Below are 47,391 nucleotides of genomic sequence, written 5' to 3' on the forward strand. Positions count from 1 at the left end.
CGGGCGCCCTGCTGGTGGTGCACCCGGACCGGGCGCCGGTGTCGGCCCTGGCGCCGCTGCTCGAGCTCGACGGCCGGCGCGGCTTCGTCGTCGAGGACATGACCGACGTCGACGCGTTCGGCCCCGCCGGCGGGGTGGACCTCCCGGACGGTCCCGTCTACGCCGTCAGGGGGCTGGACCGAGGCGACGGGATGCGGAACCGGAGCCCCGACGAGGCGCTGCCCGCCCTGGGTGCTGCCGGCCGGACCCCGCTCACCCTGGGCGAGGGGGTCCACTGGCTGCTGCAGTGCCCCGGGGTGCTGGCGCGCAACGCCTGCTTCATGACCGTCGGCTCGCGGCTGCGGAGGCCCTCCGGCCGCCTCGACGCCCGGACGCCGGCGCTGTGGATCAGCAACGGCACGGGCCGCGACGGGCGCGCGCGGCGGGGCGCCCCGAAGGTCGGCTGGTGCTGGGCCGGCAACCGGCACACCTGGCTGGGCTTCGCCTCGGCCGCCGACCGCATCCCGCTCTGACCCCGGGGCACGGGAGGCTCTACGTGCGGCTCCGAGGCCGGTGCCGCGCGGGGAGCTCCCCGCGCCTACCTCGGGCTCAGCGGACGTTGCCCAGCTCGGCCGCGATGGTCGTGTCCTCGCCGTGGCCGGTCTTCACGACCGTGTCCCCGTGCAGGGTGAGCAGCTGCGCCCGGATCGAGTTCACGATCGTCGGGTGGTCGCTGAACGACCGCCCCGTCGCGCCCGGCCCGCCGCAGAACAGGGTGTCGCCGGTGAAGACGGTGCGCAGGTCGGCCGCGTGCAGGCAGGTGCTGCCGGGCGAGTGACCCGGCGTGTGCAGCGCGACCAGCCGGGTGCCGGCGACGTCGAAGCGCGTGCCCGCCTGCAGCTCCTCGTCGGGCGCGGCATCCGCGTGCGTCATGTCCCAGAGCATCCGGTCGGCGGGGTTGAACCAGATCGGGGCGCCGGTCGCCTCGCGGAGGGCGGGGGCGGCGGTGATGTGGTCGTTGTGCCCGTGGGTCAGGACGATCGCGGTCACCTTCCGGCCGCCGATCGCCGCCACGATGGGCGCGGCGTCGTGCGGCGCGTCGATCACCAGCACCTCGTCGTCGTCCCCGACCAGCCAGACGTTGTTCTCGACGTCGAAGTCCTGCCCGTCCAGCGAGAAGACGCCCGGGACCACGACCTGCTCGATGCGGGCGCTCACCTGCCGAACACCACCACGGAGCGCAGGACGTCGCCGGCGTGCATCTTGTGGAACGCCTCCTCGACGTCGTCCAGCCCGATCGTCTCGGTGACGAACGCGTCGAGGGGGAACCGGCCCTGCAGGTAGAGGTCGACGAGCATCGGGAAGTCGCGGCTGGGCAGGCAGTCGCCGTACCAGGAGGACTTCACCGCCCCGCCCCGGCCGAAGACCTCGATCGCCGGGAGGGTGATCTCCATGTCCGGCGTCGGGACGCCGACCATGACCACGCGGCCGGCGAGGTCGCGGGCGTAGAACGCCTGCTCGAACACCTTCGGGTGGCCGACCGCGTCGATGGCGACGTCGACGCCGAACCCGCCGGTGAGCGCCCGGATCGCCTCGACCGGGTCGGTCTCCTTGGAGTTGACCGTGTGGGTGGCGCCGAACTGCCGGGCCCACTCCAGCTTCCGGTCGTCGATGTCGACGGCGATGATCGTGGACGCGCCGGCGAGCGTGGCGCCCGCCACCGCGGCATCGCCGACGCCGCCGCAGCCGAACACGGCGACGGTCTCCCCGCGCTGCACGCCACCGGTGTTGATCGCCGCACCGACGCCGGCCATGACGCCGCAGCCCAGCAGGCCGGCGGCCGTCGGCGGGGCGGCCGGGTCGACCTTCGTGCACTGGCCGGAGTGGACCAGCGTCTTCTCGGCGAAGGCGCCGATGCCCAGGGCCGGGGAGAGCTCCGTGCCGTCGGCGAGCGTCATCTTCTGCGCCGCGTTGTGGGTGTTGAAGCAGTACTGCAGCTCGCCCTTGCGGCAGGCGCGGCACTCACCGCACACCGCCCGCCAGTTGAGGACGACGTAGTCGCCGACCGCCACGTTGGTGACACCCTCGCCCACGGCGGAGACGACGCCCGCGGCCTCGTGGCCGAGCAGGAACGGGAAGTCGTCGTTGATCCCGCCCTCGCGGTAGTGGAGGTCGGTGTGGCAGACCCCGCACGCCTGCACGTCGACGACCGCCTCGCCGGGCCCCGGGTCCGGCACCACGATCGTCTCCACCGTGACCGGCCGGCCCTTGCCGCGGGCCACCACACCTCGCACCTCGTACGCCATGCAACGGAGCCTAGGACGTGCTCCGGACCGCGTCCGAGGCCGTCCGGGTCGATGAACAGTGCGGCACACCCTGGTCACAGATGCCTGTTGAACGCGCAACCTGCTGGCGTACGACGTACTGTGCCACGCGATAGCGACCCAGATCACAGATCATCGGGCGCGTCCCGGTCGCGTCCAACCGGCCGTACCGGTCCCGTCCCCGGAGGTTGTCCCCGTGGCAGTACCCGCCTTCCTGGCTCGCGACCGCATCGTCGCCAAGCCAGGCTTCAACCGCTGGCTCATCCCGCCGGCCGCGCTCGCCGTGCACCTGTGCATCGGCCAGGCGTACGCAACCAGCGTCTACAAGACGGCGCTCGTCGAGCACTTCGACGCGAGCCTCACCGCGATCGGCATCATCTTCTCGATCGCCATCGTGATGCTCGGCCTCTCCGCTGCCGTCTTCGGCACCTGGGTGGACAAGAACGGGCCGCGCGCCGCGATGTTCACCTCGGCGGTCTTCTGGGTGAGCGGCTTCCTCGTCGGCTCGCTGGGCATCTACACCAACCAGCTCTGGCTGCTCTACCTCGGCTACGGCTTCCTCGGCGGCATCGGCCTGGGCATCGGCTACATCTCGCCGGTGTCCACGCTGATCAAGTGGTTCCCCGACCGCCCGGGTCTGGCCACCGGCATGGCGATCATGGGCTTCGGCGGTGGCGCGCTCATCGCCTCGCCGCTGTCCCGCCAGCTCATGAACTGGTACGACGCGAACTACGACCCGGCCGTCGCCGGCACGGTGCCCAGCGGCAACGCCGTCGCGGGCCTGTTCCTGACCCTCGGCCTGATCTACCTGGTCTTCATGATGTTCGGCGCGTTCATCGTCCGCGTGCCCGCGGCCAACTGGCGGCCGGACGGCTTCGACCCGTCGACCGTCAAGGCGAAGTCGCTGGTCACGACCGAGAACGTCTCGGCGAACAACGCCATCAAGACGCCGCAGTTCTGGCTGCTGTGGACCGTGCTGTTCTGCAACGTGACCGCCGGCATCGGCATCCTCGAGCAGGCCGCGCCGATGATCCAGGACTTCTTCCGGGAGGGCGACACCTCCACGGTCCTCGCCGCGACCGCGGCCGGGTTCGTGGGCCTGCTGTCGCTGTTCAACATGGCCGGCCGCTTCGTGTGGTCGTCCACGTCGGACTACATCGGCCGCAAGCCGATCTACATGGTCTACCTCGGCGTCGGCATCATCCTGTACGTCATCCTGGCCACCCTCGGCAGCACGGCGACCTGGATCTTCGTCCTCACCGCGGCGATCATCATCAGCTTCTACGGTGGTGGCTTCGCGACGGTGCCCGCGTACCTGCGCGACCTGTTCGGCACCTACCAGGTGGGCGCCATCCACGGCCGGCTGCTGACCGCCTGGGCGGCCGCCGGCATCGTCGGCCCGCTGATCATCAACGGCGTCCTCGACGCCCGCGGCACGCCGGGCCAGCTCGTCGCCGGTGACTACCGGCCCGCCCTGTTCATCATGGTCGGGCTGCTGGCCGTCGGCTTCGTGGCGAACCTGCTGATCAAGCCGGTCGCCGAGAAGTGGTGGGAGCCCAAGCAGACCGACATCCCGACCACGGCCGCCGAGCCGGAGAGGAGCACCGTCCGATGAGCACCCCCGCCTCCCGCACCGGCGAGCAGGCGACCACGCACACCCCGGTGGCGCTGATCGCCTTCGCCTGGACCCTGGTCGGCGTCCCGCTGGCCTACGGGCTGTACAACACCATCAAGGCGGCCAGCGCGCTGTTCGGCTGACCGTCCCGCTCTCCCCGACGCCCCCGTCCGCACCCGCGGACGGGGGCGTCTGGCTGTGCACCCCGTCGGCCTACCGGCCGACACGGCGGCCAGGTGCCGTCCCCCGCTCCATGGAGCCCGTCCGCCGCACCCGGCGGGGACCCTCCGGGCCCACCACCGGGCACGGCACCACCGCAGAGCGGCTCAGCGAAGGGGGCGCAACGGCAGGTGGGGGGCGAGATCGGCGCGGTTGCCGCTCGCGCTGACCGCGCCCGCGGCCAGCGCCTCGTCCCACGTCAGCTGCCCGGTGGCCAGCCGCAGCCAGGTGGCCGCATCGGTCTCGACGACGTTGGGCGGGGTGCCCCGGGTGTGCCGCGGCCCCTCGACGCACTGGACGGCGACGTGCGGCGGCACCCGGAGCTCCACGGAGCGGCCGGGCACCTGCTGGGCCAGCCAGCGCGCCGTCGTCTTCACGGCGGCCCCCAGCACCGCCCGGGGCGGCTGCTCGGCCTCCCCCGCCAGCCAGGCGCGCACCGGGTCGACCGCTGCGCGCAGCTCGTCGGCCGGGATGGGCGCCGGCATCAGGACGTCGGGACGGTGCCCGCCGGAACGGTGCCGACCGCGTCCTCGGGTGCCCCGAACAGGGCCGGCAGGGTGGCGCTCCAGGTGGCCCGCAGCTCGTCCAGCGGCAGCTCGACCAGCCCGTCGACCACCAGCGCGTCGCCGCCGGTCGTCCCGAGCTCGGTCACCGGCACGCCGGCCCAGCGGGCGGTGGTCTTCACCCCGCCCGGATCGGTGGTGGTGACGACGACGCGCGCCGTCGACTCGCTGAACAGCGCGGTGAACGGGTCCTCGCCCAGCTCCAGCCGGGCACCGACGCCGTGGCGCAGGGCCGACTCGGCCAGCCCCTGGGCGAGCCCGCCGTCGGCGAGGTCGTGGGCCGAGCCGATCAGCCCCTCGCGGGCCAGCGCGGCGAGCAGCTCGCCGAGCGCCTTCTCGGCCGCGAGGTCGACCGCGGGCGGCCGCCCGCCGAGGTGGCCGTGGACGACGCTCGCCCAGGCGGAACCGCCGAACTCGGGCCGGGTGTCCCCGAGCAGGAGGACCGTCTCACCGTCGGCGCGCCAGCCGCTGGGCACGCGCGTGCGGACGTCCTCGTGCACGCCCAGGACGCCGATGACCGGCGTCGGGTTGATTGCGACGTCGCCGGTCTGGTTGTAGAGGCTGACGTTGCCTCCGGTGACCGGCAGGCCCAGCTCGCGGCACGCGTCGGCCAGGCCGCGGACGGCCTCGGCGAACTGCCACATCACCTCGGGGTTCTCCGGGGAGCCGAAGTTGAGGCAGTTGGTGACCGCCAGCGGCTTCGCGCCGGAGACCGCGACGTTGCGGTAGGCCTCGGCCAGGTTGAGCTGCGCGCCGGTGTAGGGGTCCAGCCGCGCGTAGCGGCCGTTGCCGTCGACGGAGAGCGCGATGCCGCGGTGGCTCTGCTCGTCGATCCGCACGACCCCGGCGTCGTCGGGCTGCGCCAGCACCGTGTTGCCGCGGACGTACCGGTCGTACTGCTCGGTGACCCAGGTCTTGTCCGCGCCGTCCGGGCTGCTGACGACGGCCAGCCAGTGCGCCTGGAGCTCCTCCGGCGTGGTCGGCCGGGGCAGCCGCGCGGCGTCGTCGGCCTGCAGCGCGTCCAGGTCGGCGGGGCGGGCCATCGGGCGCTCGTACACCGGGCCCTCGTGGGCCACGGTCCGCGGCGGGACGTCGACGATCCGCTCGCCGTGCCAGTCGACGGTGAGCCGATCGCCGTCGGTGACCTCGCCGATGACGGTGGCCAGCACGTCCCACTTGCGGCAGACCGCGAGGAACTGCTCGACCTTCGCCGGCTCGACGATCGCGCACATGCGCTCCTGCGACTCGCTCATCAGGATCTCGGCGGGCGTCAGGGTGGAGTCGCGCAGCGGGACGGTGTCGAGGTCGACGTGCATGCCGCCGGTGCCGGCGCTGGCCAGCTCGGACGTCGCGCAGGAGAGCCCGGCGCCGCCGAGGTCCTGGATGCCGGTGACCAGGTCGGCGGCGAAGATCTCCAGGCAGGCCTCGATGAGCAGCTTCTCGGTGAACGGGTCGCCCACCTGCACGCTCGGCCGCTTGGCCGGGCCCTCGGCGTCGAAGGTCTCGCTGGCCAGCACGCTGACGCCGCCGATGCCGTCGCCGCCGGTGCGGGCGCCGAAGAGGATGACCTTGTTGCCCACGCCCTCGGCCTTGGCCAGCCGCACGTCCTCATGCTTCATCACGCCGACGCAGAGCGCGTTGACCAGCGGGTTGCCGGCGTAGCAGTCGTCGAAGAGGATCTCGCCGCCGATGTTGGGCAGGCCCAGGCAGTTGCCGTAGCCGCCCACGCCGGCGACGACGCCGGGCAGCACCCGGGCGGTGTCGGCGGCGTCGGCCCGGCCGAAGCGCAGCGAGTCCATGACCGCGACCGGACGCGCGCCCATCGTCAGGATGTCGCGCACGATGCCGCCCACACCCGTGGCCGCCCCCTGGTAGGGCTCCACGTAGCTCGGGTGGTTGTGCGACTCGACCTTGAAGGTGACCGCGTAGCCCTCGCCGACGTCGACCACGCCGGCGTTCTCGCCGATGCCGACCAGCAGCGCGTCGCTCTGCGGCAGGTCCCCGAAGCGGCGCAGGTGCACCTTGCTGGACTTGTAGGAGCAGTGCTCGCTCCACATGACCGAGTACATCGCCAGCTCCGCCGTCGTGGGGCGGCGGCCGAGGATGTCCTTGATCCGGGCGTACTCGTCGGCCTTGAGCCCCAGCTCGGCGTAGGGCTGCTCGTCGTCCGGTGTGCGGGCGGCCAGCTCGACGGTGTCCAGCCGGTGCTGCAGCCGGCCGGGGCCGGTGTCGAGGTCGGAGAGCCCTGCGGTGGCCGACTCAGTCACGCGTTCACGACCGCCTTCAGGACGCTGGTGAAGAAGCCGAGGCCGTCGGTCGACGGCCCGGTGAGGTCCTCGACCGCGTGCTCGGGGTGCGGCATGAGCCCCACGACGCGGCCGTTCTCGCTGGTGACCCCGGCGATGTCGCGGCTGGAGCCGTTCGGGTTGCCGCCGGCGTAGCGGAACACCACGCGGCCCTCGCCCTCGAGGCGGTCGAGGTCGGCGTCGGCGGCCACGTAGCGGCCCTCGCCGTTCTTGACGGGGATGACGATGCGCTGGCCGGCCTCGTAGTCCTGGGTCCACGCGGTGTCGGCCCGCTCGACGACCAGCACCTGGTCGCGGTTGCGGAAGTGCAGGTGGCTGTTGCGGGTCAGCGCCCCGGGCAGCAGGCCCGACTCGCAGAGCACCTGGAAGCCGTTGCAGATGCCCAGCACCGGCAGGCCACCGTGCGCCGCGGCGACGACGTCCTGCATGAGCGGGGAGCGCGCGGCGATGGCACCGGCGCGCAGGTAGTCGCCGTAGGAGAACCCGCCCGGGAGGACGACGGCGTCGACGCCCTGCAAGTCGTGGTCGGCGTGCCAGAGGGCAACCGGCTCACCACCGGCGAGCCGCACCGCGCGCGCGGCGTCGACGTCGTCCAGGGAGCCCGGGAAGGTGATGACACCGATGCGCACGGTTCGTTCAGTCCTTGGGGAGGTGGAGCTCGACGTCCTCGATCACCGGGTTGGCGAGCAGCGTCTCGGCGATCTGCTTCAGCTCGGCCTCGTCGGGTGTCCCGTCGACCTCGAGCACGAAGTGCTTGCCCTGGCGCACGCTCCGGACGGAGTCGTGGCCGAGCCGGCCGAGCGCGCCGAGCACCGCCTGACCCTGGGGGTCGCTGATCTCCGGCTTCAGGACGACGTCGACCACCACGCGGGACACGCCGCCGAGGGTACCGGGACGCCGCGCCCCACCCCCGTGACCCTCGTCTCTCCCGCCGGATGCCGCCGAGCGCCCTACCCCGCCGGTCGAACCATGCGGACTCGTGGTGATCACCGCTCGAAGGCCACGAGTTCGCATGGTCGGCCAACGGACGGAGCTCAGCCCAGGCCGAGCGCCTCCCGGATCACGGCGAGGACCCGGTCAGGACGGCCCAGCACATCGGCGGACGTGAACCGCAGGACCGTCCACCCGGCCAGCACCAGGCGGTTCTGCCGGCGCAGGTCGTTGACGAAGACCCGCCGCTCGCGGTGCACGTCCCCGTCGAACTCCACGAGCACCTTGCGGTCCGGCCACGCCATGTCGACCTCACCGACGAACTGGCCGTCCACCCGGACGACGTGCTGCAACTCCGGCAGCGGCAGCCCGGCTTCGTGGAGCATCCAGCGCACCACCGACTCCATGGGCGAGCCGGCCCGTCGATCGGCGCACCCCACCACCCGACGAGCGGCCGCGATGCCTCGGCGACCCGCGAAGCGGCGCAGGACCACGGAGAACTCCTCCGCCGGGAACCCGCGGGCCAGCATCTGGTCGGTGACGGCGAGGAGGGCCGCGGGTGGCACGGCTGCCGCCAGGTCGATCCACGTCCGGCTGGGCGAGGTCACCCGGATGCCGTGGCGCTGCCGCGTCTCCCGCGCCGGCACCGCGGAGAAGTGGATGCGCCGGTCACGGCGGTGGCGGAGCCGCGCCTCCGGCCGCACGGTCACGTGCACCCGCGGGTCGTCGGGCGCCAGGGGCAGGTGGAGGTCCCAGAGCCGCGCCGCCGTCTGGTGGCTGACCACCGCGTCGTCCGGGGCGCCGAGCAGCACCGCGCGGACCCGGTCGGATGGGTCGCGTCCTGCGGCAGGTAGGTGTTCCTCGAGGTGCGCAGGACGTCCCGGTGCCGCAACTGCCAGTCCGTGATGCCCGCCGCCGCAGCGGCGCCGCGGTCGAGCGGTCCGGTGACCCTCGGGGGCACGCGCGGCGTCGGCACGGGCGGGGAGCCTGCCCGATGGAGGACGCTCGCCGCCGGCGTCGTCCACAGGCCTGCCGAACCATGCGAGCTCGGGGCGATCAACCCGTGATGGCCACGAGTTCGCAGGGTTCGCGCGGCGGTAGGTTCGGCCGGAGCCGGACGGGAGGTGTGGCGTGGGTGCGCTCGACGCCGTCTCGGTACGCGCGGCGCTGACCGCCGCCGCCGACGAGGCCGAACGCGCCAAGACGGCGCAGCGCATGACCGACGACGCGACGACCGTCATCGGCGTACGCATGGGCACCGTCTTCGCCATCGCGAAGGCGCACACCGCCATGGACCTGGCCGAGGTCGACCGCCTGCTCGACAGCGAGGCGTACGAGGAGCGCATGGTCGCGGTCAGCGTGCTGGACTTCAAGGCCCGCAGCCCCCGCCTGACGACGGACGAGCGGCAGTCGCTCTACGAGCTGTGGATGCGGCGACTCGACCGCATCGACACCTGGGACTACGTCGACCGTTCCGCCCCGCGGGTCATCGGTCTCTTCCTCCTGGACCGACCGCGCGAGGTCCTGTTCGACCTGGCCCGCTCGCCGGACCGCTGACACCGGCGGGCGGCGATCGTGGCGGCCTACGCGCTCATCCGCGCCGGCGACCTCGACGACCCCCTGGCGCTGTGCGAGCTCCTCGCCGCCGACCCCGAGCGGTTCGTCCAGACCGCGCTCGGCGTCGCGCTGCGGGAGATCGGCCGGGTCGACGCCGACCGGCTGCGGACGTTCCTCGACCGGTACGGCGCGGACCTCCTGCCCGAGGGCCGCCGCACCGCCCGAACGGGGCTCGACGAGCGTTCCACGGGCTGAGCCCCCGACGAAGCATGCGAACTCGTGGCCATCAACCCGGGATGGCCCCGAGTTCGCAGGGTTCGGCGGGAACGCGCCAGGCACGCGCCCCGTCAGCTGAACGTGGTGCCGGTCAGCTTCTCGTAGGCGGTGACGTAGCGCTCGCGCGTGGCGGCGACGACGTCCTCCGGCAGCTCGGGCGGCGGGGAGACGCGGTCCCAGCCGGACGAGGTCAGCCAGTCGCGCACGAACTGCTTGTCGTAGGAGGGCTGGACCGCCCCCGGCGACCACGTGTCGGCCGGCCAGAACCGCGACGAGTCGGGGGTGAGCACCTCGTCGCCGAGGACGAGCGCCCCGGCTGCCAGCCCGAACTCGAACTTCGTGTCCGCCAGCACGATGCCGGCGTCCGCCGCGATCTCCGCGCCGCGCCGGTACAGCGCCAGCGTCAGCTCGCGCAGCTCCCCGGCGCGGTCGGCGCCGACGGCGGTCACGACGGCGGCGAAGTCGATCGCCTCGTCGTGCTCCCCGACCTCGGCCTTGGTGGACGGCGTGAACACCGGCGAGGGCAGCCGCGACCCCTCCACCAGCCCGGCCGGCAGCGCGACGTCGCGGATGGAGCCGGTCCGCTCGTACTCCTTCGTGCCCGACCCGGACAGGTAGCCGCGGGCCACGCACTCCACGGGAAGCATCTCCAGCCGCCGGACGAGCATCGCCCGGCCCGCCACGGGGTCTGGCACATCGGTCGCCGACACCAGGTGGTGCGAGGCCCCGAACTCCGCCAGCACCGGCGCCAGCTGCCCGAACCACCACACCGAGAGCCGGGTGAGCACCCGCCCCTTGTCCGGGATCGGCGTGGGCAGCACGTGGTCGTAGGCCGAGATGCGGTCCGAGGCGACCAGCAGGAGCCGGTCGGGGCCGGCGTCGTAGATCTCCCGCACCTTGCCGCGGGCGACGAGCGGGAGGTCGATCACGACAGGGCGGCCAGCCGGTCGAACAGCGGTCCGAGATTGGCCACGTAGCGCTCCGGCCGGCAGATCTCGTCCAGCCGCGCCTCGTCGAGCACCACGCCGGACGACGACGCCCGCGCGCGCAGCGTCTCGCGGAACGGCGTGCCGCTCTGCCACGTCTCCATCGCCGCGGACTGGACCAGGGCGTAGGCGTCCTCGCGCGACTGCCCGGCCTCGACCAGCTCCAGCAGCACCGACGAGGTGTAGATCAGCCCGCCGGTGGACTCCAGGTTGGCCCGCATCCGGTCGGCGTCCACGACCAGGTTCTCCACCAGCCCCGCGGTGAGGTCCAGCAGGTAGTCGGTGGTGACCGCGGCGTCGGGCAGGAACACCCGCTCGGTGGACGAGTGAGAGATGTCGCGCTCGTGCCACAGCGGGATGCCCTCCATCACCGGCACGATCGCGGCGCGCACGACCCGGGCCAGCCCGGCGATGCGCTCGGAGCGGATCGGGTTCTTCTTGTGCGGCATGGCGCTCGAGCCCTTCTGGCCCGAACCGAACGCCTCGGAGAGCTCGCGCACCTCGGTGCGCTGGCCGTGCCGCACCTCCAGGGCGATCGCCTCGCAGACGGTCGCGATGATCCCCAGTGCGGAGACCCACTCGCTGATCGAGTCGCGCAGCACCACCTGGGTGGAGGCCTCGGCCGGCCGCAGGTCCAGCGCCTCGGCGACGGCGACCTCGACCGAGGGGTCGATCAGCGAGTAGGTGCCGACGGCGCCGGAGATGGCGACGACGCCGACGCGCTCACGGGCGGCCCGCAGGCGGTCGCGCGAGCGGGCCGCGGCGAAGGCCAGGTCGGCGACCCGGTGCCCCCACACGTCCGGCTCGGCGTGCACCCCGTGGGTGCGCCCGACCTTGATCGTGCCGCGGTGCGCCAGCCCGTGGTCGCGCAGCGCCACCACCAGCCGGTCGGCCTTGGCCAGCAGGATGTCGGTGGCCTCGGTGAGCTGCACGGCGAGGGCGGTGTCCAGCAGGTCCGACGAGGTCATGCCGTGGTGCACGAACGCGGCGGCCGACCGCGGCTCGGTGTTGTCGGCCCACGCGGTGAGGAACGCGATGACGTCGTGCTGCGTCGTCTCCTCGATCTCCGCGACCCGCTCGGCCGTGGGCGGGGGCGCGTTGCGCACCGGCTCCACGACGTCGGCGGGCACCCGGCCGGCGGCGGCGTGCGCCTCCAGGACGAGCGTCTCGACGCGGCACCACAGCTCGTACTTGTGGGCGTCGCTCCAGACCCGGCCCATCTCGGGGAGGGTGTAGCGCTCGATCATGCGGGTACCGCCCGCCACCGGTCAGCTCGTCGCAGCACGGGGACAGTCTCCCGCAGGGCTAGCGTGATCACGAACGGCCCCTACCGGAGGTGATCGATGCGGCGTCGCGCCCGAGAGCTCGCCGTGCGCAGCCGGCACCTCGCCGGGCGCGCCCGCGACCGGATCCGCGCCGCCCGGGAGCACGACCCGCACGCCTGGCACCACCACCGCCCGGCCGGCCCGTCCCCGGTCGGCGTCCGGGCCGGCGCCGACGGGCACGCCACCGACAGGCACGTCCCCGTCGGGCACCTCCCGGACGGACCGCTCCCCGACGGGCACGCCCCGGACGGCGCACCGCCCCCGCTGGGCAGCCCCGCCCCCGGCGCGCCCGACCTCGACGGGGCGCTGGGCCCGGGCGGGGTCAGCGGCCCGCCCGCGCACCCCTCGCCCGGCGGCGCGGCCCCGCGCCCGGCCCGGCACCGGAGCGGGGCGGAGGACGTGGTCCCGTTCGGGCTGCGCACGGCCGCCGCGTGGTCGTGGCGGCTGATCGTGGTGATCGCGGGGTTCTACGTGCTGCTGTGGGCAGCGGTCCACCTCGCGGTCGTCATCGTCCCGGTGCTCGTGGCGCTGCTGCTCTCGGCGCTCCTGCAGCCGGGGGCGGCGGCGCTGGCCCGGCGCGGCTGGCCGCCGTCCCTGGCCGCCTTCACCATGCTGCTGGTCGGCCTGGCCGTGGTCGCCGGCATCATCACGCTGGTCGTCGAGCGGTTCACCGCGGGCTTCGCCGACCTCGCCGAGCAGGTCAGCGAGGGGCTGGCGCAGGTGCAGGCGTTCGTCGTCCGCAGCTTCCCCATCACCGAGGGCCAGCTCGCCGACCTGCTCACCCAGGCGCAGGACGCGCTGCTGGACAACCAGGACACCCTGGCCTCGGGTGCGCTGACGACGGCGGTGACGGTGGGCGAGGTCGTCACCGGCATCGTGCTGGCGCTGTTCACCCTCTTCTTCTTCCTGAAGGACGGCCGGTCGATCTGGCTGTGGCTGGTCGGCCTCTTCCCGGCCGCCTCCCGGGCCTACCTGGACGAGGCCGCCCGGCGCTCGTGGCGGACGCTCATCTCCTACGTGCGGGCCACCGTGGTCGTCGCGCTGGTCGACGCGGTCGGCATCGGCATCGGGCTGGCGGTCCTCGGCGTGCCGCTGGTGATCCCGCTCGCCGCGCTGGTGTTCCTCGGCGCCTTCGTGCCGATCATCGGCGGCTTCCTGGCCGGCACCGTGGCGGTGCTGGTGGCGCTGGTCTCCAACGGCCCGATCACCGCGCTGATCGCGCTCGCCGTCGTCATCGGCGTCATGCAGCTGGAGGGGCACGTCCTGCAGCCGCTGCTGCTGGGCCGGGCGGTGCGGGTGCACCCGCTGGCGGTGGTGCTCGCGATCGCCGCGGGCCTGCTGCTCGGCGGCATCTTCGGCGCGCTCATCGCCGTCCCCACAGTGGCCTGCGTGAACGTCGCGGGCACCTACCTCAGCCGCCGGCACGAGGGTCCGCGGCCGCCTGAACCACGCCCGGAGCGGGCCCGGCCGGCGGTCACGGCCGGTTAGCGCGCCTACCCGTCGACCGGCGCGTACGCGTCGGGGTGCGCGCGCAGGTGGGCCCGGAACGCCCGGTCGATCGTCTCGTCCCACTCGGGCAGCGCGGCGTCGTACCGGCGGCCGGCCTCCTGCTCCAGCTCCTCCGCGGCGTCCACGTCGTCGGGGTCGAGGTCTGCGGCGGCCCGGGTCACGTGCTCGACGGCCTCGGCCGCCGCACCGAGACCCAGGCTGCGGTAACCGGCCGCCGCGGCGGCACGCTGCTCCGGCTCCAGGCCTTCGACGGCGTGCAGCAGGCCACCGTTCATCGCCATCCCGTGGCAGAGCAGCACGGCGGCGAGGTCGGCGTCGCCGGGGTGCGTGAACTTACCGGACGGGTCGCACGCCCGGTTCCAGACCGCCTCGGCCGCGTCGTCGGTCATGGCCGGATCCGGCCCTCGACCGCGGCCAGCGCGATGTCGGTGCGCCAGTGGGCGCCGGCCAGCCGCACGCCGGCCACGCGCTCGTAGGCGGCCTGGCGGGCGGCCGCGAGGTCCTCGCCGACGGCGGTGACGGCCAGCACCCGCCCACCGGCGGAGAGCACGGCGCCGTCGTCCGCCAGCGCCGTACCGGCGTGCAGCACGCCCTCGCCGTCGGCGCCGGTGACCGGGTCACCGGTGCGTGGCGCCTCCGGGTAGCCGGGGGCGGCGACGACGACGGTGACCGCGGCGCCGTCGCGCCAGCGCAGCGGCGGGTGGCCGGCCAGGGTGCCGGTGGCCGCGGCGTGCAGCAGCCCGCCCAGCGGCGTCTCCAGCAGCGGGAGGACGACCTGGGTCTCGGGGTCGCCGAACCGGGCGTTGAACTCCACGACCCGCACGCCGCGCGAGGTGAGCGCCAGCCCGGCGTAGAGCAGGCCGCTGAACGTCTCGCCGCGGCGGGCCATCTCGTCCACGGTCGGCTGCAGCACGGTGGCCAGCACCTCGTCGACCAGCCCCGCCGGAGCCCACGGCAGCGGCGCGTAGGCACCCATCCCGCCGGTGTTGGGGCCGCCGTCGCCGTCGTCGCGCCGCTTGTGGTCCTGCGCGGGGACCAGCGGCAGCACCGTCGTCCCGTCGGTGACGGCGAACAGCGACACCTCCGGGCCGTCGAGGTACTCCTCCACGAGCACCGACCCGCCGGCGTCGAGCACCGCCCGGCCGTGGGCGGCGGCGGCCTCCCGGTCGGGCGTGACGACGACGCCCTTGCCGGCGGCCAGCCCGTCGTCCTTGACCACGTAGGGCGCGCCGCCGGTGAGCGCGGCGACCTCGTCGAGCGCCGTCTGCAGCTCGGCCGGACCGCCGACGGGCCACGAGCGGGCGGTCGGGACGCCGGCCGCCGTCATCACGTGCTTGGCGAAGGACTTGCTGCCCTCCAGCTGCGCGGCCTGCGCGGAGGGCCCGAAGCAGGCGATGCCGGCCTCGCGCACGGCGTCGGCCGCCCCGGCGACCAGCGGCACCTCGGGGCCGATCACCGCGAGGTCGGCGCGCCAGTCCCGCGCCAGCGCAGCCACCGCGACCGGGTCGGCCACGGCCAGCCGCTCCCCGCCGGGGGGTGGCGGTGCGACGGCCCGCGTCCCGGCGTTGCCGGGGGCGCAGGCGAGCGCGCTCACCGCGATGTCGGACTGCAGAGCCACGCACAGGGCGTGCTCCCGGGCACCGGAGCCGATCACCAGCACGCGCACGATCCGCGACCCTACCGATGCCGGCCGCACCCGGCGGGCGGTCCCACCCGTCACGGGTTCTCCGTGTGAGATCACCCACGCCGGCCCCGGACCTCCGCTGGTCAGCGCGCCGGACGTCCGATCGTGCGCGACCCGTCCCCTCCAGTTCGCCCCCGATTCATCCGATTCATGTGTTGTGGGTGCCATGCGCGCGACCGAGTCGCTGGCCGAGAGGCCAGGGACACGTCTTCCCCGCCCCCTCGTGATCGGCCACCGCGGAGCCCCGGCCTACCGGCCGGAGCACACGCGGGCGAGCTTCGAGCTGGCCGTCGACCAGGGGGCCGACCTCATCGAGCCCGACGTCGTGCTCAGCCGCGACGGCGTGCTGGTCGTCCGGCACGAGAACGAGCTCTCCCTCTCGACCGACGTGGCCGAGCACCCGGAGTTCGCCGACCGCCGCACCACCAAGGTGGTCGACGGCGCGGTGTGCACCGGCTGGTTCACCGAGGACTTCACGCACGCCGAGCTGCGGACACTTCGCGCCGTCGAGCGGATGCCGGAGCTGCGCCCGCTGAACACCGCCTACGACGGCCGGTACGGCATCCTCACGCTGGCCGAGGTCGTCGAGCTGGCCCGCTGCCGCTCCACGGCGGACCGGCCGGTGCGGGTGCTGGCCGAGCTCAAGCACCCCGAGTACTTCACCGGGCTCGGCATGCCCATGGGCGCGCTGGTGGCCGCGGAGCTGCGCCGGCTGGGTGCGGCCGGCGCGGGGGGCACCGTGGTCGTGCAGGCGTTCGACCCCGCGGTGCTCCGCGACCTGCGCGACCGGCTCGGCGAGGACGGCCCGCAGCTCGTGCAGCTGGTGCACGACCTGCCGGTCGGCGACGCGATGGTGACCCCGTCCGGGCTGCGGGAGATCTCGACCTACGCCCAGGGCATCGCGCCCAGCCGGGAGCGCGTCCTGGCCAGCGGGGCCCGGCACGGGCGCGCCGGAGGGCACCTGGTCGCCCAGGCGCACGCCGCGGAGCTGACCGTCTTCTGCTGGACGCTGCGGGCGGAGAACGTGTTCCTGCCCGAGCACCTGCGGCGCGGCACGGCCCCCGAGGGGCTGGGCGACGCCGTCGGGGACGCCCTGGCGCTGCTGGCGCTCGGCGTCGACGGGCTGATCAGCGACTCCCCCGACCAGGCCGTCCGCGCCCGCACGGCGGTCCCCGCCCAGCTGGTCTGAACCCGTCGGTGGTCCGCGACGCGGGGCCCGGATGGTTCCCGGCGCGGTCCACGCAGCGGTTCAGCGGACGCGGTTCGGCTGGGTACGCCGCGCCCGGTGCACGGCGCGCAGCCGGGCCCGCTCCTCGGCGCGTGCACGGGCGTCCACGCGGAGCTGCTGGCGGTGGGCCTCGGCCTGCAGCTTGCGCCACGACGTGAACCGGGCCGGGTCGAGCCGGCCGTCGTCGATCGCTGCCGCGACCGCGCAGCCGGGCTCCCCCCGGTGCCCGCAGTCCCGGTAGCGGCAGCGGGTCCCGAGCTCCGCGACGTCGGCGAACGCCCGGTCGATGCCCTCCGCGTCGTCGTGCAGGCCCAGCTCCCGCAGGCCCGGGGTGTCGACCAGCAGCCCGCCGCCGGGCAGCCGGTGCAGCTCGCGCGCCGTCGTCGTGTGGCGGCCGCGGCCGTCCTCGCGGATCCCCCGGGTGCCGGCCACCTCGTGCCCGGCCAGCGCGTTGGCGAGGCTGGACTTGCCGACGCCGGAGGGACCGACCATGGCCGCGGTGGCCCCGGCGGGCACCAGCGCCCGGACGGCGTCCAGCCCCTCCCCCGTGATCGAGCTGACCGCCAGCACCGGCACGCCGACGGCGTCCTCGGCGACCTGCGCGACCCCAGCGGGCACGTCGGGGCACAGGTCGGCCTTGGTCAGCACGACCACCGGTGCGGCACCGCTGCTCCACGCCACGGCCAGGTAGCGCTCCACCCGGCGCAGCCGGGCCGGTCCGGTCAGCGCGTCGACCACCAGCACGGTGTCGACGTTCGCGGCGACCACCTGCGCGGCCGAGGTGCGCCCGGCGGCCGTGCGCGTGAAGGCGCTCCGCCGTGGCAGGACGGCCACTGCGAGCTCCCCGCGCAGGGCCACCCAGTCACCGACGGCGGGGCCGCCGACGACGTCGTCGCGCAAGGCCGGTGCGGGGTGCGCCCGGCGCTCGCCACCGGCGGTGAGCACGGTCAGCCGCCCGCGGTCGACGCGCACGACCCGCGCCGCCTCGCTGCCCGCGGGCAGGGCAGCGGCGCGGTCGGTCGTCCACCCGAGGTCGCTCAGCTCCACGCGCGGCATCGTGGCCCCGGACGGTCACGGCTGTCGCCCGCTTTTCGGCGAAGCAGCAGCCCGGTCGCGGCGAGTGGGGGCCGGAGGCCTCCGCGCAGCCGCGACGCAACGGCTCAGCTCAGCCGGGACGGCCGTTGGTGGCGGTGTCGTCCGGAGGACGACGAAGTCGTGGCCGGGGTGCTGATCCGGAGGATCAGCTGATCAGGTCGTGGACGACGACGTTCTCGTCGCGGCCGGGGCCGACGCCGATCACGCTGATCCGCGCCCCGGAGAGCTCCTCCAGACGGCGCACGTAGGCCTGGGCGGCCGCGGGCAGCTCGTCGAAGGTGCGGCAGCCGCGGATGTCCTCGAACCAGCCCGGCATCTCCTCGTAGACCGGCGTCGCGTGGTGGAAGTCGGTCTGCGTCATGGGCATCTCGTCGTGCCGGACGCCGTCGATCTCGTAGGCCACGCAGATCGGCACCGTCTCCAGGCCGGAGAGGACGTCGAGCTTGGTGAGGAAGTAGTCGGTGATGCCGTTGACCCGGCTGGCGTAGCGGGCGACGACGGCGTCGAACCAGCCGCAGCGCCGGTCGCGCCCGGTGGTGACGCCCACCTCGCCGCCGTGCTTGCGCAGGTACTCGCCCCACTGGTCGTGCAGCTCCGTGGGGAACGGCCCCGAGCCCACACGGGTGGTGTAGGCCTTGAGGATGCCGACGACGCGCTCGATCCGCGTCGGGCCGACCCCCGCGCCGACGGCCGCCCCGCCCGCGGTCGGGTTGGACGACGTCACGAACGGATAGGTGCCGTGGTCCACGTCGAGCAGCGTGCCCTGCGAGCCCTCCAGCAGCACCCACTCGCCGGCGTCGAGCGCCTTGCCCAGCAGCAGGCGGGTGTCGACGATCCGGTGCCGCAGCGCCTCGGCGTACTGCGTGTACTCCTCGACGACCTCGTCGACGTCGATGGCCTTGCGGTTGTAGACCTTGACCAGGACCTGGTTCTTCTCCTGCAGCGTCCCCTCGAGCTTCTGCCGCAGGATGGACAGGTCGAGCAGGTCCTGGACGCGGATGCCCACGCGGGCGACCTTGTCGCCGTACGCCGGGCCGATGCCGCGGCCGGTGGTGCCGATCTTGCGCTTGCCCAGGAACCGCTCGGTGACTTTGTCGAGGGCCCGGTGGTGCGGCATGATCAGGTGCGCGTCGGAGGAGATCACCAGCCGCGAGGTGTCCACCCCGCGCTCCTCCAGACCCGCCAGCTCGCGGATCAGCACCTCCGGGTCGATGACCACGCCGTTGCCGATGACCGGCGTGCAGCCCGGCGTCAGGATCCCCGAGGGGATCAGGTGGAGGGCGTACTTCTCGCCGTCCGGCGTGATCACCGTGTGCCCGGCGTTGTTGCCGCCCTGGTAGCGGACGACGTAGGGGACGCGGCCGCCGAGCAGGTCGGTGGCCTTGCCCTTGCCCTCGTCGCCCCACTGGGCACCGATCAGCACGACAGCGGGCATCGGCTCGTGGCTCTCCTGTCCGGCGGGGTGGCGGCACGGGTCTGCTGCGCGGCACCCGGGTCGATCCCCCGGCAGGTCGGCCGGGGCTGGGGTGGGACGGGTGACAGGGTATCGGCATGTCCTCGGTCGAGCTGGACCTCCGCCGCCTGGGCCCCGCGGAGGCACCCCTGCGGAGCCAGCTGGAGCCGGTCGCCACGGCCGGCCGGCTGGTGGTGCGCGGCCCGGTCGCCGGCCTCTCCGGGGTGCTGGCGGCGCTGTTCAAGGCCGGGCGGACGGCGGAGGTGCCCGTCGCGTGGGAGCCGGCGGCCGACAAGGCCTCCACCGCGCTGGCCCGCGCCCTGGGCATCGGCACCGGCGCTCCCCGCGAGCTGGGCCTCGTCCGCGACGACCACGGCGGCGTGCTGCTGCACCACGGCCGCATCGAGGCCGCCGGCGACGGCCGCCGGTCGCTCTCCCGCCGCCTGGGCCTGCAGGCCCACCACGACGACATCAAGGTCGCCGACGGCGAGATCACCCGCATCGACGTCCGGCCGGACTGGACCGCCGTCGACACCATCGCGGTCACGGTGATGACCCAGCCGCTGCGGCCGACCCGGCAGACCAGCGGGCGCGCCCTGCAGGTCGCCTGCGACCCCGCGCGCATCGTCCGCGACGGGGTGCCCTACGTGCGCCCCGTCGACCGGTGGACCTGGTACGCCGACGACCGCGTGCGGTGGCGGCTCGACCCCTGAGCGAGCGCGTGCGGGGGGTGGCGGGCGTCGTGGACACTGGAGCGCACCCGACCGCCCGAGGAGGACCCGCTGCCGACGTCCTGCCACCCGAACGGGTCGCCGTGCCGGTGATCTCCGACCCGCGCGCCGCCTTCGGCGCACGGACCGCCGAGGTGCCCGCCGGCCGCCGCTTCCTGGCGCGCGCGTTCGCCCGGCCGAGCCTGCCCGCCGTCGTGGGTCTGGTCGTCGTCGTGGCCTTCTTCGCGCTGCGGGTGCCGAACCTGGTCACGCCGTTCGGTCTGGCGACGGTCCTGGACACGGCGGCGCTGCTCGGCATCGGCGGGGTCGCGGTGGCGCTCCTGCTGGTGGCCGGGCAGTTCGACCTCTCGGTGGGGGTGACCGCCGTCGCGAGCTCCCTGCTCACGGCGCTGCTCATCGGCTACGCGGGGTGGAGCACCTGGCCGGCGCTGCTCGTCTCGCTGCTGGCCGCGCTCGTGGTCGGCGTGGTCAACGGCGTCCTCGTCGTGAACACCGGCCTGCCCAGCTTCCTGGTCACCCTGGCGACCTTCCTCATCCTGCAGGGCACCTCGCAGGCCGGCGCGCAGGCGGTGGCCGGCGGCACCCGGGTCAGCGGCCTGGACGAGTCCCCGGGCTGGTCCTCGGCGACCGCCGTCTTCGACGCGACCGTCCAGCTCGGCAACGGGCGGTTCAGCGTGAGCATCCTGTGGTGGCTCGGGATCACGGCGCTGGCCACCTGGGCGCTGTGGCGCACCAAGTTCGGCAACGCCGTCTTCGCCAGCGGGGGCGCCCGCCAGGCGGCGCGCGAGCTGGGCGTGCCGGTGCGGCGCACGACCGTGGCGCTGTTCTGCCTCACGGCGGCCGCCGGCTGGCTGCTCGGCACCATGACGCTGGTGCGCCTGGCCAGCGTCCAGGCCGGGGGGACCGTCGGCATCCTCAGCGGGATCGACTTCATCGTCGTCGCGGTGATCGGCGGGTGCCTGCTGACCGGCGGCTACGGGTCGGCGATCGGCGCCTCCGTGGGCGCGCTGCTGTACGCGGTCGCCCGGGAGGGCATCACGCTGGCCGACTGGGACACCCGCTGGTTCCAGGCACTCCTGGGGGTGCTGCTGCTGGTAGCCCTGCTGGCCAACGGCGAGGTGCGGCGCCGGCTCCGCGCGAGGCCCCGGTCGTGAGCGCCACGCCGCAGGACCTGGCGCAGCGGGTCGACGACGCCACCCCGGTGGTCGAGCTGCGCGGCGTCACCGTCCGGCACGGCAGCGTGCCCGCGCTCAGCCGGGTCACCACCGCCCTGCTCCCCGGTCGGATCACCTGCGTCCTCGGGGAGAACGGGTCGGGCAAGTCCACCCTGGTGCAGCTCATCTCGGGACTGCGCCGCCACGACGAGGGCGAGCTGCTGGTCGACGGCGTGCCGACGCGGTTCCGCTCGCCCCGGCAGGCCCGCGAGGCCGGGATCGCCACGGTGTGGCAGGACCTCGCCGTCGCCCCGCTGCTGTCGATCTGGCGGAACTTCTTCCTCGGCGCCGAGCCGACCCGCGGGGTGTGGCCGTTCCGCCGGCTGGACCTCGACGGCGCGCGCGAGACGACGATGCGGGCGATGGCGCGGGTGGGGGTCACCGGGCTGGACCCCGACCAGCCGGCGAGCGCCCTGCAGGCCGGCGAGCGGCAGAGCCTCGCGGTCGCGCGGGCGCTGCACTTCGGCGCCCGGGCCCTGGTCATCGACGAGCCCGTCACGCCCATGACGGTGGCGCGGCAGAAGCTGTTCGGGCAGGCGGTGCTCCGGGCCCGGGCCCAGGGGCTGGCGGTCGTCGTCGTCACCAACAACCCGCGCTACGCCCACCTCATCGGCGACCGGTTCCTGCTGCTGGCGCACGGGCAGGTGGCGGGGAACCTCACCCGCGACGACGTCGACTCCGACGGGCTCACCGCGCTGATGGCCGGCGGGGACCAGCTGAACACGCTGACCGACGCGCTGACCGCGCTCCACCCGGAGCTCGGCGAACGGTGACGCTCCCCCGGGCCCCCGCGACGGCGAGGGCCCGGGGCCGGTCAGGTGAAGATGCTCACCCCACCCGGGCCGACCAGCAGCCCGACGACGATCAGGACGATCCCCCACAGGATCTCCTTGCGGATGATCGCCACGACACCGGCGACCACGAGGACGACGGCGAGGATCCACAACAGGGTGGCCATCAGAGGTCTCCTTCCCCGGGCGCCCTTCTGGCGCCGCGCACTCTGCGTAGTGATCACCACGGGGGTGATCCAAACCCGGGAACGCGGAAGTGCTGCTGGAAGGCGGAACGGGCGGCCCGCTGGAGCGGACCGCCCGTTACCGATCGTGAGCGATCAGATGGCCAACGTCGGATCGGAGTCCCGGAGCAGCTGGGTGCACCGCTCGGCCTCCGCCGTCTCGCCGATCGCCTCGGCCGCACGGGCCAGCACCATGACGCAGCGCAGGAAGCCCCGGTTGGGCTCGTGCGACCACGGCACGGGGCCGTACCCCTTCCACCCGTTGCGGCGCAGCGCGTCCAGCCCGCGGTGGTAGCCGGTGCGGGCGTAGGCGTAGGCCTGGACCGTATCGACGAGCGCCCGCTCGGGGCGGCTGATCGCCTCCTCGGCCAGGCCGGCCCAGACCGCGCTCACCGTGGGGTGGTGCGCGGCGACCTCGGCCAGCGTGGCGCCCTCGGCGAGCTCGGCGTCGGCCTCGGGCGTGGGCGGGAGCAGCGTCGGGTCGGGCTCGCCGAGCAGGTTGGCGTGGCTGTGCGACATCAGGCCCCCTGCGACTGGCCGGCCGACAGCAGGTGCTCGCAGGCCTCGACGATGCGGGCGGCCATGCCGGTCTCGGCGGCCTTGAGGTAGCTGCGCGGGTCGTAGGCCTTCTTGTTGCCGACCTCGCCGTCGATCTTCAGCACGCCGTCGTAGTTGGCGAACATGTGCCCGGCGATCGGCCGGGTGAAGGCGTACTGGGTGTCGGTGTCGACGTTCATCTTCACGACGCCGTAGGAGAGCGCCTCGCGGATCTCCGACTCGGCCGAGCCGGAGCCGCCGTGGAACACCAGGTTGAACGGCTTGGCGTCCTCGCCCAGGCCGAACTCCTTGGCGACCAGCGCCTGACCGCGCTGCAGCACGTCGGGGCGCAGCTTGACGTTGCCGGGCTTGTAGACGCCGTGCACGTTGCCGAAGGTCGCCGCCAGCAGGTAGACGCCGCGCTCCCCGAGCCCGAGCTGCTGCGCGGTGCGCAGGAAGTCGCCGTCGGCGGTGTAGAGCTTCTCGTTGATCTCCGCGACGACGCCGTCCTCCTCGCCGCCGACGATGCCGATCTCCAGCTCGAGGACGATCCTGGCCGCCGCCGCCTTCTCCATCAGCTCCTCGGCGATGTCGAGGTTCTCGCCGAGCTCGATCGCCGAGCCGTCCCACATGTGCGACTGGAACAGCGGCTCCTGCCCGGCGTCGACGCGGTCCTTGGACAGCGCGATGAGCGGGCGCACGTAGGAGTCGAGCTTGTCCTTCGGGCAGTGGTCGGTGTGCAGCGCGACGTTGACCGGGTACTTCTCGGCGACGACGTGGGCGAACTCGGCGAGCGCGACCGCGCCGGTGACCATGTCCTTGACCCGGGTGCCGGAGCCGAACTCCGCGCCACCGGTGGAGAACTGGATGATGCCGTCGCTGCCGGCGTCGGCGAACCCGCGCAGCGCCGCGTTGATCGTCTCCGAGGACGTGCAGTTGATCGCCGGGTAGGCGAACCCGCCCTCCTTCGCCCGGCTGATCATGTCGGCGTAGACCTCGGGGCTGGCGATGGGCATGCGGCACTCCTCCGTCGGGAACGGCTGTACGGCGCTGTACGTGCGGATGTCGGTGAGCAGTATCGCGCCGCGGGGCTCGCTCCGGGGCGCCGGGGCGGACGCCGGGCGCCGGGACCACCGACCGGGCGACGGAGGCGCGCGCCCGGCTCAGCCCTGCTCGATGCGGCTGACCACGCGCGCGGCGACGACCACCGGGTCGTAGGTGGGCGAGAACGGCGGGGCGTAGGACAGGTCGGAGCCGGCGAGGTCCTCGGCCGTCATCCCGGCCCAGATGGCGGTGGCGAGCACGTCGATCCGCTTGCCCGAGCCGGGGCCGCCGACGATCTGGGCGCCGATCAGCCGCCCGGACCCCGCCTCGCTGATCAGCTTGATCGCGATCTCCTCGGCGCCCGGGTAGTAGCCGGCCTTCGTCGTCCCCTCGATGGTGTCCGTGCGGTAGTCGAAGCCGGCCTCCTCGGCCTCGGTCGTGCAAAGCCCCGTGCGGCCGATCTCCAGGTCACCGACCTTGGTCAGCGCGGTACCAAGGACGCCGGCGAAGCGTGCCGCCCGGCCGCCGACCACCGAGCCCGCCACCCGGCCCTGCTTGTTGGCGTGGGTGCCCAGCGCGACATGGGTCGCCTCGCCGGTGACCCGGTGGAAGGTCTGCGAGCAGTCGCCGGCGGCGTAGATCTCCGGGTGCGAGCGGGTGCGCTGGGTGCGGTCGACGGCGATCGCGCCGGTGGTGCCCAGCCGGATGCCGGCCTGCTCGGCGAGCGCCACCTCCGGCCCCATCCCCAGCCCGAGCACGACCAGGTCGGCGTCGTAGCTGCCGGCGTCGGTGCGCACGCCCCGCGCGCGGCCGGCCTCGTCGACCAGGATCTCCCGCACCGCCTGGTCGGGGTGCATCTCCATGCCCATGGCCCCCATGCCGGCGCAGACCCGCTCGGCCATGTCCGCGTCGAGCAGCTGCATCGGCAGCGGGTCGGCGAGCACCACGGTGACCTCCAGCCCGCGGCGCTGCAGGGCCTCGGCCATCTCCAGCCCGATGTAGCCGCCGCCCAGCACCAGGGCGCGGCGCGGGCCGGACTCCAGGGCCGCCCGGATGGCGGCGCCGTCGTCGAGCCGGTGGACGCCGAAGACCCCGGGCGCGTCCAGGCCGGGGATCGACGGGCGGTTCGGCCGGCCGCCGGTCGCGACGAGCAGCCGGTCGTAGCCGATCCGCTCGCCGGTGCCGGTGACGACCTTGCCCGCCCCGGCGTCGATCTCGACCGCCCGCGTGCCGGTGTGCACGGTGATGTCCCGGGCGGCGAACTGCTCCGGCGTCCGGGCGATCAGCTGCCCGCGGTCGGCGACCTGGCCGCCGATCCAGTACGGGATGCCGCAGGCGGAGTAGGAGACGACGTCGCCCTGCTCGAGGACGACGATCTCGAGGTCGTCGGCGTCCCGGAGCCGGCGCGCCTGGGCCGCCGCCGACATCCCTGCGGCGTCGCCGCCGATGACGAGGAACCGCTCCCTGCTCATCGCCCCAGCGTGGCACCCACCGGCGTGCTGCGGAACACCGTCCCCGGGTTGAGCAGCCCGGCCGGGTCGAGGGCGGCCTTGATCGAGCGGTGCACGTCCAGCGCCACCGGTCCGATCTCACGCTCCAGCCAGTCCAGCTTGATCGTGCCCACGCCGTGCTCGCCGGTGATCGTCCCGCCCAGCGACAGCCCCAGCGCGAGGATGTCGTCGAAGGCCGCGTAGGCCCGCTCCCGCTGGTCGGCGTCGCCGGCGTCGAAGCAGACGGTCGGGTGCATGTTGCCGTCACCGGCGTGCCCCACGACGCCGATGACGACGTCCCGGTCGGCGGCGATGGCGTCGCAGCCGTCCAGGAAGCCGGCGATCCGCGAGCGGGGCACGGCGACGTCGTCGATCAGCACCGCGCCCCCGACCCGCTCCAGGGCGGGCAGCGCCATGCGCCGGGCCGCGAGCAGCAGGTCGCCCTCGGCCTGGTCCTCGGTGGAGTGCACGAACTGCGCACCGGCCTCCTCGCAGAGCCGCGTGAGGACGGCGATCTCCTGGGCGGCGGCCGCCCCTCCGGTGTCGGACTGGGCGACCAGCAGCGCCCGGGTGTCGTGGTCCAGGCCGGCCTTCAGCACCTGGTCGACGGTGCGGATGCAGGTGCCGTCCATGATCTCCAGCAGGCTGGGCACCAGCTCGGAGGTGACCACCCGCTCGACGACCTGGCCGGCCTGCGCCGTCGTCGCGAAGGAGGCGGCCAGGGTGACCGGCGCCTGCGGGGCGGGGCGCAGCGCGAGCGTGGCCTCGGTGATGACGCCGAGCGTGCCCTCGGAGCCCACGAAGAGGCGGGCGAGGTCGTAGCCGGCCACGCCCTTGACGGTGCGCCGGCCGGTGCGCAGCACGCGCCCGTCGGCGAGCACGACCTCCAGGCCCAGCACGTAGTCGGTGGTGACGCCGTACTTCACGCAGCACAGGCCGCCGGAGTTGGTGGCCAGGTTGCCGCCGATTGTGCACCAGTCGTAGCTGGAGGGGTCCGGCGGGTAGAACAACCCGCTGCCGGCGACGGCGTCGCGCAGCTGCTTGTTGACCACGCCCGGCTGGACGACGGCCAGCCGGTCGGCGGTGGAGACCTCGAGGACGGCGTCCATGCGGGTCATCACCAGCGTGATCCCGCCGTCGACGGCGTTGCTCCCGCCCGCGAGCCCGGAGCCCGCCCCGCGCGGCACCACCGGGATGCCGTGCCGCGAGGCGATCCGCAGGACGGCGGCGACGTCGTCGGTGCGGCGGGGGAAGACCACCGCCGCGGGGAGGCCGGCGGGTGCCATCATCGCCTGGTCGCGGGCGTAGGCGGCCGTGACGTCGGGATCGGTCAGCACGCTGTCGCGGCCCAGCGCGTCGGTCAGCTCGGCGAGCCACGTCGCCGTCGTCGTGGTCACCGTCACACCGTAGTGGAAGGACCCCGCTGCTCCCCGCCCCTCGCGAGCTCGCGGGGAGCCCCTGCAGCGGGGCCGGTCAGGAGAGGCCGAGGTCGGCGAGGGTGAAGGCGGCCCGGTACTCGAAGCCGGCCTCCTCGACCGCCTGCCGCCCGCCCCGGTCGACGATCACCGCGACGGCGACCACCTCGGCCCCGGCCTCCTGCAGCGCCTGGGCCGCGGTCAGCGGGCTGCCCCCGGTGGTCGACACGTCCTCGACCACCAGCACGGCGCGACCGGCGACGTCCGGCCCCTCGATCCGCCGCTGCAACCCGTGCGCCTTGCCCGCCTTGCGCACCACGCAGGCGTCGAGGAACCCCTCGCCCGCCGCGGCCGCGTGCAGCATCGCCGTCGCCACCGGGTCGGCACCGAGGGTCAGCCCGCCGACGACGTCGTAGCGCAGGTCGCCGGTGAGCTGGCGCATCACCCGGCCGACCAGCGGGGCGCCCTCGTGGTGCAGCGTCAGCCGGCGCAGGTCGATGTACCAGTCGGCCTCCTGCCCCGAGGAGAGCGTGACCTTCCCGTGCACCACGGCGAGGTCGAGGACCAGCTGGAGCAGCCGGTCGCGGTCGGGCGAGGCGTGGGGTGCCGTCATGGGGAGGAACCCTAGACAGGCGGCAGGACGGCGGCCCGGCGTGCGGCCCCCGGCGAGCGGGGTCAGCCCTCGGCGGGCTGGAGCACCTGGTCGATGACGTAGACGGTGGCGTTGGCGGTCTGCAGGTTGCCGCAGACGACCGAGGCCTCCGCGCCGACGACCGTGCCCTCCGCGCCGATGCCCAGCTCCAGTCCCGACCCCTCGATAGTCACCTCGTCGTTGTTGAGCGTGGTGTGCGTGCCGACGAGCTCGGCGGGGGTCAGCCGGCCCGGGAGGACGTGGTGGGTCAGGAGCGCGGTCAGCGCCGGGGTGTCGCCCAGTAGCCCCTGCAGCGCGTCGGCCGGGACCGCCTCGAACGCGGCGTCGGACGGGGCCAGCACGGTGATCTCCTGGGTCGTGTCCAGGGTCTCCACGAGGTCGGCCGCCTGCACCGCCTGGACCAGCCTCGACAGCATGGGGGTGCTGCCGGCAGCGGTGACCACCGGGACGGCGCCCATCCCCGCGACGCTGCCCGGCCCCTCGGGGGGAACCGCCGCGCAGCCCTCGCCGAAGGGCCCCTCGGGGGCCGGGGCGGCGGAGCTGGTGCGCGGAGCGGCGTCGGCGGTACCCGGGGTCGTGGGAGCGGCGCTCCCGCCGGGGGCGTCGTCGGAGCCGCAGCCGCCGAGCGCGATGGCCAGGCCCGCGACGGCCGCGAGCGCGATCCCGCGGGGAGGGGTGCGCGTCATGTGGTGCTCCTGTTCGTCGTCCGGCGCGACGGCGCGCCGCGGTCGATCATGGCGGGGACCGGTGGGGTCGCCGCCCGTGGCCCCCGTGGTCTGCCAGGCTGGAGGGGTGCCGGCCGATCCCCGCCCCCGCCCCGTCCACGGCGACGCATCCCCGCCGGCCCCGCCGTCGGTGCGCGTCGCCATGGCGCTGCTCGCGACCCTCGCCGTGCTGCTCCTGCTGTACGTGACGATCACCTGGCTCGGCCGCGACGGCGTCCGGCAGGCGCTGGTCGAGGCGGGGCTCACCGCCGACGAGGCCCAGCAGTTCCTGCTCGTGAACACCACCGCCCCGCTGGTCCTCGGCATCGCCTACGCGGTCTCGGCGTGGGCGGTGTCCGGCGGCCGGCGGTGGGGGCAGTGGACCGGGCTGGTCTCGACGATCGTCCTGGCCCTGGTGCTGCTCTCCACCATGCTCACCGCCGGCGGGGTCACCGTCGTGGCGCTGCTGCTGCTGGTGCTGTCCGTGGGGGCGGCGGCCAGCCTGTTCGCGCGGACGACGCGGGACTGGCTGGCCGCCCGGCGGGCCTGAGCGCGCCCCGGTTCAGCCCTGGCCCGTGGCCCGCTGCCACTTGCGGAAGCGGTACCAGTCGTTGGAGGGCTTCAGCGCCAGCAGCACCACGCCGGCCGCGGTCAGCGCGAGCTGGAACCAGGAGAGCGTGGTGAGGAAGGGCAGCGGCCCACCGGCGACGGCGTTGAACGGGCCGGCCAGCAGCGCCAGCCCCCCGAGCACCCACAGCACGATCCGCGCCCAGTTGCGGCCCTGCCAGGCGAACCACACGAAGAGCAGCTGGAGCAGGAGCACGAGCACGGTGAAGCCGACCGTGAGCTGCGCCGTCAGCTCGGCGAGCGCCGCGGTGTCGAGCCCCTCGAACTCCGGGCCCTGCAGGTCGGTCCCCGACTGGGCGAGGGTCCAGTCCAGGAGCTCGTCCCAGTTGAGCAGCATGACGACGGCGGCCACGGCGCTGAGCACCAGCGAGCCGAGGAACGCCCCGATGCCGGCGCGCACCGTCAGCGGCCGCTCCACCGGCTCCGGAGCCCCGGGGCCCCAGCCCTGCGGTGCCGACGGCGCGGGGGCGTAGCCGTAGGGGTTCTGGCCGTACGGGTCCTGGCCGTAGGGGTTCTGCGGCGGCTGCCCGTACGGGGGCTGCCCGCCCTGCGGCCGGCCGTAGGGGTTCTGCGGCGGCTGCCCGTACGGGGGCTGGCCACCGTAGGGCGGCTGGCCCGGCGGCGGCGCCCACCCCGGCTGCTGGCCGCCCTGCCCCTCGGGCTGCCCCTGCTGCCGACCGTGCTGGTCGTCCTGGCCCGCCGTCATCGTCTCTCCACCTCTCGGTCCCGGTCCTCGCCCGCGATCATCGACGACGCCCCGCCGGGGGACCAGCAGGGCACGCGGTGCCACCCCATCAGGCGGCGCGCCCGCCGGACCCCGGGGGTCCGGCGGGCGGCCTCCTCACGCGTGGTCACCCGCCGCGGGTGACCACCAGGCTCTCGACGTCGCCACCCGGCCAGTCGACGACGACCTCGTCGCCGTCCCGGATCTCGCCGGACAGCAGCGCCCGGGCGAGCTGGTCGCCGATCGCCGACTGCACCAGCCGGCGCAGCGGGCGGGCACCGTAGACGGGGTCGAAGCCGTTGAGCGCCAGCCACTCGCGGGCCGCGTCGGTGACGGCGAGCGTCAGCCGGCGGGCGGCGAGCCGCCGGGCCAGCACGCCGACCTGGATGTCGACGATCCCGGTCAGCTCCTCGCTGCCCAGCGCCCGGAACACCACGACGTCGTCGAGCCGGTTGAGGAACTCGGGCTTGAAGTGGCCCCGGACCACCCCCATCACCGCCTCGCGGCGCCGCTCCTCGGGCACCGACTGGTCGGCGATGAGCTGCGAGCCGAGGTTCGACGTCAGGATCAGGATGGTGTTCCGGAAGTCCACCGTGCGGCCCTGGCCGTCGGTGAGCCGGCCGTCGTCCAGCACCTGCAGCAGCACGTCGAAGACGTCCGGGTGGGCCTTCTCGACCTCGTCGAGCAGCACCACGGTGTACGGACGGCGCCGCACCGCCTCGGTGAGCTGGCCGCCGGCCTCGTAGCCGACGTAGCCGGGGGGAGCCCCGACCAGCCGGGCGACCGAGTGCTTCTCCGAGTACTCGCTCATGTCGATGCGGACCATGGCCCGCTCGTCGTCGAACAGGAACTCCGCCAGCGCCTTGGCCAGCTCGGTCTTGCCGACGCCGGTGGGTCCGAGGAACAGGAACGAGCCGGTGGGCCGGTCGGGGTCGGCGACCCCGGAGCGCGCCCGGCGGACGGCGTCGGAGACGGCGCGGACGGCGTCGGGCTGGCCGACGACCCGGTGCCCGAGCTCCTCCTCCATGCGCAGCAGCTTCTGGGTCTCGCCCTCGAGCAGCCGCCCGGCGGGGATGCCGGTCCAGGCCTGGACGACCTCGGCGATGTCGTCGGGGCCGACCTCCTCCTTGAGCATCGAGGCCTGCTCCTCCACCGACGCCTCGGCCTCGGCCAGCGCCTTCTCCAGCTGCGGTAGCCGGCCGTAGCGCAGCTCGGCCACCCGGGCGAGGTCGCCGTCGCGCTCGGCGCGCTCGGCCTCGGTGCGCAGCCGCTCCAGCTCCTCCTTGGCCTGCTGGATCCGGGTGATGGCGCTCTTGTCCTGCTGCCAGCGGGCGGTCAGCTCGGCCAGCTCCTGGCGCTTGTCCGCGAGGTCCTCGCGCAGCGACGCCAGGCGCTCGAGGGACGAGGGGTCGCCCTCCTTGGCCAGCGCCATCTCCTCGATCTCCAGCCGGCGGACGGCGCGCTCGACCTCGTCGACCTCGACCGGGCGGCTGTCGATCTCCATGCGCAGCCGGCTGGCCGCCTCGTCGACCAGGTCGATGGCCTTGTCGGGGAGGAAGCGGGACGTGACGTACCGGTCCGACAGCGTGGCCGCGGCGACGATCGCGCCGTCGGTGATGCGCACGCCGTGGTGCACCTCGTAGCGCTCCTTGAGCCCGCGCAGGATGCCGATGGTGTCCTCGACCGAGGGCTCGCCGACGAAGACCTGCTGGAAGCGGCGCTCCAGGGCCGGGTCCTTCTCGATGTGCTCGCGGTACTCGTCCAGCGTGGTGGCGCCCACCATGCGCAGCTCGCCGCGGGCCAGCATCGGCTTGATCATGTTGCCCGCGTCCATCGCGCCGTCGCCGGTCGCGCCCGCGCCGACGATCGTGTGCAGCTCGTCGATGAAGGTGACGATCTCGCCCTCGGCCTCGGTGATCTCCTGCAGGACGGCCTTGAGCCGCTCCTCGAACTCACCCCGGTACTTGGCCCCGGCCACCATCGCGGCGAGGTCCAGCGCCATCAGCCGCTTGCCCTTGAGGCTCTCCGGGACGTCGCCGGCGACGATGCGCTGGGCCAGCCCCTCGACGATCGCCGTCTTGCCCACGCCCGGCTCGCCGATGAGCACCGGGTTGTTCTTGGTCCGGCGGGAGAGCACCTGCACGACGCGGCGGATCTCGGTGTCCCGGCCGATGACCGGGTCGACCTTGCCCTCGCGGGCCCGCTCGGTGAGGTCGACGGCGAACTTCTCGAGGGCCTGGTAGGTGGCCTCGGGGTCGGCGGTGGTGACCTTGCGGTTGCCCCGCACCGTCCGGAAGGCGGCGAGCAGCGCGTCGGCCGTGGCACCGGCGCTGGTGAGGACGGTGGCGGCCTCCCCCTCCGACGCGGCGAGGCCGACCAGCAGGTGCTCGGTGGAGACGTACTCGTCACCGAGCGCCCCCGCCTGCTCGGCGGCGGCGTTGATGACCCGGAGGAACTCGCGCGAGGGGGCGGGCGCCGAGACCGTCGCGCCGCTGACGCTCGGCATGCGGCGCAGCGCGGCGTCGGCCTTGCTGCGCACGTCGGCCGGGTCGGCGCCGACCGCGGTGAGCAGCGGGCCGGCGATGCCGTCGGTCTGCTCCAGGAGGGCGACGAGCAGGTGCAGCGGCTCGAGGGCCGCCTGACCACGGCCGACGGCGAGGCGCTGGGCGCCGGCGACGGCCTCCTGCGAGCGGGTGGTGAGCTTGCTGTCCATGCCGGGGGGCACGTCCTCTCCTCTCTCGGGCACGCCGTCCGTCCGTGGCCGGCGTCGTCGCACCCTGCAACGAGCCGCGGGTTGAGTCTGTTCCGCTCAACTCTGCCACCTCGGTCCAGCCTCGTCCCGCCCGCCCCGTGACCACCAGGGCCCCCTTACGGGTCGCGTCCAGGGCGGACGGTCCCGGCCTGCCGCCCGGCGGCCCTAGACTGGCGGCCATGACCGCCCTGCCGGCTCCGAGCGTCGCGCTCGACGACCAGCTGTGCTTCGCGCTGTACGCCGCCTCCCGCGCGGTGACCGCGCGGTACCGCCCCATGCTCGACGCGATCGGCCTCACCTACCCCCAGTACCTGGTGATGCTGCTGCTGTGGGAGCAGGACAACCAGACGGTCGGCCAGCTGGGCGCCCGGCTGGCGCTCGACAGCGGCACCCTCTCGCCCCTGCTCAAGCGGCTGACCGCGGCGGGTCTGGTCACCCGGCACCGCCGGGTCGAGGACGAGCGCTCGGTCTCCATCGCCCTCACCGACGCCGGGCGGGCGCTGGAGGACAAGGCCGTGGCCATCTCCGAGGAGATGATCGGTGCCATCGGCTTCGACGCCAGCGAGTTCGACGACCTCAAGGCGCGGCTGCGGCTGCTCACCGACCGGGTGAACGGCCCGGTCGAGGCCGACAGCCAGGCCTGATCCGCGCGGTAGCCCGGGCCACCGGCGGGTAGGAGGCGGCCACAGCGCCGCCCAGCCGCGGGCGGCCACGGCCCGGAAGGGGCAGCATGCCCACTCGCACCGCCCGCACCGCCTGGAACGGCACCCTGCAGGAGGGGTCGGGGCAGGTCGAGCTCTCCAGCTCGAAGGTCGGCACCTACGAGGTGTCCTTCCCCAAGCGCGCCGCCGACGAGGCCGGGGGCACAACCAGCCCCGAGGAGCTCATCGCCGCGGCGCACTCCGCCTGCTTCGCCATGGCGCTCTCCAGCGAGATCGGGAAGGCCGGCGGCACGCCGCAGTCCCTCGAGGTCTCCGCCGAGGTCACGCTCGGCCAGAAGGACGGCGCCCCGACCATCACGGGCATCAAGCTCACCGTGCGCGGCGAGGTCGAGGGCCTCGACGCCGGTGGCTTCGACAAGGCCGCCCAGGCGGCCAAGGCCGGGTGCCCGGTGAGCAAGGCGCTGACCGGCACCGACATCACCCTGGACGCCGCACTGGAGGGCTGACCCCGGCCGGACGGACCACGGCCCGCCTCCCCTGCGGAGGCGGGCCGTGGTCCGTCCGGTCAGCGGGCGGCGCCCACCCCGGCGGGCGCCGCCCCGGTACGGGTGCCGTCGGCGTCGCGACCCTCGATCGCGTCGGTGTCGATGCGCACCGCCGCCCCCCGCTCGGCCTGCTCCCGCTCGTCGCCGGCCTCGGTCCGCAGCGCGACCTCCCGGATGAAGAGGACGGCGAGCACCGCCACCAGTGCCACCACCGCCGAGATGAGGAAGACCCGGCCGGTCGCGTCCCCGTACGAGAGCCGGATCAGCTCCTGGACCGGCGCCGGCGCGTCGGCGAGGTCGGCCAGCCCGACGTCCGCTCCCCCGGCGGCGGCCTCCGCGGCCCCCGGGACGCGTGCCATGCCGTCGCGGATGAGGTCGCCGACGTGGTTGCTGAGCACGGCACCCAGGACCGAGACGCCGATCGTGCCGCCCAGGCTGCGGAAGAAGGCCACGGCGGAGCTGGCCGCCCCCAGATCCCGCGCCGCGACGGTGTTCTGCACCGCGAGCACCAGGTTCTGCATGCTCATCCCGATGCCCACGCCCAGCACGAACAGGAAGGAGCAGAGCAGCACCATGTCCGTCTCGTGGTCGATCGTCGCGAGCAGCGCGAAGCCGGCGACGACCAGCGCCGAGCCGGCCGAGAGGTAGACCTTCCACCGGCCGTAGCGGGTGATCAGCAGGCCCGAGACGGTGGAGGAGATCAGCAACCCGCCGACCATCGGGATGGTCAGCAGCCCGGCCTCGGTCGGCGAGTACCCCCGCGAGATCTGCAGGTACTGGCCCAGGAACACCGTCGAGCCGAACATCGCCATGCCGACGGCGACGCTGGCGACGATCGCCAGCGTGGTGGTGCGGTCACGGAAGAGGCGCAGCGGCACGATCGGCTCCGCGGCCCGCACCTCGGTGACCAGGAAGGCAACGACCGCCAGGGCGGCGCCGCCGAGGAACAGCGCCGTCTCCACCGAGGCCCAGCCGAAGCTGCCGCCGGCGAGGGTGACCCAGATGAGCAGCGCCGAGACGCCGGCGGTCAGGAAGGCCGCGCCGAGGTAGTCGATCGTCACGTCCCGCCGGGTCACCGGGAGGTGCAGCGTGCGCTGCAGGAGCACCAGCGCGACGGCGGCGAACGGGACGCCGACGTAGAAGCACCAGCGCCAGCCCAGCCAGCTGGTGTCCACCAGCAGACCGCCCAGGAGCGGGCCGCCGACGGTCGCGACCGCCATCACCGCACCGAGGAGACCGGAGTAGCGGCCGCGCTCCCGGGGACTGATCATCGCGGCCATCGCGATCTGCACCAGCGCCTGCAGGCCGCCGAGCCCCAGGCCCTGCAGCACGCGCCAGGCGATCAGGGTGTCGACCGACTGCGCGAGCCCGGCCAGCATCGACCCGGCGATGAAGACCACGATCGACAGCTGGATGAGCAGCTTCTTGCTGAACAGGTCGGCCAGCTTGCCCCAGATGGGCGTGGAGGCGGTCGAGGCCAGCAGGGTCGCGGTGATCACCCACGTGTACTGGTTCTGCGTGCCGCGCAGCTCGGTGATGATCGTGGGCAGGGCGTTGGAGACGACGGTCGAGGACAGGAAGGCCACGAACATCGCCAGCAACATGCCGGAGAGCGCCTCCAGCACCTGGCGGTGGGTCATCCGCCCCTGCTGCTCGACGGGCGCCTCGGCGGCGGTGTCCGGCACGGTGGTCACGGGGCTCCTGGACGTCTGGTTCGCGGGAGGGGTGCGGGGCGGGGTGCTCACCGGGTGGCCCCGGCCGGCTCGGGGCGCGGCTGCGCACCGGTGACGTCGATGTCGGCGACCAGGCGCTCGAGCAGGCCGGCCAGCCGCCGGGCGTCGTCGTCGTCCCAGTCGGCGAGGGCGGTCCGCGCCCAGGCCGAGCGCAGCGCCCGCGAGGTGGCGAGCGCGTCGGCGCCGCGACCGGTCAGGCGGAACAGCGCGGCCCGGCCGTCGCGGGGGTCGGGGTGGCGCTCGACGTAGCCGGCCCGCTCCAGCGTGGCGAGCTGCCGGCTGGCCACCGAGCCGTCGACCCCGGCGTGCGCGGCGAGGGCGCTGCAGCGCAGGTCGCCGTCGCGCTCGAGCGGGACGAGGAGGGACCAGCCGAACGACGGCAGGTCACCGTGCAGCTGGGTGGCGGCGCGCGAGCTCAGGTGCCGCCCGGCGCGGATGAGCTGGGCGACGCCGGCCATGAGCCGGTCCCGCGTGGCGGGGGTGAGGGGCATCGACGAGTCCTAGGGGTGGCGCAACTACTTGCAGACCGAAACCATACGCCCATATGGTTGCGGTCTGCAACTGGCGTCGCCGACGCCTCCCCAAACGCGCCGGTGCCGCGGCTCGCCGCCCCGAGCCCGAGTTGCGCGAAAGTGGGCCCAGGGCAGCGCCGCAAGGCCCGACTTCCCGTATTTCGGTGCCCGGCGGAAGCACACCGGGAGGACGGCACCTGACCGCGGCCGCCGGTCAGGACCCCTGCTCGGCCTCCCGCGCCTCGCCGATCCGGTTCAACCGCTCCAGCAGCGCGGCGAGCGTGGCGACGTCCTCGGCGGGCCACCCGGACATGTCGCTCTCCCAGCGGGCCCGGCGGGCCGACCGGATGCGGGCGAGCCGGGCCGCCCCCTCGGCCGACGGGGTCAGCACCTGCGCCCGGCCGTCGTCGGGGTCCGCGGCGCGGTCGACCAGGCCGAGGTCCACGAGGCTGGAGAGCTGCCGGCTGACGGTGCTCTTGTCCAGGCCCAGCCGCGCCACCAGGTCGCTGGCGCGCAGCGGCCCGGTGTCCTGCAGCAGGGCGAGCAGCCCGTAGGCCGCGCCGTCCAGGTCGGGGTGCAGCTCGCGCGCCAGCCGCGTGGAGATGGCGCGGGACCGGCGGAGCAGCAGCCCGATCTCCCGCTCCAGCGCCACGAACGCCTCGTGGGCGTCGGCACCGGGCCCGCTCACCGGGCGCCCCCGGGACGCCACACCACGAGGGCGGAGGTCTGCCGCCGGTGGGGCACCAGGTCCGCGCGGTAGGCCGCCGGGATCGCGGCCTCGGCCGCCATGCGCCGGTTCTCGGAGTGCTGCAGCTCCTCCAGCAGCTCGTGCACCCGGGCTTGCAGCGCCTCCACCTGCGACTCCAGGTCGATGATCCGCTTGATGCCGGCGAGGTTGACGCCGTCCTCCTGCGAGAGCCGCTGCACCTCGCGCAGCAGCGCGACGTCGCGGGGGCTGTACCGGCGCCCTCCCCCGGGCGTGCGGCCGGGGCTGACCAGCCCCAGCCGGTCGTACTGCCGGAGGGTCTGGGCGTGCATGCCGGCCAGCTCGGCCGCCACGGAGATCACGAACACCGGGGCGTCGTCGGCGACGGAGGGGGCCGCGCCGCCCAGCGGCCCTCCGGTCGGCCTGGTCATGCCTCACCTCCCGCCTGCACCGCGGCCGTGATCTCCGGGCGCGGGTCGTCGTCCATCTCCTCGGCCAGGTTCTCGACGGCCTTCCGCTGCGCCGGGGTCAGCCGCGCGGGGACGGCGATCTCCACGGTGACCAGCAGGTCACCGGCGCGGCCCTTGGCGGGTGCGCCCCGGCCGCGGACCCGCAGCGTCCGGCCGCTGGCGGTGCCGGCGGGCACCTTGAGCGACACGGTGCCCTCGAGGGTCGGCACGGTGAGCGTGGTGCCCAGCGCCGCCTCGGCGAAGGTGATCGGCACGGTCAGCGTGAGGTCGTCGCCCTTGCGGCCGAACAGCTGGTGCCCGGACACGTGGACGACGACGAACAGGTCGCCGGCCGGGCCACCCCGCCGCCCTGGCGCCCCCTTGCCGGGCAGCCGGATGCGCTGGCCGTCCTTGACCCCGGCGGGGATCCGCACCGTGATGGTGCGGGTCTGGCTGGTGATGCCGCTGCCCGCGCAGGTCGGGCAGGGGTCGTCGACGACCTGGCCGCTGCCGCGGCAGTTGCGGCAGGGCTCGGAGAACGCGAACGCGCCCTGGCTCCGGCTGGTCACCCCGGCGCCCTGGCACACCGGGCAGGTGTGCGGGCTGGTGCCGGGCTTCGCGCCGCTGCCCGCGCAGGTCGGGCAGCTGCCCGGGCTCTGCATCCGCAGCGGCACCGTCACGCCGAGGACCGCCTCCTCGAAGGAGAGGGTCGCCTCGGTCTCGACGTCCTGGCCGCGCGCGGGGCCCGACGCCGCCTGGCTGCGGGCCCGGGCGCCACCGCCGGCGCCGCCGAAGAGGCCGCCGAGGATGTCGCCGAGCCCGCCGGCTCCGCGGGCACCCGCCCCGGCCCCGGCCGCCCCGAAGAGGTCGCCGAGGTCGAACGGCTGGCCACCGGCGCCGGGGAAACCACCGGGGAACCCGGCCCGGGCCCCGGCTCCCCCGGCGCCGAACAGCCGCCGCGCGTCGTCGTACTCGCCGCGCCGCTTGGGGTCGGAGAGCACGTCGTAGGCCTCGGAGACCTCCTTGAACCGCGCCTCGGCCTCGGTGTTGCCCGGGTTCTTGTCCGGGTGCAGCTCCGTGGCCAGCTTGCGGTAGGCCTTCTTGATCGCGGCCGCGTCGGCGTCCTGGGGGACGCCGAGCGCGCCGTAGTAGTCCTTCTCGATGAAGTCACGGGTGCTCATCGGACGCCCCCTCTCCTGCTCAGTCGGACGCCGGGGCGCCGGTCTCGTCGGGCGCCGGGGCGGCCGGGGCCGGGTTCTCCGGGTCGGTGACCGCGACCATCGCCGTGCGCAGCACCCGCTCGCCGCGGCGGAACCCCTGTCGCAGCACGGTGGTGGCCGTCGGCACGGTCACCTCGGCCGAGGTGTCGTGCATGACCGCCTCGTGCAGCGACGGGTCGAACTCGTCACCGGCCTTCCCGAACGCCTCGACCCCGAGCCCGTCGAGCAGGCCCAGGATGCGGTCGGCGACCACCTTGAAGGCACCGTTGAGGTCACCGTGGTCCCGCGCCCGCTCGATGTCGTCGATGATCGGGAACAGCTGTGCGGCGAACCGCTCGGCGGCCTGGTCGACCACCAGCGAGCGGTCCCGGTCGACCCGGCGCCGGTAGTTGGCGTACTCGGCGGTGACCCGCTGCAGGTCCTCGGTGCGCTCGGCCAGCTGCTGGGCCAGGTCGCCGTCGGCACCGGGCTGCGGTGCGGCGGCCTCCTGCGGCGCGCCGGACTGCTGCGGCGCCGCGTCCTGCGTGCCGGCCTGCTGCGGTGCCGCACCCTGCTCGGTGCCGGCGGCCGCCGTGTCGTGCTCGCTCATCTGCTCCCCTGGGAGGTCGGTACCGGGCCGGACGCCGGCCGGCTGCTCGCCGGCCGGCGCCCGCACTGCGCCGGTGGTGGGGTCGATCCGCCGCTTGTCACGGATCACGACCCGCGGCTGTTCGTCCCCCTGGCTCATCGGCGGTCGGTGTCCTCGTCGACGATCTCGGCGTCGACGACGTCGTCGTCGGCCGAGGCCTGGCTGCCCGTCGCACCAGCAGCACCGGCACCGGCACCCGGGCCGGCCTCGGCAGCCGGCGCGCCACCGGCTGCCTCGGCCTGCTGGGCGTACAGCGCCCCGCCGACCTCCTGCGACACCCGGGCCACCTTCTCCTGCGCGGACTTGATCGCCTCGACGTCCGAGCCGCCCAGCGCGCTGCGCAGCTCGGTCAGCGCCTCGCCGAGCTCGTCCTTCTTCTCGGCCGGGATCTTGTCGCCGTTCTCGGCCAGGAACTTCTCGGTCTGGTACTGGAGCGACTCCGCCAGGTTGCGGGTCTCGGCCTCGTCGCGGCGCTTCTTGTCCTCCTCGGCGTGCGCCTCGGCGTCCTTCATCATCCGCTCGATGTCCTCCTTCGGGAGGGCCGAGCCGCCGGTGATGGTCATCGACTGCTCCTTGCCCGTGCCGAGGTCCTTGGCGTGGACGTGGACGATGCCGTTGGCGTCGATGTCGAAGGCGACCTCGATCTGCGGGACGCCGCGCGGCGCCGGCGGCAGACCGGTCAGCTCGAACATGCCGAGCTTCTTGTTGTACATCGCCATCTCGCGCTCACCCTGGAAGACCTGGATCTGCACGGAGGGCTGGTTGTCGTCGGCCGTCGTGAAGATCTCCGAGCGCTTCGTCGGGATCGTGGTGTTGCGCTCGATGAGCTTGGTCATGATGCCGCCCTTGGTCTCGATGCCCAGGGACAGCGGGGTGACGTCGAGGAGCAGGACGTCCTTGACCTCGCCGCGGAGGACACCGGCCTGCAGCGCGGCGCCGATGGCCACGACCTCGTCGGGGTTGACGCCCTTGTTGGGCTCCTTGCCGCCGGTCAGCTCGCGCACGAGGTCGCTCACTGCCGGCATGCGGGTCGAGCCGCCGACGAGGACGACGTGGTCGATCTGGCCCACGGAGATGCCGGCGTCGCGGATCGCCTGGTTGAACGGCGCGCGGGCGCGGTCGAGCAGGTCCTGGGTCAGCCGCTGGAACTCGGCGCGGGTCATCGTGATGTCGAGGTGCAGCGGGCCCTCGGCGCCGGCGGTGATGTAGGGCAGGTTGACGTTGGTCGACTGCGCGCCGGACAGCTCGATCTTGGCCTTCTCGGCGGCCTCGCGGAGCCGCTGCATGGCCAGCTTGTCCTTGGACAGGTCGATGCCGTTGGAGGCGTTGAACGTCTGCACCAGGTGCTTGACGACGCGCTCGTCCCAGTCGTCACCGCCGAGGTGGTTGTCACCGGCGGTGGCCTTCACCTCGATGACGCCGTCCCCGATCTCGAGCAGGGAGACGTCGAAGGTGCCGCCACCGAGGTCGAAGACGAGGATCGTCTGCTCGGTCTCGCCCTTGTCCAGCCCGTAGGCCAGGGCGGCCGCCGTCGGCTCGTTGACGATGCGCAGGACGTTGAGGCCCGCGATCTCACCGGCCTCCTTGGTGGCCTGGCGCTGCGCGTCCTCGAAGTACGCGGGGACGGTGATGACGGCGTCGGTGACCGGCTCGCCCAGGTAGGTCTCGGCGTCCCGCTTGAGCTTCTGCAGGATGCGGGCGCTGATCTCCTGCGGGGTGTAGGCCTTGCCGTCGATCTCCCCGGTCTTCCAGTCGGTGCCCATGTGCCGCTTCACGGAGCGGATGGTGCGGTCGACGTTGGTGACCGCCTGGTTCTTCGCCGACTGGCCGACGAGCACCTCGCCGTTCTTGGCGAAGGCGACGACGGAGGGGGTGGTGCGCGAGCCCTCGGAGTTCGCGATGACCGTCGGCTCGCCGCCCTCGAGGACGGTGACGACGGAGTTGGTCGTGCCGAGGTCGATACCGACCGCTCGAGCCATGGAGATGGCCTCTCTTCCGTGTGCTGGGGTGGTACTGGTCCGTGCGGGGAGTCGAGGGTCCGCCATTGCGCGGGGTCCGCTCAACTTTCCTGCCCACCCTAACGGCATGCGGTGCGGTCGTGTTCCCGGCCCGGTCGACCTCACCGGGACACCCCCCCCGCCCCCATCCCGCCGACCTCGCCGCGGGGTCGCGGACCACGCCGCACACCGCAAGGTCGGCCACCGCACCCCGAGGTCGAGCGGCGGCGACCTGGAGGAGGCAGGCGGGGGGCTGGGGAGCGTGTTCTGCGTCACCCCTGACGAGCGCTGGGCGGAGCGCCCCGCGGCGGCTGGCCGATCCGGGGCACCGCGCCCAGGGTTACCGGCGAGTAGCCTCTCAGGGCGCCCGCTATCGTGCGCTGGAGTGCTGGCTGCGCCTGCCTGCACTGCGCGCCGAGCGCCGGCCGACCGGCCGGTGGGCCGGTGCGCGCACCGCACACAGCCCCGTCGCCGCGCGGTCGGCGGGAGACGACCGACGCCACCTGGCGTACGGGAGGGGAAAACATGACGGGCCCGCTGCAGATCGTCCTGGGGACGATCAGCGTCCTGTTCCTGATCGTCGCGTCCGTCATGGCCTACCGGGCCGTCCGGGCGATGGTGCGGATCATCCGCACCGGGCAGCCCGACGGCACCCGCTCCGGCCCGGTCAAGACCCGGCTGAAGACGATGCTCGTCGAGTCGCTGGGCCACACCCGGATGCTCAAGTGGTCGAGCATCGGCGTCGCCCACTGGTTCGTGTTCCTCGGGTTCTACGGCCTGTTCCTGACGCTCGTCGAGGCGTTCGGCGAGGTGTGGGACCCGGCGTTCCACCTGCCGCTGATCGGCACCTGGGCGATCTGGAACATCTTCGTCGACATCATCGGCACCGGCACGATCCTCGGGATCGTCTACCTGATCATCCGGCGCCAGCGCGACCACCCGCGCCGGCAGGGCCGCAAGAGCCGGTTCGCCGGGTCGAACGAGGGCCGCGGCTACTTCGTCGAGGCCGTCGTCCTGGTCGTCGGCATCAGCATCCTGAGCATCCGCGCCGCCAAGATCGCCTCCGGCCTGGACGACGCCCCGACCTGGTCGCACCCGGTGGCCAGCCTGGTGTCGAACCTGTTCCCGGACAACCCCGACGTCGTCTCGATCGTGGCGTTCATCAAGATCGTGGTGTCGCTGACCTGGCTGGTCGTCATCAGCCGCATCCTCAACATGGGGGTGGCCTGGCACCGGTTCAGCGCCTTCTTCAACATCTACTTCAAGCGCGAGGCCGACGGCGCCCCGGCGCTCGGCCCGCTGCCGGCGATGACCTCCGGCGGCAAGCCGATCGACTTCGAGGACCCGGGCGAGGACGACGTCTTCGGCCGCGGCAAGATCGAGGACTTCACCTGGAAGGGGATGCTGGACTTCACCACCTGCACGGAGTGCGGTCGGTGCCAGAGCCAGTGCCCGGCGTGGAACACGGGCAAGCCGCTCAGCCCGAAGATGGTGATCATGGACCTCCGCGACCACCTCTACGCGAAGGCCCCCTACCTCCTCGGTGAGAAGACGGCGTCGGAGACCGCGCCGGACTACGACGTGCTCAAGCCCAGCGACGAGCAGGTGTGGGCGTCGGGCTACGCCCGCATCGAGGGCACCAACGACGCGCAGGCGCACCGCCCGCTGGTCGGCACCCTCGAGGAGGGCGGGGTCATCGACCCCGACGTCCTGTGGAGCTGCACCAACTGCGGCGCCTGCGTCGAGCAGTGCCCGGTCGACATCGAGCACGTCGACCACATCGAGGACATGCGCCGATACCAGGTGCTGATCGAGTCCAACTTCCCTTCCGAGGCCGGCGTCATGATGACCAACCTCGAGAAGCGCGGGAACCCGTGGGGCATGGGCGGCAACGTCCGCGAGGACTGGATCAAGGAGCTCGACTTCGACGTCCGCGTCGCCGACGGTCCGCTGCCCCACGACGTCGAGTACCTGTTCTGGGTGGGCTGCGCCGGCGCCGTCGACGACCGCGCCAAGAAGGTCACCAAGGCCGTGGCCGAGCTGCTGCACACCGCGGGCGTCGAGTTCGCCGTCCTCGGCAACGGCGAGACCTGCTCGGGCGACCCGGCCCGTCGCATGGGCAACGAGTTCCTGTTCCAGCAGCTGGCCATGGAGAACGTCGAGACCCTCAACGGCGTCTTCGAGGGCCGCGTCCCGGGCACCCGCAAGATCGTGGCGACCTGCCCGCACTGCTTCAACTCGCTGGGCCGGGAGTACCCGCAGGTCGGCGGCGAGTACGAGGTCGTGCACCACACCCAGCTGCTCGGCCAGCTCGTGGAGGAGGGCCGGCTCACCCCGGTCACCCCGGTGGACCGCAAGGTCACCTACCACGACCCGTGCTTCCTCGGCCGGCACAACAAGGTCTACACGCCCCCGCGGGAGATCCTCGACTCCGTCCAGGGCCTGTCCACGCAGGAGATGCACCGCTGCAAGGACCGCGGCTTCTGCTGCGGCGCCGGCGGCGCTCGCATGTGGATGGAGGAGAAGATCGGCAAGCGCATCAACATGGAGCGCACCGAGGAGGCGCTGGAGCTCGACCCCGACGTCATCTCCACCGCCTGCCCGTTCTGCATCACGATGCTCAGCGACGCGCTGACCAGCAAGAAGCAGAACGGCCAGGCCGGGGAGCACGTCGAGGTGCTCGACGTCAGCCAGATCCTGCTGCGCTCGATGAAGCCGGTCGCCGTCGGCGCGCAGGGCGCCGAGCAGGGTGCCGACGTCGGCACGAAGGACGACGACGTCGTGGGTCTCGACTCCGCCGCCACGGATCACGACCCGAAGTAGCAGCACACCGCCGCCGACGGCGCGCGTCCCCGCGAGGGGGCGCGCGCCGTCGTCGTTCCCGGTGCCGCCCGCGGTGGTTGCACCGCGCACCGACCCGGGGGTCGTGTGCGGCGCGTCATGGAGGACGCTTTCCGGGTGACCCGCACCGCCCCCGCCCGCAGCAGCACCGGCACCGACCGTCGTCGCGGGCTCGGCCTCATGGCCGTCGCCATCGTGCTCACCGCGCTCAACCTGCGGACGGCGGTGACCAGCGTCGGCCCCGTGCTCCAGGAGATCGAGCGGGGGCTGGGCATCTCCAGCGGCCTGGCCGGCGTCATCACCACGATGCCGGTGCTGTGCTTCGCGCTCATCGGGTTCACCGGCCCGGCCCTGTCGGCGCGCTACCGCGACGCGCACGTGCTCGCCGGCGCCCTCGTCGCGATGACCGCCGGGCTGGTGCTGCGCAGCCTGGCCGAGGGCTTCCCCGTCTTCCTCGCGGGCACGGCGCTGGCCATGGCCGGCGGGGCCCTCGGCAACGTCATGCTCCCCGGCCTGGTGAAGCGCCACTTCCCGGGACGCACCGGCCCCCTCGTCGGCGCGTACAGCACGGCGATGGGCCTGGGCGCGACCCTGGCCGCCGTCGCCTCGCAGCCGATCGCGGACGCGGCGGGCACCGACGGCGGGGGCTGGCGCTGGGCGCTGGTGGTCTGGGCGCTGCCCGCGCTCGTGGCGGCCGGCGTGTGGCTGGCCGTCCCGGCCGCTCCGGACGTCTCCCGCGCGAGCCACTCGGCCGTGCGGATGCGGGCGCTGGTGCACAGCCCGACGGCGCTGGCGATCACCGCGTTCTTCGGCGTGCAGGCGCTCCAGGCCTACGTCGTCATCGGGTGGTCGGCCCAGTACCTGCGCGACTCCGGGCTCAGCGCGGCGACGGCGGGGCTGCTCCTGGGCCTGAACTCCGTCGTCGGGCTGCCGCTGAGCGCCGTCATCCCGTCGCTCACCGTGCGCCCGCGCCTGCAGCGCCCGCTGCTGGTGGTCTTCATCGCCAGCTACGTCACCGGCTGGGTGGGCCTGTGGACGGCGCCGACCGCCGCGCCGTGGCTCTGGATGGTGCTCATCGCCGTCGGCATGGGGACGTTCTCCATGGTGCTGACGCTCATCGGCCTGCGGGCCCGGACGCCGGAGACCGTCTCGGCCCTCTCCACGGTCAGCCAGAGCTGGGGCTACGTCGTCGCCGGGGCCGGCCCGCTGCTCGTGGGCGTCCTGCGCGGGGCGACCGGCAGCTACGACGGCATGTTCGTCGTCGTGCTCACCGGGGTCGCGGTGCTCGCCGTCGCCGGATGGGTCGCCACCCGCCAGGTGTTCGTCGACGACGAGGTGGAGCGCGTGGTGCCCGGCTGGTCACCGGCGGGCCGCCGCGCCGACGTGCTCGAGAGCGCCGGGGTCGAGATCCCGGCGGCCGTCCGGGCCGACGACGCCGACCGGGGAGCTAGGGGCGGCGGGTCTCCGCGCGGGTGAAGTTGCGGAACGAGCGCGACGGGGTGGGCCCGCGCTGGTCCTGGTACCGCGAGCCGTAGACCGCCGACCCGTAGGGGTGCTCGGCGGCGCTGGTCAGGCGGAACAGGCAGAGCTGGCCGATCTTCATGCCCGGCCACAGCGTGATCGGCAGGTTCGCCACGTTGGACAGCTCCAGCGTGATGTGCCCGGAGAAGCCCGGGTCGACGAAGCCCGCCGTCGAGTGGGTGAGCAGGCCCAGGCGCCCCAGGGAGCTCTTGCCCTCGAGCCGCGCCGCCAGGTCGTCGGGGATGCGGACGACCTCCAGCGTCGAGCCGAGGACGAACTCGCCCGGGTGCAGCACGAACGGCTCGTCCCCCTCGGGCTCGACCAGGGTGGTCAGGTCGTCCTGCTGCTCCGCCGGGTCGATGTGGGTGTACCGGGCGTTGTTGAACACGCGGAAGTAGCGGTCCAGCCGGACGTCGATGCTGGACGGCTGCACGAGCCCGGGGTCGTAGGGCTCGATGCCGAGGCGTCCCCCGGCGATCGCGGCCGTGATGTCGCGGTCGCTCAGCAGCATGGCGCGGAGTCTAGGGACCCTCCGTCCGGGTGACGGGCGCCGCCCGGCCCTCAAGCAGCGCCCGCCCGGCGCCGTAGCGGCACGGGAGAGCCCCGCCGCGACGGGCTGGGGCCAACGGGGTGGCCGGAGGTCGGCAGGATGACGAGCAAGCGGGTGCTGGGGGCGGTGCTGGCCGGCGCCGTCGTGGCCGGGTACGCCGGGGCGGCGGCCTGGACGGCGTGGGCGACGCCGGCGATCGAGCAGGCGACCGGGTTCGGCGAGGGCGACGGGCTGACCCGCTACGTGCTCACCGCCGGCACCTCCTCCGGCGACCTGCTGGCGGCGCTGGCCGCGGTGCCCGGGGTCGAGAGCGCGCAGTGGGTCGACGACGGGCTGGCCCTCGTGGCCGCCGACGGCCTGGACCCCGAGCGGCTGCGAGCGGTGGCGGGGGTCACCGACGTGGCCCTGTCGACCTCCGTGCCGGTCCTCGGCTCCGTCACCGACCCGCTGTTCCCCCAGTACGGCTGGAACCTGGAGAACACCGGCAGCAACGCCTACGGCTCGACCGCCGTGGCCGACGCCGACGTGGACGCCACCACCGGCTGGGACACCGGCACGGGCGTGGGCCGCGTCGTCGCCGTCATCGACTCCGGCTTCGACTCCGACCACCCCGAGCTGGCCGGGTCGCTGTGGACCAACCCGGACGAGCGCTGCGGCGCGGCGGACGCCGACGGCAACGGCCTGCCCGGCGACTGCCACGGCTGGAACTTCTACGCGAACAACGCCGACATCGACAACGGGAGCCTGGGCAGCCACGGCACCAGCGTGTCCGGCGTCGTCGGGGCGCGGGCGGGCAACGGGTCCGGGCACGCGGGCGTGGCGCCCGGGGTCTCGATCATGCCGCTGGTCGCCGGCGGCGGGAGCACCGTCGACATCTTCCTGTGCGCCAAGGCCATCCGGTACGCCGTCGACCACGGCGCCGACGTCGTCAACGCCTCGTGGGGCGGCCAGATCAGCGGTCCGCCGCTCGAGGCGCTCCGCTCGGCCGTCGCGTACGCCGAGGCGCACGGCGTCCTCGTGGTCGCCGCCGCGGGCAACGACGGCGGCAACCGGGACACCAACCCCGTCTACCCGGCCAGCCTGACGGAGGCCAATGTCGTGACCGTCGGCAGCTCCACGCCCGCCGACACCGTCGCGGCGCACTCCGGCTGGGGCGCGACGTCGGTGGACCTCTTCGCCCCGGGCACCCGGGTCGCAGCTCCGTGGAACGACGGCGGCATGCGCCTGGTCGACGGGACGTCGTTCGCCGCGCCGCACGTGGCCGCCGCCGTGGCGCTCTACCGCGCCGTCCTGCCCACCGCCTCGGCCGCCGAGCTCAAGCAGGCGGTGCTGGCCGACACCGACCGGGTCGCGGCCTTCGCCGGCCGGTCGGTCACCGGCGGCCGGCTGACGCTGGCCCGCGTCGGCGACCACGCGGGTGACACGGTGCGCTACGCCTTCTCGTCGATGACCGCCGGCGCCGGGACCGTCACCCCCGCGATCGGCATCAGCACCCCGCCCGGCAGCGGCCGCTACACGGTGGACATCGGCCTGGGCATGGAGGACGGCGGCCAGATCTGGGCGCTGGCGGAGAAGCCGGTGACCCTCGGCGGCGTCACCGTCGCCACCGACGACGCCGGTGACGCCCGCTTCGACCTGGGTTCCTTCCCCGCCTTCGACGGCACCGGGCTGTCGCCGTCGATGGAGCTGGGGGCCGGCCGCTACGTGCTGACGGCCCAGCTGTACCGCGACGGCGAGCCGCTGGGTCGCATGCACGCCGCGCCCCTGCTGGTGTCCCCGGCCGGCAGCAGCACGCCCGACGGGGCCGCCCGGGACGGCTCGACGCCCGCGCCGGGCAGCACCGCACCGGCACCGGCCGGCCCGACACCCGCACCGTCCCCCGGAGGCACCGCGCCGGTCGGCCCGGCGCCGGCCCCGGGCGGCACCACCCCCGCGCCCGGCACGACGGCTCCCGGCGGCACCGGCCCCGGCGGCACCGCACCGGACGCCCCGGCGCCGGCCCCGGGCGGCACCACCCCCGCGCCCGGCACGACGGCTCCCGGCGGCACCGGCCCCGGCGGCACCGCACCGGAC

General features: G+C 74.2%; 44 protein-coding genes and 1 pseudogene. 15 read left to right on the forward strand and 30 right to left on the reverse strand.

Features of this window, described 5'->3' with window-relative positions; genetic code table 11:
- On the forward strand, positions 1-512 hold a 512-nt coding region (locus E9529_RS08840; protein WP_236830790.1), incomplete at its 5' end, for a DUF5701 family protein.
- A 76-nt stretch (positions 513-588) separates the two neighbouring features.
- On the opposite strand, the gene E9529_RS08845 is transcribed toward E9529_RS08840, so the two are convergent.
- Both E9529_RS08845 and E9529_RS08850 read right to left on the reverse strand, forming a co-directional pair.
- Complete coding sequence (locus tag E9529_RS08845) at positions 589-1,197, reverse strand: MBL fold metallo-hydrolase (protein ID WP_236830791.1); 609 nt, start codon at positions 1,195-1,197, stop codon at positions 589-591.
- Positions 1,194-2,285: an S-(hydroxymethyl)mycothiol dehydrogenase gene (locus E9529_RS08850; RefSeq protein ID WP_236830792.1), complete on the reverse strand. Its 1,092-nt coding sequence runs from the start codon at positions 2,283-2,285 to the stop codon at positions 1,194-1,196. The genes E9529_RS08845 and E9529_RS08850 overlap by 4 nt, the downstream gene beginning before the upstream one ends.
- 214 nt (positions 2,286-2,499) lie before the next feature.
- Here E9529_RS08850 and E9529_RS08855 point away from each other — a divergent pair, with 214 nt between their 5' ends.
- Positions 2,500-3,918, forward strand: a complete 1,419-nt coding sequence (locus E9529_RS08855; protein WP_236830793.1) for an OFA family MFS transporter — start codon at positions 2,500-2,502, stop codon at positions 3,916-3,918.
- Positions 3,915-4,061, forward strand: a complete 147-nt coding sequence (locus E9529_RS08860; protein WP_236830794.1) for a hypothetical protein — start codon at positions 3,915-3,917, stop codon at positions 4,059-4,061. The genes E9529_RS08855 and E9529_RS08860 overlap by 4 nt, the downstream gene beginning before the upstream one ends.
- 183 nt (positions 4,062-4,244) lie before the next feature.
- Here E9529_RS08860 and E9529_RS08865 read toward each other — a convergent pair whose 3' ends face one another.
- The 5 genes from E9529_RS08865 to E9529_RS08885 all read right to left on the reverse strand — a co-directional run bounded on the left by E9529_RS08865 (position 4,245) and on the right by E9529_RS08885 (position 8,748).
- Positions 4,245-4,622: a sterol carrier family protein gene (locus E9529_RS08865; RefSeq protein ID WP_236830795.1), complete on the reverse strand. Its 378-nt coding sequence runs from the start codon at positions 4,620-4,622 to the stop codon at positions 4,245-4,247.
- Complete coding sequence (gene purL, locus E9529_RS08870) at positions 4,622-6,967, reverse strand: phosphoribosylformylglycinamidine synthase subunit PurL (RefSeq protein WP_236830796.1); 2,346 nt, start codon at positions 6,965-6,967, stop codon at positions 4,622-4,624. The genes E9529_RS08865 and purL overlap by 1 nt, the downstream gene beginning before the upstream one ends.
- On the reverse strand, positions 6,964-7,635 hold the full coding sequence (gene purQ / locus E9529_RS08875) for a phosphoribosylformylglycinamidine synthase subunit PurQ (RefSeq protein WP_236830797.1): 672 nt from the start codon (positions 7,633-7,635) through the stop codon (positions 6,964-6,966). Before purQ ends, purL begins: the two co-directional genes overlap by 4 nt.
- A gap of 7 nt (positions 7,636-7,642) precedes the next feature.
- Positions 7,643-7,882 (reverse strand): phosphoribosylformylglycinamidine synthase subunit PurS, encoded by a 240-nt coding sequence (gene purS, locus E9529_RS22410; RefSeq protein ID WP_040338692.1) that lies wholly within the window; start codon positions 7,880-7,882, stop codon positions 7,643-7,645.
- Between the two features lie 158 nt (positions 7,883-8,040).
- The gene (locus E9529_RS08885; protein WP_236830798.1) at positions 8,041-8,748 is read right to left on the reverse strand and encodes a DUF559 domain-containing protein; all 708 of its coding nucleotides are present in this window, start codon (positions 8,746-8,748) and stop codon (positions 8,041-8,043) included.
- 319 nt (positions 8,749-9,067) lie between these two features.
- On the opposite strand from E9529_RS08885, the pseudogene E9529_RS08890 reads away from it, so the two are divergent.
- A pseudogene (locus E9529_RS08890) lies at positions 9,068-9,748 on the forward strand (DNA alkylation repair protein).
- Between the two features lie 92 nt (positions 9,749-9,840).
- Here E9529_RS08890 and E9529_RS08895 read toward each other — a convergent pair.
- Together E9529_RS08895 and purB are read right to left on the reverse strand one after the other, a co-directional pair.
- Positions 9,841-10,698, reverse strand: a complete 858-nt coding sequence (locus E9529_RS08895; protein ID WP_236830799.1) for a phosphoribosylaminoimidazolesuccinocarboxamide synthase — start codon at positions 10,696-10,698, stop codon at positions 9,841-9,843.
- Positions 10,695-12,002 carry an adenylosuccinate lyase gene (gene purB, locus E9529_RS08900; RefSeq protein WP_236830800.1) on the reverse strand — a complete coding sequence of 436 codons (1,308 nt, stop codon included), beginning with the start codon at positions 12,000-12,002 and terminating at the stop codon, positions 10,695-10,697. Before purB ends, E9529_RS08895 begins: the two co-directional genes overlap by 4 nt.
- A gap of 96 nt (positions 12,003-12,098) precedes the next feature.
- Here purB and E9529_RS08905 point away from each other — a divergent pair, with 96 nt between their 5' ends.
- A complete protein-coding gene (locus E9529_RS08905) occupies positions 12,099-13,568 on the forward strand; it encodes an AI-2E family transporter (protein WP_236830801.1) in 1,470 nt (489 codons plus the stop codon).
- Between the two features lie 5 nt (positions 13,569-13,573).
- On the opposite strand, the gene E9529_RS08910 is transcribed toward E9529_RS08905, so the two are convergent.
- Complete coding sequence (locus E9529_RS08910) at positions 13,574-13,978, reverse strand: hypothetical protein (RefSeq protein WP_236830802.1); 405 nt, start codon at positions 13,976-13,978, stop codon at positions 13,574-13,576.
- Entirely contained in the window at positions 13,975-15,255 is a 1,281-nt protein-coding gene (gene purD / locus E9529_RS08915) for a phosphoribosylamine--glycine ligase (protein ID WP_236830803.1), read from the reverse strand. The genes E9529_RS08910 and purD overlap by 4 nt, the downstream gene beginning before the upstream one ends.
- A gap of 241 nt (positions 15,256-15,496) precedes the next feature.
- On the opposite strand from purD, the gene E9529_RS08920 reads away from it, so the two are divergent.
- Complete coding sequence (locus E9529_RS08920; RefSeq protein ID WP_236830804.1) at positions 15,497-16,462, forward strand: glycerophosphodiester phosphodiesterase family protein; 966 nt, start codon at positions 15,497-15,499, stop codon at positions 16,460-16,462.
- Between the two features lie 60 nt (positions 16,463-16,522).
- Here E9529_RS08920 and rsgA read toward each other — a convergent pair whose 3' ends face one another.
- Complete coding sequence (gene rsgA, locus E9529_RS08925; protein ID WP_374201333.1) at positions 16,523-17,557, reverse strand: ribosome small subunit-dependent GTPase A; 1,035 nt, start codon at positions 17,555-17,557, stop codon at positions 16,523-16,525.
- Between the two features lie 184 nt (positions 17,558-17,741).
- On the reverse strand, positions 17,742-19,031 hold the full coding sequence (locus E9529_RS08930; RefSeq protein ID WP_236830806.1) for an adenylosuccinate synthase: 1,290 nt from the start codon (positions 19,029-19,031) through the stop codon (positions 17,742-17,744).
- A 116-nt stretch (positions 19,032-19,147) separates the two neighbouring features.
- Here E9529_RS08930 and E9529_RS08935 point away from each other — a divergent pair, with 116 nt between their 5' ends.
- From E9529_RS08935 to E9529_RS08945, 3 genes are read left to right on the forward strand one after another with little or no spacing between them, the layout of a single operon-like run.
- Positions 19,148-19,762 carry a hypothetical protein gene (locus E9529_RS08935; protein WP_236830807.1) on the forward strand — a complete coding sequence of 205 codons (615 nt, stop codon included), beginning with the start codon at positions 19,148-19,150 and terminating at the stop codon, positions 19,760-19,762.
- 29 nt (positions 19,763-19,791) lie between these two features.
- Complete coding sequence (locus tag E9529_RS08940) at positions 19,792-20,934, forward strand: ABC transporter permease (RefSeq protein ID WP_236830808.1); 1,143 nt, start codon at positions 19,792-19,794, stop codon at positions 20,932-20,934.
- Positions 20,931-21,767 carry an ATP-binding cassette domain-containing protein gene (locus E9529_RS08945; protein ID WP_236830809.1) on the forward strand — a complete coding sequence of 279 codons (837 nt, stop codon included), beginning with the start codon at positions 20,931-20,933 and terminating at the stop codon, positions 21,765-21,767. The genes E9529_RS08940 and E9529_RS08945 overlap by 4 nt, the downstream gene beginning before the upstream one ends.
- 41 nt (positions 21,768-21,808) lie before the next feature.
- Here the strand turns inward: E9529_RS08945 and E9529_RS08950 are convergent, their stop codons facing one another.
- From E9529_RS08950 to E9529_RS08980, 7 genes are all read right to left on the reverse strand, one after another.
- Positions 21,809-21,952: a GPGG-motif small membrane protein gene (locus E9529_RS08950; protein ID WP_236828292.1), complete on the reverse strand. Its 144-nt coding sequence runs from the start codon at positions 21,950-21,952 to the stop codon at positions 21,809-21,811.
- Positions 21,953-22,105: 153 nt separating this feature from the next.
- Positions 22,106-22,528 (reverse strand): DUF3151 domain-containing protein, encoded by a 423-nt coding sequence (locus E9529_RS08955; protein ID WP_236830810.1) that lies wholly within the window; start codon positions 22,526-22,528, stop codon positions 22,106-22,108.
- A complete protein-coding gene (gene fbaA / locus E9529_RS08960; protein ID WP_236830811.1) occupies positions 22,528-23,562 on the reverse strand; it encodes a class II fructose-bisphosphate aldolase in 1,035 nt (344 codons plus the stop codon). Before fbaA ends, E9529_RS08955 begins: the two co-directional genes overlap by 1 nt.
- 147 nt (positions 23,563-23,709) lie before the next feature.
- Positions 23,710-25,062 carry an FAD-dependent oxidoreductase gene (locus E9529_RS08965; RefSeq protein WP_236830812.1) on the reverse strand — a complete coding sequence of 451 codons (1,353 nt, stop codon included), beginning with the start codon at positions 25,060-25,062 and terminating at the stop codon, positions 23,710-23,712.
- Entirely contained in the window at positions 25,059-26,477 is a 1,419-nt protein-coding gene (locus E9529_RS08970) for an FAD-binding oxidoreductase (RefSeq protein WP_236830813.1), read from the reverse strand. The genes E9529_RS08965 and E9529_RS08970 overlap by 4 nt, the downstream gene beginning before the upstream one ends.
- A 76-nt stretch (positions 26,478-26,553) precedes the next feature.
- Positions 26,554-27,108: an orotate phosphoribosyltransferase gene (gene pyrE, locus E9529_RS08975; protein WP_236830814.1), complete on the reverse strand. Its 555-nt coding sequence runs from the start codon at positions 27,106-27,108 to the stop codon at positions 26,554-26,556.
- A 62-nt stretch (positions 27,109-27,170) separates the two neighbouring features.
- Entirely contained in the window at positions 27,171-27,833 is a 663-nt protein-coding gene (locus E9529_RS08980; protein ID WP_236830815.1) for a fasciclin domain-containing protein, read from the reverse strand.
- A 106-nt stretch (positions 27,834-27,939) separates the two neighbouring features.
- Here E9529_RS08980 and E9529_RS08985 point away from each other — a divergent pair, with 106 nt between their 5' ends.
- Positions 27,940-28,401 (forward strand): hypothetical protein, encoded by a 462-nt coding sequence (locus E9529_RS08985; protein ID WP_236830816.1) that lies wholly within the window; start codon positions 27,940-27,942, stop codon positions 28,399-28,401.
- Positions 28,402-28,413: 12 nt separating this feature from the next.
- Here the strand turns inward: E9529_RS08985 and E9529_RS08990 are convergent, their stop codons facing one another.
- Both E9529_RS08990 and clpB read right to left on the reverse strand, forming a co-directional pair.
- Positions 28,414-29,184: a hypothetical protein gene (locus E9529_RS08990; protein ID WP_236830817.1), complete on the reverse strand. Its 771-nt coding sequence runs from the start codon at positions 29,182-29,184 to the stop codon at positions 28,414-28,416.
- A gap of 145 nt (positions 29,185-29,329) precedes the next feature.
- Positions 29,330-31,915 carry an ATP-dependent chaperone ClpB gene (gene clpB / locus E9529_RS08995; protein WP_236830830.1) on the reverse strand — a complete coding sequence of 862 codons (2,586 nt, stop codon included), beginning with the start codon at positions 31,913-31,915 and terminating at the stop codon, positions 29,330-29,332.
- 218 nt (positions 31,916-32,133) lie between these two features.
- Here clpB and E9529_RS09000 point away from each other — a divergent pair, with 218 nt between their 5' ends.
- Together E9529_RS09000 and E9529_RS09005 are read left to right on the forward strand one after the other, a co-directional pair.
- Positions 32,134-32,598, forward strand: coding sequence for a MarR family winged helix-turn-helix transcriptional regulator (locus E9529_RS09000; RefSeq protein WP_236830818.1), 465 nt, complete (start codon positions 32,134-32,136; stop codon positions 32,596-32,598).
- 86 nt (positions 32,599-32,684) lie between these two features.
- Positions 32,685-33,122 carry an OsmC family peroxiredoxin gene (locus E9529_RS09005; protein WP_236830819.1) on the forward strand — a complete coding sequence of 146 codons (438 nt, stop codon included), beginning with the start codon at positions 32,685-32,687 and terminating at the stop codon, positions 33,120-33,122.
- Positions 33,123-33,181: 59 nt separating this feature from the next.
- Here E9529_RS09005 and E9529_RS09010 read toward each other — a convergent pair whose 3' ends face one another.
- The 7 genes from E9529_RS09010 to dnaK form a co-directional block, all read right to left on the reverse strand.
- Positions 33,182-34,855 carry a DHA2 family efflux MFS transporter permease subunit gene (locus E9529_RS09010; RefSeq protein WP_236830820.1) on the reverse strand — a complete coding sequence of 558 codons (1,674 nt, stop codon included), beginning with the start codon at positions 34,853-34,855 and terminating at the stop codon, positions 33,182-33,184.
- Positions 34,856-34,902: 47 nt separating this feature from the next.
- Complete coding sequence (locus E9529_RS09015; RefSeq protein ID WP_236830821.1) at positions 34,903-35,385, reverse strand: MarR family winged helix-turn-helix transcriptional regulator; 483 nt, start codon at positions 35,383-35,385, stop codon at positions 34,903-34,905.
- Between the two features lie 235 nt (positions 35,386-35,620).
- Positions 35,621-36,094 carry a MarR family winged helix-turn-helix transcriptional regulator gene (locus tag E9529_RS09020; RefSeq protein ID WP_236830822.1) on the reverse strand — a complete coding sequence of 158 codons (474 nt, stop codon included), beginning with the start codon at positions 36,092-36,094 and terminating at the stop codon, positions 35,621-35,623.
- Positions 36,091-36,543, reverse strand: a complete 453-nt coding sequence (locus E9529_RS09025) for a heat shock protein transcriptional repressor HspR (RefSeq protein WP_236830823.1) — start codon at positions 36,541-36,543, stop codon at positions 36,091-36,093. The genes E9529_RS09020 and E9529_RS09025 overlap by 4 nt, the downstream gene beginning before the upstream one ends.
- Entirely contained in the window at positions 36,540-37,742 is a 1,203-nt protein-coding gene (gene dnaJ, locus E9529_RS09030; protein WP_236830824.1) for a molecular chaperone DnaJ, read from the reverse strand. Before dnaJ ends, E9529_RS09025 begins: the two co-directional genes overlap by 4 nt.
- 19 nt (positions 37,743-37,761) lie before the next feature.
- A complete protein-coding gene (grpE, locus tag E9529_RS09035; protein WP_236830825.1) occupies positions 37,762-38,508 on the reverse strand; it encodes a nucleotide exchange factor GrpE in 747 nt (248 codons plus the stop codon).
- Positions 38,505-40,388, reverse strand: coding sequence for a molecular chaperone DnaK (dnaK, locus tag E9529_RS09040; protein ID WP_236830826.1), 1,884 nt, complete (start codon positions 40,386-40,388; stop codon positions 38,505-38,507). The genes grpE and dnaK overlap by 4 nt, the downstream gene beginning before the upstream one ends.
- 543 nt (positions 40,389-40,931) lie before the next feature.
- Here dnaK and E9529_RS09045 point away from each other — a divergent pair.
- Both E9529_RS09045 and E9529_RS09050 read left to right on the forward strand, forming a co-directional pair.
- Positions 40,932-43,229 (forward strand): heterodisulfide reductase-related iron-sulfur binding cluster, encoded by a 2,298-nt coding sequence (locus E9529_RS09045; RefSeq protein ID WP_236830827.1) that lies wholly within the window; start codon positions 40,932-40,934, stop codon positions 43,227-43,229.
- Between the two features lie 135 nt (positions 43,230-43,364).
- Positions 43,365-44,723, forward strand: a complete 1,359-nt coding sequence (locus E9529_RS09050; protein ID WP_236830828.1) for an MFS transporter — start codon at positions 43,365-43,367, stop codon at positions 44,721-44,723.
- Here the strand turns inward: E9529_RS09050 and dcd are convergent.
- Positions 44,695-45,279 carry a dCTP deaminase gene (dcd, locus tag E9529_RS09055; protein ID WP_236828613.1) on the reverse strand — a complete coding sequence of 195 codons (585 nt, stop codon included), beginning with the start codon at positions 45,277-45,279 and terminating at the stop codon, positions 44,695-44,697. The genes E9529_RS09050 and dcd overlap by 29 nt on opposite strands.
- A gap of 138 nt (positions 45,280-45,417) precedes the next feature.
- Between dcd and E9529_RS09060 the strand changes: the two genes are divergently transcribed.
- Positions 45,418-47,391 (forward strand): S8 family serine peptidase (locus E9529_RS09060; RefSeq protein ID WP_236830829.1); only part of this gene is annotated, 1,974 nt, incomplete at its 3' end.

This window comes from Blastococcus sp. KM273128, from assembly GCF_021698975.1.
Taxonomy (GTDB): domain Bacteria; phylum Actinomycetota; class Actinomycetes; order Mycobacteriales; family Geodermatophilaceae; genus Blastococcus.

Excerpts from the sequence above, each read along its gene's own strand:
- E9529_RS08850 (WP_236830792.1), bottom strand. The coding sequence starts at position 2,285 with ATGGCGTACGAGGTGCGAGGTGTGGTGGCCCGCGGCAAGGGCCGGCCG.
- E9529_RS08860 (WP_236830794.1), top strand. The coding sequence starts at position 3,915 with ATGAGCACCCCCGCCTCCCGCACCGGCGAGCAGGCGACCACGCACACC.
- E9529_RS08865 (WP_236830795.1), bottom strand. The coding sequence starts at position 4,622 with ATGCCGGCGCCCATCCCGGCCGACGAGCTGCGCGCAGCGGTCGACCCG.
- purB (WP_236830800.1), bottom strand. The coding sequence starts at position 12,002 with ATGATCGAGCGCTACACCCTCCCCGAGATGGGCCGGGTCTGGAGCGAC.
- E9529_RS08905 (WP_236830801.1), top strand. The coding sequence starts at position 12,099 with ATGCGGCGTCGCGCCCGAGAGCTCGCCGTGCGCAGCCGGCACCTCGCC.
- E9529_RS08910 (WP_236830802.1), bottom strand. The coding sequence starts at position 13,978 with ATGACCGACGACGCGGCCGAGGCGGTCTGGAACCGGGCGTGCGACCCG.
- rsgA (WP_374201333.1), bottom strand. The coding sequence starts at position 17,557 with ATGCCGCGCGTGGAGCTGAGCGACCTCGGGTGGACGACCGACCGCGCC.
- E9529_RS08930 (WP_236830806.1), bottom strand. The coding sequence starts at position 19,031 with ATGCCCGCTGTCGTGCTGATCGGTGCCCAGTGGGGCGACGAGGGCAAG.
- E9529_RS08935 (WP_236830807.1), top strand. The coding sequence starts at position 19,148 with ATGTCCTCGGTCGAGCTGGACCTCCGCCGCCTGGGCCCCGCGGAGGCA.
- E9529_RS08950 (WP_236828292.1), bottom strand. The coding sequence starts at position 21,952 with ATGGCCACCCTGTTGTGGATCCTCGCCGTCGTCCTCGTGGTCGCCGGT.
- E9529_RS08955 (WP_236830810.1), bottom strand. The coding sequence starts at position 22,528 with ATGTCGCACAGCCACGCCAACCTGCTCGGCGAGCCCGACCCGACGCTG.
- fbaA (WP_236830811.1), bottom strand. The coding sequence starts at position 23,562 with ATGCCCATCGCCAGCCCCGAGGTCTACGCCGACATGATCAGCCGGGCG.
- E9529_RS08965 (WP_236830812.1), bottom strand. The coding sequence starts at position 25,062 with ATGAGCAGGGAGCGGTTCCTCGTCATCGGCGGCGACGCCGCAGGGATG.
- pyrE (WP_236830814.1), bottom strand. The coding sequence starts at position 27,108 with ATGACGGCACCCCACGCCTCGCCCGACCGCGACCGGCTGCTCCAGCTG.
- E9529_RS08980 (WP_236830815.1), bottom strand. The coding sequence starts at position 27,833 with ATGACGCGCACCCCTCCCCGCGGGATCGCGCTCGCGGCCGTCGCGGGC.
- E9529_RS08990 (WP_236830817.1), bottom strand. The coding sequence starts at position 29,184 with ATGACGGCGGGCCAGGACGACCAGCACGGTCGGCAGCAGGGGCAGCCC.
- clpB (WP_236830830.1), bottom strand. The coding sequence starts at position 31,915 with ATGGACAGCAAGCTCACCACCCGCTCGCAGGAGGCCGTCGCCGGCGCC.
- E9529_RS09000 (WP_236830818.1), top strand. The coding sequence starts at position 32,134 with ATGACCGCCCTGCCGGCTCCGAGCGTCGCGCTCGACGACCAGCTGTGC.
- E9529_RS09005 (WP_236830819.1), top strand. The coding sequence starts at position 32,685 with ATGCCCACTCGCACCGCCCGCACCGCCTGGAACGGCACCCTGCAGGAG.
- E9529_RS09015 (WP_236830821.1), bottom strand. The coding sequence starts at position 35,385 with ATGCCCCTCACCCCCGCCACGCGGGACCGGCTCATGGCCGGCGTCGCC.
- E9529_RS09025 (WP_236830823.1), bottom strand. The coding sequence starts at position 36,543 with ATGACCAGGCCGACCGGAGGGCCGCTGGGCGGCGCGGCCCCCTCCGTC.
- dnaJ (WP_236830824.1), bottom strand. The coding sequence starts at position 37,742 with ATGAGCACCCGTGACTTCATCGAGAAGGACTACTACGGCGCGCTCGGC.
- grpE (WP_236830825.1), bottom strand. The coding sequence starts at position 38,508 with ATGAGCCAGGGGGACGAACAGCCGCGGGTCGTGATCCGTGACAAGCGG.
- dnaK (WP_236830826.1), bottom strand. The coding sequence starts at position 40,388 with ATGGCTCGAGCGGTCGGTATCGACCTCGGCACGACCAACTCCGTCGTC.
- E9529_RS09045 (WP_236830827.1), top strand. The coding sequence starts at position 40,932 with ATGACGGGCCCGCTGCAGATCGTCCTGGGGACGATCAGCGTCCTGTTC.
- dcd (WP_236828613.1), bottom strand. The coding sequence starts at position 45,279 with ATGCTGCTGAGCGACCGCGACATCACGGCCGCGATCGCCGGGGGACGC.